The sequence below is a fragment of the Agromyces sp. NPDC055658 genome (assembly GCF_053618155.1).
Genome location: NZ_JBSHHD010000004.1, coordinates 55157 through 111633 on the forward strand (window position 1 = coordinate 55157; position 56477 = coordinate 111633).

Annotated in this window: 50 protein-coding genes (2 of these 50 running past the window's edge); 20 read left to right on the forward strand and 30 right to left on the reverse strand. The window is 70.5% G+C overall.

Going from position 1 to position 56477, the window contains the following annotated elements:
- Positions 1-291: the final stretch of an acyl-CoA dehydrogenase family protein gene (locus tag ACWGPE_RS03330; protein WP_452048151.1), read on the forward strand. It extends 858 nt beyond the left edge of the window; only the last 291 of its 1149 coding nucleotides appear in the window; its start codon lies off the left edge, out of view; its stop codon occupies positions 289-291.
- 34 nt (positions 292-325) lie between these two features.
- On the opposite strand, the gene ACWGPE_RS03335 is transcribed toward ACWGPE_RS03330, so the two are convergent.
- Genes ACWGPE_RS03335 through ACWGPE_RS03350 form a run of 4 tightly spaced genes read right to left on the reverse strand, consistent with a single transcriptional unit; the run spans position 326 to position 4345 of the window.
- Positions 326-910 (reverse strand): TetR/AcrR family transcriptional regulator, encoded by a 585-nt coding sequence (locus tag ACWGPE_RS03335; RefSeq protein ID WP_275506308.1) that lies wholly within the window; start codon positions 908-910, stop codon positions 326-328.
- A 1-nt stretch (position 911) separates the two neighbouring features.
- Positions 912-2564, reverse strand: coding sequence for a cytochrome b/b6 domain-containing protein (locus ACWGPE_RS03340; protein ID WP_452048152.1), 1653 nt, complete (start codon positions 2562-2564; stop codon positions 912-914).
- Positions 2565-2570: 6 nt separating this feature from the next.
- A complete protein-coding gene (locus tag ACWGPE_RS03345; RefSeq protein ID WP_452048153.1) occupies positions 2571-3557 on the reverse strand; it encodes an electron transfer flavoprotein subunit alpha/FixB family protein in 987 nt (328 codons plus the stop codon).
- An 11-nt stretch (positions 3558-3568) separates the two neighbouring features.
- On the reverse strand, positions 3569-4345 hold the full coding sequence (locus tag ACWGPE_RS03350; protein WP_275506306.1) for an electron transfer flavoprotein subunit beta/FixA family protein: 777 nt from the start codon (positions 4343-4345) through the stop codon (positions 3569-3571).
- 170 nt (positions 4346-4515) lie between these two features.
- Between ACWGPE_RS03350 and ACWGPE_RS03355 the strand changes: the two genes are divergently transcribed.
- Positions 4516-6312 (forward strand): acyl-CoA dehydrogenase, encoded by a 1797-nt coding sequence (locus ACWGPE_RS03355; RefSeq protein ID WP_231432016.1) that lies wholly within the window; start codon positions 4516-4518, stop codon positions 6310-6312.
- Between the two features lie 67 nt (positions 6313-6379).
- On the opposite strand, the gene ACWGPE_RS03360 is transcribed toward ACWGPE_RS03355, so the two are convergent.
- Positions 6380-7321, reverse strand: a complete 942-nt coding sequence (locus tag ACWGPE_RS03360) for a LysR family transcriptional regulator (protein ID WP_452048154.1) — start codon at positions 7319-7321, stop codon at positions 6380-6382.
- Positions 7322-7392: 71 nt separating this feature from the next.
- Between ACWGPE_RS03360 and ACWGPE_RS03365 the strand changes: the two genes are divergently transcribed.
- A complete protein-coding gene (locus ACWGPE_RS03365; protein WP_452048155.1) occupies positions 7393-9150 on the forward strand; it encodes an L-aspartate oxidase in 1758 nt (585 codons plus the stop codon).
- 78 nt (positions 9151-9228) lie between these two features.
- Here ACWGPE_RS03365 and ACWGPE_RS03370 read toward each other — a convergent pair whose 3' ends face one another.
- The gene (locus ACWGPE_RS03370) at positions 9229-9711 is read right to left on the reverse strand and encodes a peptidoglycan-binding domain-containing protein (RefSeq protein WP_275506303.1); all 483 of its coding nucleotides are present in this window, start codon (positions 9709-9711) and stop codon (positions 9229-9231) included.
- Between the two features lie 167 nt (positions 9712-9878).
- On the opposite strand from ACWGPE_RS03370, the gene ACWGPE_RS03375 reads away from it, so the two are divergent.
- Entirely contained in the window at positions 9879-10286 is a 408-nt protein-coding gene (locus tag ACWGPE_RS03375; RefSeq protein WP_275506302.1) for a VOC family protein, read from the forward strand.
- 152 nt (positions 10287-10438) lie between these two features.
- On the opposite strand, the gene ACWGPE_RS03380 is transcribed toward ACWGPE_RS03375, so the two are convergent.
- Entirely contained in the window at positions 10439-11023 is a 585-nt protein-coding gene (locus tag ACWGPE_RS03380; RefSeq protein ID WP_231432021.1) for a uracil-DNA glycosylase family protein, read from the reverse strand.
- 72 nt (positions 11024-11095) lie between these two features.
- Here ACWGPE_RS03380 and ACWGPE_RS03385 point away from each other — a divergent pair, with 72 nt between their 5' ends.
- Both ACWGPE_RS03385 and ACWGPE_RS03390 read left to right on the forward strand, forming a co-directional pair.
- A complete protein-coding gene (locus tag ACWGPE_RS03385; RefSeq protein ID WP_275506301.1) occupies positions 11096-11506 on the forward strand; it encodes an ArsR/SmtB family transcription factor in 411 nt (136 codons plus the stop codon).
- 16 nt (positions 11507-11522) lie between these two features.
- A complete protein-coding gene (locus ACWGPE_RS03390) occupies positions 11523-12200 on the forward strand; it encodes an SRPBCC domain-containing protein (RefSeq protein ID WP_275506300.1) in 678 nt (225 codons plus the stop codon).
- An 81-nt stretch (positions 12201-12281) separates the two neighbouring features.
- Here the strand turns inward: ACWGPE_RS03390 and ACWGPE_RS03395 are convergent, their stop codons facing one another.
- Positions 12282-15422 carry a family 20 glycosylhydrolase gene (locus tag ACWGPE_RS03395; RefSeq protein WP_452048156.1) on the reverse strand — a complete coding sequence of 1047 codons (3141 nt, stop codon included), beginning with the start codon at positions 15420-15422 and terminating at the stop codon, positions 12282-12284.
- Positions 15423-15710: 288 nt separating this feature from the next.
- Here ACWGPE_RS03395 and ACWGPE_RS03400 point away from each other — a divergent pair, with 288 nt between their 5' ends.
- A complete protein-coding gene (locus tag ACWGPE_RS03400) occupies positions 15711-16100 on the forward strand; it encodes an MmcQ/YjbR family DNA-binding protein (protein ID WP_231432025.1) in 390 nt (129 codons plus the stop codon).
- 72 nt (positions 16101-16172) lie between these two features.
- On the opposite strand, the gene ACWGPE_RS03405 is transcribed toward ACWGPE_RS03400, so the two are convergent.
- The 6 genes from ACWGPE_RS03405 to nrdH all read right to left on the reverse strand — a co-directional run bounded on the left by ACWGPE_RS03405 (position 16173) and on the right by nrdH (position 21030).
- On the reverse strand, positions 16173-16499 hold the full coding sequence (locus tag ACWGPE_RS03405) for a CHY zinc finger protein (RefSeq protein WP_231432026.1): 327 nt from the start codon (positions 16497-16499) through the stop codon (positions 16173-16175).
- Positions 16496-16840 carry a hypothetical protein gene (locus ACWGPE_RS03410; protein ID WP_231432027.1) on the reverse strand — a complete coding sequence of 115 codons (345 nt, stop codon included), beginning with the start codon at positions 16838-16840 and terminating at the stop codon, positions 16496-16498. The genes ACWGPE_RS03405 and ACWGPE_RS03410 overlap by 4 nt, the downstream gene beginning before the upstream one ends.
- Positions 16841-17089: 249 nt before the next feature.
- A complete protein-coding gene (gene nrdF / locus ACWGPE_RS03415) occupies positions 17090-18112 on the reverse strand; it encodes a class 1b ribonucleoside-diphosphate reductase subunit beta (protein WP_231432028.1) in 1023 nt (340 codons plus the stop codon).
- A gap of 83 nt (positions 18113-18195) precedes the next feature.
- The gene (gene nrdE, locus ACWGPE_RS03420; RefSeq protein WP_231432029.1) at positions 18196-20322 is read right to left on the reverse strand and encodes a class 1b ribonucleoside-diphosphate reductase subunit alpha; all 2127 of its coding nucleotides are present in this window, start codon (positions 20320-20322) and stop codon (positions 18196-18198) included.
- Positions 20323-20327: 5 nt separating this feature from the next.
- Positions 20328-20744, reverse strand: coding sequence for a class Ib ribonucleoside-diphosphate reductase assembly flavoprotein NrdI (gene nrdI, locus ACWGPE_RS03425; RefSeq protein WP_231432030.1), 417 nt, complete (start codon positions 20742-20744; stop codon positions 20328-20330).
- A 52-nt stretch (positions 20745-20796) separates the two neighbouring features.
- The gene (gene nrdH, locus ACWGPE_RS03430; RefSeq protein ID WP_231432031.1) at positions 20797-21030 is read right to left on the reverse strand and encodes a glutaredoxin-like protein NrdH; all 234 of its coding nucleotides are present in this window, start codon (positions 21028-21030) and stop codon (positions 20797-20799) included.
- Between the two features lie 572 nt (positions 21031-21602).
- Between nrdH and ACWGPE_RS03435 the strand changes: the two genes are divergently transcribed.
- Positions 21603-22403 (forward strand): alpha/beta fold hydrolase, encoded by an 801-nt coding sequence (locus ACWGPE_RS03435; RefSeq protein ID WP_452048157.1) that lies wholly within the window; start codon positions 21603-21605, stop codon positions 22401-22403.
- Between the two features lie 55 nt (positions 22404-22458).
- On the opposite strand, the gene ACWGPE_RS03440 is transcribed toward ACWGPE_RS03435, so the two are convergent.
- The gene (locus tag ACWGPE_RS03440) at positions 22459-23043 is read right to left on the reverse strand and encodes an HhH-GPD-type base excision DNA repair protein (RefSeq protein WP_231432033.1); all 585 of its coding nucleotides are present in this window, start codon (positions 23041-23043) and stop codon (positions 22459-22461) included.
- A 155-nt stretch (positions 23044-23198) separates the two neighbouring features.
- Here ACWGPE_RS03440 and ACWGPE_RS03445 point away from each other — a divergent pair, with 155 nt between their 5' ends.
- Complete coding sequence (locus tag ACWGPE_RS03445) at positions 23199-23591, forward strand: glyoxalase superfamily protein (protein ID WP_231432391.1); 393 nt, start codon at positions 23199-23201, stop codon at positions 23589-23591.
- A 107-nt stretch (positions 23592-23698) separates the two neighbouring features.
- On the opposite strand, the gene ACWGPE_RS03450 is transcribed toward ACWGPE_RS03445, so the two are convergent.
- The 6 genes from ACWGPE_RS03450 to ACWGPE_RS03475 form a co-directional block, all read right to left on the reverse strand.
- A complete protein-coding gene (locus ACWGPE_RS03450) occupies positions 23699-24820 on the reverse strand; it encodes a substrate-binding domain-containing protein (RefSeq protein WP_231432034.1) in 1122 nt (373 codons plus the stop codon).
- 112 nt (positions 24821-24932) lie between these two features.
- A complete protein-coding gene (gene mmsB / locus ACWGPE_RS03455) occupies positions 24933-26285 on the reverse strand; it encodes a multiple monosaccharide ABC transporter permease (protein ID WP_231432035.1) in 1353 nt (450 codons plus the stop codon).
- Entirely contained in the window at positions 26282-27826 is a 1545-nt protein-coding gene (mmsA, locus tag ACWGPE_RS03460) for a multiple monosaccharide ABC transporter ATP-binding protein (protein WP_231432036.1), read from the reverse strand. Before mmsA ends, mmsB begins: the two co-directional genes overlap by 4 nt.
- Positions 27827-27978: 152 nt before the next feature.
- Positions 27979-29052: a LacI family DNA-binding transcriptional regulator gene (locus tag ACWGPE_RS03465; RefSeq protein WP_231432037.1), complete on the reverse strand. Its 1074-nt coding sequence runs from the start codon at positions 29050-29052 to the stop codon at positions 27979-27981.
- A 206-nt stretch (positions 29053-29258) separates the two neighbouring features.
- Entirely contained in the window at positions 29259-30683 is a 1425-nt protein-coding gene (locus tag ACWGPE_RS03470) for an MFS transporter (RefSeq protein WP_452048158.1), read from the reverse strand.
- 93 nt (positions 30684-30776) lie between these two features.
- Positions 30777-31802: a LacI family DNA-binding transcriptional regulator gene (locus tag ACWGPE_RS03475; RefSeq protein WP_231432039.1), complete on the reverse strand. Its 1026-nt coding sequence runs from the start codon at positions 31800-31802 to the stop codon at positions 30777-30779.
- 170 nt (positions 31803-31972) lie between these two features.
- Here ACWGPE_RS03475 and ACWGPE_RS03480 point away from each other — a divergent pair, with 170 nt between their 5' ends.
- The gene (locus tag ACWGPE_RS03480; RefSeq protein ID WP_452048159.1) at positions 31973-38161 is read left to right on the forward strand and encodes a GH92 family glycosyl hydrolase; all 6189 of its coding nucleotides are present in this window, start codon (positions 31973-31975) and stop codon (positions 38159-38161) included.
- A 141-nt stretch (positions 38162-38302) separates the two neighbouring features.
- Here the strand turns inward: ACWGPE_RS03480 and ACWGPE_RS03485 are convergent, their stop codons facing one another.
- From ACWGPE_RS03485 to ACWGPE_RS03510, 6 genes are all read right to left on the reverse strand, one after another.
- Entirely contained in the window at positions 38303-39133 is an 831-nt protein-coding gene (locus ACWGPE_RS03485) for an aldo/keto reductase (RefSeq protein WP_231432041.1), read from the reverse strand.
- Between the two features lie 48 nt (positions 39134-39181).
- Positions 39182-40114, reverse strand: a complete 933-nt coding sequence (locus ACWGPE_RS03490) for a cyclase family protein (protein ID WP_231432042.1) — start codon at positions 40112-40114, stop codon at positions 39182-39184.
- Positions 40111-41475 (reverse strand): APC family permease, encoded by a 1365-nt coding sequence (locus ACWGPE_RS03495; protein ID WP_275506291.1) that lies wholly within the window; start codon positions 41473-41475, stop codon positions 40111-40113. Before ACWGPE_RS03495 ends, ACWGPE_RS03490 begins: the two co-directional genes overlap by 4 nt.
- Before the next feature lie 80 nt (positions 41476-41555).
- Positions 41556-42341 (reverse strand): slipin family protein, encoded by a 786-nt coding sequence (locus tag ACWGPE_RS03500; protein WP_275506290.1) that lies wholly within the window; start codon positions 42339-42341, stop codon positions 41556-41558.
- Positions 42342-42452: 111 nt separating this feature from the next.
- Positions 42453-43613 carry a cystathionine gamma-synthase gene (locus tag ACWGPE_RS03505; protein ID WP_452048160.1) on the reverse strand — a complete coding sequence of 387 codons (1161 nt, stop codon included), beginning with the start codon at positions 43611-43613 and terminating at the stop codon, positions 42453-42455.
- A 26-nt stretch (positions 43614-43639) separates the two neighbouring features.
- Entirely contained in the window at positions 43640-45013 is a 1374-nt protein-coding gene (locus ACWGPE_RS03510; protein ID WP_452048161.1) for a cystathionine beta-synthase, read from the reverse strand.
- A gap of 206 nt (positions 45014-45219) precedes the next feature.
- On the opposite strand from ACWGPE_RS03510, the gene ACWGPE_RS03515 reads away from it, so the two are divergent.
- From ACWGPE_RS03515 to ACWGPE_RS03525, 3 genes are all read left to right on the forward strand, one after another.
- The gene (locus ACWGPE_RS03515) at positions 45220-45672 is read left to right on the forward strand and encodes a universal stress protein (RefSeq protein WP_452048162.1); all 453 of its coding nucleotides are present in this window, start codon (positions 45220-45222) and stop codon (positions 45670-45672) included.
- A 39-nt stretch (positions 45673-45711) separates the two neighbouring features.
- Complete coding sequence (locus ACWGPE_RS03520) at positions 45712-46695, forward strand: zinc-binding alcohol dehydrogenase family protein (RefSeq protein ID WP_255680016.1); 984 nt, start codon at positions 45712-45714, stop codon at positions 46693-46695.
- A gap of 64 nt (positions 46696-46759) precedes the next feature.
- A complete protein-coding gene (locus ACWGPE_RS03525; RefSeq protein ID WP_231432049.1) occupies positions 46760-48121 on the forward strand; it encodes an MBL fold metallo-hydrolase RNA specificity domain-containing protein in 1362 nt (453 codons plus the stop codon).
- Between the two features lie 44 nt (positions 48122-48165).
- On the opposite strand, the gene ACWGPE_RS03530 is transcribed toward ACWGPE_RS03525, so the two are convergent.
- The gene (locus ACWGPE_RS03530) at positions 48166-48813 is read right to left on the reverse strand and encodes a response regulator (protein WP_231432050.1); all 648 of its coding nucleotides are present in this window, start codon (positions 48811-48813) and stop codon (positions 48166-48168) included.
- Entirely contained in the window at positions 48810-50468 is a 1659-nt protein-coding gene (locus ACWGPE_RS03535) for a sensor histidine kinase (protein ID WP_452048163.1), read from the reverse strand. Before ACWGPE_RS03535 ends, ACWGPE_RS03530 begins: the two co-directional genes overlap by 4 nt.
- A 211-nt stretch (positions 50469-50679) precedes the next feature.
- On the opposite strand from ACWGPE_RS03535, the gene ACWGPE_RS03540 reads away from it, so the two are divergent.
- The 3 genes from ACWGPE_RS03540 to ACWGPE_RS03550 are packed head-to-tail and all read left to right on the forward strand — an operon-like array spanning position 50680 to position 52938.
- Positions 50680-51558: a universal stress protein gene (locus ACWGPE_RS03540; protein ID WP_231432052.1), complete on the forward strand. Its 879-nt coding sequence runs from the start codon at positions 50680-50682 to the stop codon at positions 51556-51558.
- A complete protein-coding gene (locus ACWGPE_RS03545) occupies positions 51536-52087 on the forward strand; it encodes a flavodoxin family protein (protein ID WP_231432053.1) in 552 nt (183 codons plus the stop codon). The genes ACWGPE_RS03540 and ACWGPE_RS03545 overlap by 23 nt, the downstream gene beginning before the upstream one ends.
- A 17-nt stretch (positions 52088-52104) precedes the next feature.
- Positions 52105-52938 (forward strand): universal stress protein, encoded by an 834-nt coding sequence (locus ACWGPE_RS03550; RefSeq protein ID WP_231432054.1) that lies wholly within the window; start codon positions 52105-52107, stop codon positions 52936-52938.
- A 48-nt stretch (positions 52939-52986) separates the two neighbouring features.
- Here ACWGPE_RS03550 and ACWGPE_RS03555 read toward each other — a convergent pair whose 3' ends face one another.
- Positions 52987-53832, reverse strand: a complete 846-nt coding sequence (locus tag ACWGPE_RS03555) for a universal stress protein (protein WP_452048164.1) — start codon at positions 53830-53832, stop codon at positions 52987-52989.
- Positions 53833-53937: 105 nt separating this feature from the next.
- Between ACWGPE_RS03555 and ACWGPE_RS03560 the strand changes: the two genes are divergently transcribed.
- From ACWGPE_RS03560 to ACWGPE_RS03575, 4 genes are all read left to right on the forward strand, one after another.
- Positions 53938-54414: a DUF1003 domain-containing protein gene (locus ACWGPE_RS03560; protein ID WP_231432056.1), complete on the forward strand. Its 477-nt coding sequence runs from the start codon at positions 53938-53940 to the stop codon at positions 54412-54414.
- 55 nt (positions 54415-54469) lie between these two features.
- A complete protein-coding gene (locus tag ACWGPE_RS03565) occupies positions 54470-54955 on the forward strand; it encodes a hypothetical protein (RefSeq protein WP_275506284.1) in 486 nt (161 codons plus the stop codon).
- 121 nt (positions 54956-55076) lie between these two features.
- Entirely contained in the window at positions 55077-55784 is a 708-nt protein-coding gene (locus ACWGPE_RS03570) for a DUF3105 domain-containing protein (RefSeq protein WP_452048165.1), read from the forward strand.
- Positions 55781-56477: the 5' portion of a DUF305 domain-containing protein gene (locus ACWGPE_RS03575; protein ID WP_376930940.1), read on the forward strand. 32 nt of this gene lie beyond the right edge of the window; only the first 697 of its 729 coding nucleotides appear in the window; its start codon is at positions 55781-55783; its stop codon lies off the right edge, out of view. The genes ACWGPE_RS03570 and ACWGPE_RS03575 overlap by 4 nt, the downstream gene beginning before the upstream one ends.

A 56477-nucleotide genomic window follows, 5' to 3' on the forward strand; every position in this document is an offset into this window, starting at 1 on the left:
GACATGGCGACCGAACTCCACGCCGCGCGACTGCTCGTGCACGACGCCGCCGCCGCGATCGTCGACGGCGTGCCCGACGCGACGGCGAGGTGCGCGATGGCGAAGCGCTTCGCGACCGATGCCGCATTCACCGTGGCGAACGCCGCGCTGCAACTCCACGGCGGGTACGGCTACCTCTCGGAGTTCGGCATCGAGCGCGTCGTGCGGGACCTGCGCGTGCACCAGATCCTCGAGGGCACGAACGAGGTCATGCGCATGATCGTCGCCCGACGCCTGCTCGGCGGCCGATGACTCGGAGCGGTCGCCGGCGCGGCCGCCGTGACGGTCAGTCGGCGAGCAGTCCCGCGTGCAGCAGCTCGAGGTAGTTCTCGCTGACGCTCGCCGCGGTGTGGCTGCCACCCGGCCGGTACCAGAACACCGTCGACCAGACCGCGTCGCGGATGAACCGGAACGCGAGCCGCGGATCGACCGAGTCGCGGAAGGCGCCGTCGGCCTGGCCGGCCGTGATCTGCTCGAGCCAGAGCTCCTCGATGCGCGCGGCCCCGTCGGCGAGGAACTCGAAGCCGGGCTGGGTCATCATGAACCCGGTCTCGTTCTGGTAGATGCGCACCTCGTCGGGGCGCTGTTCGATCGTGAGGAATGCGTGCTCGATGAGCTGGTCGAGGTGCTCGCGGTAGCTGCCCTCGCTCGCGACGATGCGCTCGAAGTGCGCGAGCGTGTCGTCCATGAACGCGCGCAGGATCTCCTGCAGCACCGCCTCCTTCGAGGAGAAGTGGTGGTACAGGCTGCCCGAGAGGATGCCCGCCTCGTCGGCGATGTCGCGCACCGTCGTCGACGAGTATCCGCGCGAGGCGATCAGCCTCGTCGCGATCGCGATGATCTCGTCGCGCCGCCCCGAACCGTCGCCCACGTCAGCGCCCGCTGACCTTGCCGAACAGGCGGGCGATGGGAGCGAGCACGAGCGGCCGCGCTGCGATCCAGGCGACCGCGATCACGACGAGCGAGGCGACGAAGATCCAGAAGCCGACCCAGTTCACGGCGTCCTGGCTGGCGTACATGTGGTTGAGGTTGCGCAAGATCCCGGTCGCGAACACGAGCCCGACGTGCACGATGATGAAGGCGACGAAGTACAGCATCACCGGGAAGTGCACGGCACGAGCCCACTCGACCGGGTAGATGCGGTTCAGCGTCTTCGCGTTCTTCGGCCAGATCCCCGACATGCGCACGCCCGTGATCACCGCGAGCGGGGCCGCGACGAAGACGGTCATGAAGTAGGCGATCTGCTGCAGGCTGTTGTAGTTCACCCAGCCGTTCTCGGTCGGCCAGTCGAGCGAGAGGTACTGCAGCAGCGCCGAGATCGCGTTCGGGAAGACCTCCCAGCTCGTCGGCACGATGCGCATCCACTGGCCGGTCGCGAAGAGCAGCACGACGAACACGACGCCGTTGACGAGCCACAGGATGTCGAGCGACTGGTGGAACCACAGCGCGAGGCTGATCTTGCGCTTCGCGTTCCAGCGCGGCGACCAGAACGCGGTCGGGCGCTTCTGCGTCCGCACCTGCAGGCCCGACCGGATGATGAGCACGATCAGGAACACGTTGAAGAAGTGCTGCCAGCCGAGCCACGCCGGAATGCCGACGGGCGCCGACTCGGGCAGGTGGTACTCGCCCGGGTAGCTCGCGATGAAGTCCTGCATCGGCGCGGTGGCGAGCAGCCAGTTGACGACGACGACGACCCCGGTGCCCGCGAGCAGCAGCCCGAACCCGCCGATGACGAGCACGGCGGCCCACTCGGCGCGCGAGTACGGTCCGTACAGCTTCGGCCATGGTTCGGCGACGGGCGGGGTGGATGCCGCGACGGAAGTCGCTCGTCGAGGCTGCGGCATCGGGGCGCGCCGGGGCGCGGCACCGGGCGCGGCGACGGGAGCGGGCGCGGGCGCGGGCGCGGGAGCGGGCGCGGGCGCGACGGTGGGCGTGGGCGCGACGACGGCAGCGGCCTCGACCGTCGGGGCGACCTCGGCGACCGGCGTCTCGACGACGCGCTCGGGCCGGGCGGGCGCCGTGCCGGCCGGGGGCCAGGGGTCGCCGTCGGGGGTGCGCGGCAGCCCGCGTCGCAGGGCGACCGCCCCGGCGACGGTGCTCGCGCCGGCGGGGGCCGCTGCCGGAGCCACCTTCGCGGCGCGCGGGGCCGTGGCGGCGGGGGCCGCCGTGGCTGGGGGCGCGGGCGCGACATCCGTCGGCGGCGTCGAGTCGAGCGCCGCGGCCGGAGCCGACGACGCGGGGGGCCATGGCTCGCCGCCGGGAACGCGCGGGAGGCCGCGCCGCACGGGCCGCGGCGACGGCGCAGCGGGGACGACCGCCGTCGCGGGGGCTGCCGCGGTCGCCACGACCGCGGTCGCCGGGGCGGCAGCCGCCGCGACCGCCGGAGACGCCTCAGCGGTACCGGTCGCCGCCACGACACCCGCGGGCATCGTCGCCGCCTCCGCGACCTCGGACACCGGAGGCCAGGGGTCGCCGCCCGCGAAGCGGGGCAGGCCCTGCCGTGTCGTTCGCCCGTACGTCGCCATCGGTCGCTACGCCTTCCTCGCCTCGAGCGCGGCGATCAGCTGCGGCACGACCGTGAACAGGTCGCCGACGATGCCGAAGTCGGCGATCTCGAAGATGGGGGCGTCGCCGTCCTTGTTGATCGCGACGATCGTCTTCGCCGTCTGCATGCCGGCCCGGTGCTGGATCGCGCCCGAGATGCCGAGTGCGATGTAGAGCTGCGGCGACACCGAGACACCGGTCTGGCCGACCTGGTACGACTGCGGCACGTAGCCGGCGTCGACCGCCGCGCGCGAGGCGCCGACCGCGGCGCCGAGCACGTCGGCGAGCTGCTCGACGAGCGCGAACTGCGCCTCCGAGCCGAGACCGCGGCCGCCCGACACGACCTTCGCCGCGCCGCGCAGTTCGGGACGCGACGACATGACGACCGCCTCGTCGACGCGCCCGATGGCGGCGGCCCGACGACCGGATGCCTCGACCGCGAGCTGCTCGGTCGAGACCGGCTGCGCCTCGGCGCGGGCATCGACCGCGCCCTCGCGTACGGTGATCACCGGGGCGCCCCACGTGACCGCGGAGTCGACGTTGTAGGCGCCGCCGTAGACCGAGTGATGGGCGACGACCCCCTCGGCGTCGCGCGAGACCGCGACGGCGTCGACTGCGAGACCCGAGCGCGAGCGGGCCGCGTAGCGGCCGGCGACCTCGCGCCCCTCGATCGAGTTCGGGACGAGGATCGCGTCGGGTCGCACGAGCTCGGCGGCCGCGGCGAGCGCGTCGGCGCCGGGCACGGTCACCTGCGCACCGGCCTCGGCGCCCTCGGCGACGAGCACATGGGTCGCCCCGAGCGCGGCGGCATCGGCCGCGGCCTGCTCACCGGCGCCGGCCGCGCCGACGATGAGGGCGACCGGAGTGCCGACCCCGGCGGCGGCGCCGAGCAGTCCTGCGGCGCTCTTGGTGAGCTCGCCAGAGGGGGTGAGGTCGAGGAGGACGAGGATCGAGTCGGCCTGGAAGTCAGTCATGTCGATCCCCTTTACGCGAGCCGGTTCTGGACGAGGTACTCGGCGAGCCGCTCGCCGGCGTCGCCCTCGTCGACGATCTTGGTGCCCGCCGTGCGGGGCGGCTTCTCGGCGAGCGAGATCATGATCGAGCGCGACGCCTCGGTCGTCTCGGCATCGACGCCGAGGTCGGCGAGCGAGAGCGTCTCGAACGGCTTCTTCTTCGCGGCCATGATGCCCTTGAAGTTCGGGAACCGGGCGTCCGGCAGCCGTTCGGTGATCGAGATGACCGCGGGCAGCGCCGCCGTGACCTGCATCGTGCCGTGGTCGCTCGCGCGCTCGCCGCGCACCTCGCCGTCGGCGATCTCGACCGAGTTCAGGCTCGTCGCGTTCGGCACGTCGAGGAGCTCGGCGATCATCGCCGGCACCACGCCGCCGGAGCCGTCGGTCGACTCGTTGCCGGCGATCACGAGGTCGTACCCGATGCGCTGCACCGCGGCGGCGAGCACCTCGGCGGTGAGCCCGAGGTCGGCCCCGGCGAGCGCGTCGTCGACGACCTGCACGGCCGACGACGCACCCATCGCCAGGCCCTTGCGCACGGTCGCCGCAGCGGACCCGGGCGACATCGAGAGCACGACCACCTCGGTGCCGGCGTTCGCGTCGGCGTACGAGAGCGCGACCTCCAGGGCGCGCTCGCCGATCTCGTCGAGCACCGTGTCACTCGCGGCGCGATCGGCGAGGCCGGTCTGCAGGTTCAGCTTGCGGTCCCCGTAGGTGTCGGGGACCTCCTTGACCAGGACGACGATCTTCATTCCGCTCCCTCTGTGCACGAGTCGCTCCATCCTAACCAAGCACTTGCTTGCCTCGACAGGGCACTCTTTTGTGGGATGCCGCCAACCCGGTGCGGCGCTCGACCGAGCACCTTCGTCGAACGTGCACAGTTCCCGGCTGCCGCCCGGGATGCCGGGGTTACGCTGCGGGCATGAGCGGATTCCGACCCCCTGTTGCAGATATCGCCTTCGCCCTCGAGCACGTCGTCGACTACGACGCCGTCGCGCAGCTGCCCGGTTTCGAGCACGCCGACCTCGAGACCGTCTCCGAGATCCTCGACGAGGTCGGCAGCTTCATGGCCGAGGTCGTGGCGCCCACCAACCGCGCCGGCGACCTCGAGGGTTCGACGCTGAACCCCGACGGCAGCGTGACGACGGCGACCGGCTTCAAGGAGGCGTACGCCGCCTACGTCGACGCGGGCTGGGGCTCGGTTCCGCTGCCCGAGGAGTACGGCGGCGGCAACTTCCCGCGCACGGTCGGCCTCGCCGTGCAGGAGCTCATGATGACGGCGAACATGGCGTTCTCGCTGGCTCCGCTGCTCACTCAGGGCGCGATCGAGGCGCTGCTGCACTACGGCAGCGACGAGCAGAAGCAGCAGTGGCTGCCCAAGATGGTCTCCGGCGAGTGGGCCGGCACCATGAACCTCACCGAGCCGCACGCCGGCTCCGACGTCGGCGCGCTGACCACGAAGGCGGTCAAGCGCGAGGACGGCACCTACGGCATCACCGGCCAGAAGATCTTCATCACCTTCGGCGACCACGACCTCAGCGAGCAGATCGTGCACCTCGTGCTCGCACGCACGCCCGACGCCCCGGCCGGCACGAAGGGCATCTCGATCTTCATCGTGCCGAAGTTCCTCGTGAACGAGGACGGCTCGCTCGGCGAGCGCAACGGCGTGCACACCGTCGGCGTCGAGCACAAGATGGGCATCCACGGTTCGCCCACCTGCGTGCTGTCGTACGAGGACGCGACCGGCTACCTCGTCGGCGACGAGAACATCGGCATGCGCATCATGTTCGTCATGATGAACAGCGCCCGCCTCTCGGTCGGCACGCAGGGCCTCGCCGTCGCCGAGCGCGCCTACCAGCAGTCGCTCGACTACGCGCGCGAGCGCATCCAGGGCCGCGCGATCGGCGCGACGCAGGACAGCCCGATCATCGACTTCCCCGACGTGCGCCGCATGCTCATGACGCAGAAGGCATATATCGCCGCGATGCGTCGCATGATGCTCCTGAACGCGACCTACGTCGACGTGTCGACCCACCACCCCGACCCCGCGACCCGGGCTCGCGCGAACGAGATCGTCGGCCTGCTCACCCCGATCTGCAAGTCGTTCGGCACCGACCTCGGCAACGAGCTCACCTCGCTCGCACTGCAGATCCACGGCGGCATGGGCTTCATCGAGGAGACCGGGGCCGCCCAGCACTACCGCGACGTGCGCATCGCGGCGATCTACGAGGGCACGAACGGCATCCAGGCCGCCGACCTCGTCGGTCGCAAGCTCCCGGTCCGCGACGGCGCGTCCGCGCTCGAGTTCATCGCCACCATGCGCGAGCTCGACACCGAGCTGGCCGCGGCGGGCGAGGAGTTCGCCTCGATCCGCTCGCACCTGAGCGCACAGCTCGACACCCTCGAGCAGACGACGGCGTGGATGCTGCGCACCGGTGCCACCGACCCGAACGCGGTGCTCTCGGGGTCGTCCCCGTACCAGCGCATCTGGGGCCTCGTCGTCGGCGGGTGGCTCATGGCGAAGTCGGCGCTCGGTGCACGCGGCGTCGACGCCGACGGCGTCGCCGAGACGCAGCTGCCGCTCGCCCGCTTCTACGCCGAGCAGCTGCTGCCGCAGGCCGCAGGCCTGGCCAGCTCCGCGACGGCCGGCTCGCGCGACCTGTTCGCACTCGACGCCGCCGCCCTCGGCGACCCCGCAGCTCGCGGGGCCCGCGTCTGAGCCGACCCGAGGCCTGACGATGCGCTCGCCCTCCGGGGCGGGCGCATCGTCGTCTCGCCCGAGTCCGTCAGGCGTTCCCCGGAGCGAGGCGCATGGTCTCGCCGGCCCGGTCTGCGAACGCCGTCGCCGTGGTCGCGATCGTGCGCTGCATCACCTCGACGGCGCCGGCGGGCGCGACATCGGCGGGCCGGGCCAGGCTGATCGTTCGGGTGAGCGTCGGTGCCTCGAGCCGCACCGATCGCAGGCCCGGGCGGTCGATGAGCACCATCGCCGGCACGATCGCGACGCCGAGGTCGCGCTCGACGAAGCGCAGCACGGCATCCATCTCGGCACCTTCGAGCACGATCTCGGGCGTGAGGCCGGCCGCCGCGAACGCCGCGTCGGTCGTGCCGCGCAGGTCGTAGGTCGCGCTGAACACGATCTGCGGCAGCGCCGCGACCTCGGCGAGCGAGACGGCCTCGCCCGTCGCGACCGGAGGCATCCCCGCCGATGAGATCACGACGAGCTCCTCGACGAGCAGCGGGGCCAGCGTGAACCGCTCGGCCGAACGGCCGTCGGAGGTCGTGATGAGCGCCAGGTCGAGCTCGCCGCTCGCGAGTTCGTCGAGGAGGCGCCGCGACCCCTGCTCCGAGAGGTGCAGTTCGATGCCGGGATGCTCCGCGTGGAACGCGCTGAGCACCTCGGCGACGAGGCTGATGCAGAGGGTCGGGGTCGCGCCGAGCCGCACCCGGCCGCGTTCGAGGCCGGCGAGCTCGGCGAGGTCGCGGCGCACCGACTCGGCGTCGGCGAGCATGCGGCGCGCGAGCGGCAGCAGCGACTCGCCGGCGGGGGTGAGCGTCGAGCCGCCTCGGGCCCGGCGGAACAGCTCGGCGCCGAGGTCGTGCTCGAGCGCGGTGATCTGGCGGCTGAGCGTGGGTTGCGCGAGGTAGAGCTCTTCGGCGGCGCGGGTGAAGTTGCCGAAGCGGGCGACCGTGACGAAGCTCTGCAGCTGTTCGAGGTTCACATGCATACTCTATGCGCATCGTGGCGACACGATATATGCATTGGAGTAATCATCCAGACGCGCCTACCGTGGCTGCCATGACCACCCCCACGTTCAACGCTCCGACCACCGCCGAACGACAGATCTCCACGACCGTGCTCGTGATCGGCACCGGCGGCTCGGGGCTGCGCGCCGCCATCGAGCTCGCCGAGGCGGGTGTCGACGTGCTCGCGCTCGGCAAGCGCCCGAAGTCCGATGCCCACACCTCGCTCGCGGCCGGCGGCATCAACGCCGCCCTGGCGACCATGGACGCCGACGACAGCTGGCAGCAGCACGCCGCCGACACGCTCAAGGAGAGCTACCTGCTCGCCGACCCGCGCACCGTCGAGACCGTGACGAAGGGCGCGGCACGAGGCATCCAGGATCTCGAACGCTACGGAATGCCGTTCGCCCGCGAGGCCGACGGCCGCATCTCGCAGCGCTTCTTAGGCGCGCACACGTACCGCCGCACGGCGTTCGCGGGCGACTACACGGGGCTCGAGATCCAGCGCACGCTCGTGAACCGCGCGGCGCAGCTCGAGGTGCCGATCCTCGACGCCGTGTACGTCACCCGCATCCTCGTGAACGACGACGGCGCGGTGTTCGGCGCGTACGGCTTCGACCTCGAGAACGGGACCCGCTACCTCATCCACGCCGACGCCGTCATCCTCGCGGCGGGCGGGCACAACCGCATCTGGCGGCGCACCTCGTCGCGGCGCGACGAGAACACGGGCGACTCGTGGCGGCTCGCCGTCGAGGCGGGCGGACGCGTGCGCGACCCGGAGCTCGTGCAGTTCCACCCGTCCGGCATCATCGAGCCCGAGAGCGCGGCAGGCACCCTCATCAGCGAGGCGGCCCGCGGCGAGGGCGGCATCCTCACCAACGGCCTCGGTGAGCGCTTCATGGACAAGTACGACCCCGAACGCCTCGAGCTGTCGACCCGCGACCGCGTCGCGCTGGCCTGCTACACGGAGATCAAGGAGGGCCGCGGCACCCCCAACGGCGGCGTCTGGCTGGATGTCTCGCACCTGCCCCGCGAGACGATCATGCAGCGGCTGCCGCGGGTGTACCAGACCATGCTCGAGCTGCAGATGCTCGACATCACGAAGCAGCCCATCGAGATCGCGCCGACCGCGCACTACTCGATGGGCGGGGTCTGGGTTCGGCCCGACGACCACGGCACCGACGTGCCCGGGCTCTACGCCATCGGCGAGGCATCCAGCGGCCTGCACGGAGCCAACCGGCTGGGCGGCAACTCGCTCATCGAGCTGCTCGTCTTCGGACGCATCGTGGGGCAGGCCGCCGCCGCGTACTCGCGGTCGCTTCCGGCGCAGCAGCGCTCGGCCGCCGCGGTCGAGACCGCCCGCGACGAGATCTCCGCACTGCTGGGGTCGGACGGCGCCGAGAACGTGCGCGCCCTGCAGCGCGCCATCCGCGACACGATGACCGAGCATGCCGGCGTCGTGCGCGACGAGGAGGGCCTGCGCGCCGGCCTCGCCGAGCTCGACGGGATCGAGGCGCGCATGGCCGACATCGGCGTGCACCCCGACATCGCGGGCTACCAGGACCTCGCGCACGCGTTCGACCTCAAGTCCGCCGCGCTCGCGGCCCGCGCGACGCTCGAAGCCGCGCTCGAGCGTCGCGAGACCCGCGGCTGCCACAACCGCAGCGACTACCCCGCCACGCATGCCTCGCTGCAGGTGAACCTCGTGTGGTCGCCCCAGACCGGGGTGACGCGCGAGGCGATCCCGCCGATCCCGGAGGAGATCGCGGGGCTCATGCGCGAGGTGTCGACGGTCGGCAAGCTCGTCGAGTAGGCGCGTCTCGACCGGCACGACGAAGGGCCGGATGCCCGAGGCATCCGGCCCTTCGCTCGATCAGTACGACGAGACGGCTCAGTACTTCGAGATGGTGATGTAACCGGGCGAACCCGAGGCCGGCTTCTCGACGTAGCAGCCGGCGTCGTACGCCGCCTGCCACGCCGTGCGCTTCGCCGCGCTCGAGCTCGCGTACGCGAAGTTGACCTGGCCAGCATACGAGCAGAGCGTGTTCCACGTGTTGCGTCCGACGATGCCGTCGGAGGTGATGTAGACCCAGCTCTGGAACTTGCGCACCTGCGACTCGGTCGCGGGACCGAACGAGTTGTCGACGGCGAGCGCGCTGCCGAGGCCGTAGGCCGACTGGACCCCGTTCAGCATGCGCTGGATCTGCCCGACGCACGTCGAGTACCCGCCGCGCGAGTAGACGTAGGCGGTGCAGCCCTTGCCCGAGGTTCCGCTGTACGCGTTCGCCGCGGTTGCCGGTGCGATCGCGCAGAGCCCTGCGACCGCGAGCGCGACCGCTCCCCCGGCGATCCCTCTCCTGAGCTTCTTGATCATCTGCGTGCGTCCCCATTCGTTGTTCGGCGGGTGGCTCGACGCCCCCGGTCTGGTCGGCGCATCCGCGCACGGACCGATCAGACCACGGCCGGGGATGCCTGCAGAATGGGCAGCACTCCCCATCGCCGGGTTCGGCCGGTCGAGACGTCGGCCCATACGATGATCGGATGGGCCTCTTCGATCACATCGGCATCTCCGTCGACGACCTGACCCGTTCGACCGCGCAGTTCGACCCGGTGATGCAGGCGCTCGGCTGCACGCGGCAGGACGCCGACAACGGGGTGTCGTGGTACCTGGGCGAGGAGGAGCTGATCCTCTTCCCCGCCCTCGAGCCGGGCACCGGACCGCACCGCCACGGCCGGGTCGGCTGGCAGCACCTCGCCTTCCCCGTCGAATCGCGCACCGAGGTCGATCGGCTGCACGAGATCGCTGTCGGCGCGGGGTGGACGGCGGTGCGCGACCCGAAGCCGTACCCGCGCTTCAACGAGCGCTACTACGCCTCGTTCGTCGAGGACGACAACGGCATCCGCCTCGAGTTCATGCACAACCCGCCGCGCGAGCCGGTCACGGACTAGCTGCCGCCGCGCCATCGCTCCGGGCGTGGCGAGAGCGGCTGGCAGCGCTTCGCGCCGATGAACGCGGCGAGATCATCAACTGACGGCGTCGGGCGCGCATCATGGCCGAACGCGCATGCCGCACCCGCGAACGGTGACGACCTCGGCGCTGCTCAAGCGCTCAGCGCCGCCGCGACCGCAGCACGCAGCGCGGGAACCGTCTCGGCCTCGAACCACGGGTTGCGCTGCTGCCAGGCGATGTTGCGCGGCGACGGGTGCACCACGGGGAGGACCTCGGGTCCGTAGTCGCGCCAGTGGCGAACGGTCTCGGTGAGCGTCATCCGCCGGTCGGGCAGGTAGGCCCGCTGGGCGTACGCGCCGACGAGGACGGTCAGCCGCACGCTCGCGAGCTGCTCGAGAAGCGGCGGATGCCACGTCGCCGCGAATCCTCGGCGGGGCGGAAGGTCGCCCGAGGCGGCCTTGCCCGGGAAGTAGAAGTCCATCGGCACGATCGCGAACGCCGCCGGGTCGTGGAACGTCTCTCGGTCGACGCCGAGCCAGCGAACGAGGGTGTCGCCGCTGGCGTCGTTCCACGGGATCCCCGACTCCTGCGCCCGGCGGCCGGGAGCCTGGCCGATGAGCAGGATGCGCGAATCGGGCGCAGCGGCGAAGACGGGCTGCCAGCCGCGGGCGGTGAACGGCGCGTTCTGCTCGTCGGCGATGATCGCGTCGCGGATCCGCTGGATCTCGTCGGTCATGGTCGCACCAGACTATGACGTGACCTGAAAATAATCATTGACTTATATAAGTGATGATGCAATCATTGCCCCATGCACGCGCTCGATGTCCTCGGAGATCCGGTCAGGCGCCGCATCCTCGAGCTGATCGCCGACGGTGAGGCGTCGGCCGGCGACGTCGGCCGTGTCATCCAGGCCGAGTTCGGCATCTCGCAGCCGGCGGTCTCCCAGCACCTGCGCGTGCTTCGCGAGTCGGGGTTCGTGACCGTGCGCCCCGAGGGGGCGCGGCGGTTGTACGCGGTCGACCCCGCGCCGCTCGCTCAGGCCGACGCCTGGTTCGACGCGTTCCGCCGGTTCTGGGAGCCCAAGCTCGACGCCCTCGGCACCGAGCTCGCGCGCGGTCGGCTCGCGCAGCGGAAGGCGGCAGAGAAGCAGCGCCCTGCTGGGGCATCCCCGCCCGCCCGGCCTGACGACGACACCCGCACCGATCCGCACGACGACTGAACGAAGGAGTACCGACATGGTTGACGTGAACGCCCAGCTCGACGCCGTCACGCGCAGCATCGAGACGAAGGAGGTCGACGGCGAGCGCACGTACGTGCAATTGCTCACCCAGACCTACCCCTCCCCCATCGACGACGTGTGGGACGCGGTGACGAGCGCCGAGCGCATTCCGCGTTGGTTCCTGCCGATCTCGGGCGACCTGCGACTCGGCGGCACGTACCAGTTCGAGGGCAACGCGGGCGGCGAGATCAGGAGCTGCGAGCCGCCGCGCGACGGCACGGCCGGCTACTCGGTCACGTGGGGCATGGGCGTCGGCGAGCCGGCCATCGTGAGCGTTCGCCTCATCGAGGTGGATGCCTCGCACACCCGTTTCGAGCTCGAGAACGTCGCCACGGCGACGAGCCTGCCCGACGGCATGTGGGAGCAGTTCGGGCCGTCGGCGACCGGCATCGGCTGGGACCAGGGGCTCCTCGGCCTCGCGCTGCACTTCTCGGGCGGCGACGACGGCATCTCGCCCGAAGAGGCCCCGGCCTGGGTCGCGTCGGATGAGGGGAAGGCGTTCATGCGCCGCTCAGCCGACGCATGGGCCGCGGCTCACGAGCGCGACGGGGTCAGCGCAGAGGTCGCGAAGGGTGCGTCCGATCGCACGTATGCGGCGTACACCGGTGATGCCGCGGGGGCCGAGATGGGGTGACGGCGGCGGGGCCACCGGCTCGAACGCGATGAGGGGTGGATGCCTCACGGCTTCCACCCCTCACGGAGCCCCTCAGACGTGCTACTTCTCGACGACCGTCAGCGGGATGCGCCCCTCGCTCCCGAGTCCGGAGGTGAGGACGACGTCGTAGGCCCCGGGCTCGACCGACTTTGGCACGCGCCACTTCACCATCGCGGTGCCGTTCCCATCGGCCACGAGCCTGTCGATCTCGACCTCCGACCCGTTGCCGCGAAGGGTCAGGGCGATCTGCGCGCCGACGGGCAGCTCTGTCGCCGTGATGGTCACCTTCTTGCCGGCCCGCACCTCGTCGTCCGACAGCTGCAGGGCTCCGACGGCGACGGGGGGCTCGTAGACGTCGACTCGGAACGGCACCGTCTGCGAGAGGCCTTCAGGACCGGTCACGGTCACGGTCGCCGAGGCGCCGGTATCAGCACCGAGAACGTGGGTGCCGGTCACGTCGAAGACCGTCGCAGCGTCTGCACCTGCCGCATCGGCCCCGCTGATCACACCGTCGGTGACGGCACCGTCGGGCCAGGTGATCGTCGCCTGGAGCTGCGCCAGCGGTACGCTCGGGCTCGCGATCCGTGCGACCACGCCGGCGACCTCGCCGCTCTCCACCTGCGGGACTTCGCGCCCGACGACCGCGGTCTGCCACGGGATCTCAGGATCAGCCCAGAAGTTGCCCCCGAGCAGCTGGAGCCGAGCGCCATGCGAGCCGGCTCGCTGCGCGAACGTCTCGAACGAGGAGCTGTCGAACTGCGTCGCCCACCCCTTGTCGGCGATGCCGAGCGTGCGGGGCCACGCCATGTACTCGAGGTCCTCGCCGCCTCGACGGAATGTCTCGCCCCATGCGGCAGCCTCCACACCCTGCACGTCGGCCTCGGTCAGCCCGAACGAGGCGTTCAGATTCTTGCGCGTGGTGGCATCGATCACCGCGGTCGGGTCCCACGCGTACTGGTACTTGGTCGAGTAGATCGGTTCACGGAATCCGAGCGGCGCGCCGGGGAACTTGTAGTCCATGTACGCGTGGTTGACCGGAGAGAGGATGACCGGGCGCCCCTCGAACCAACCCTTTGCGAGATGGTTCTTCCGGTCCGCCCAGTACTGGTGCACGGCGTCCTTCGACGTGCCGGCCTGGGGCATCGGCGTCCAGCCGATGATCTTCTTGCCGTTGTCGGCGGCGACCTGCTCGACCATTCGGATGAATTCGCCGTACTGCGTCGTCGTGATGCCCTCGACTTCGTCGGCGCCGACGTGAATGTACTCACCGGGTGTGAGCTCGGCGACCTCGCGGATGACGTCGGAGATGAATCGGGTCACCTCGGGCTTGCCGACGCACAGCGAATTGGTCGAGATGCCGCCGGTCGTGCGGATCGGGATGATTCGCTCCTGGCAGTCGAGCACGGGGTACGACGAAAGTGCGGCATCGGAGTGGCCGGGAACGTCGATCTCGGGAACGACGTCGATCTGACGGGCGGACGCGTACGCGACGATGTCCCGGAAGTCGTCCTTCGTGTAGAACCCGGACTGGCCGCCCGCCATCGACGACGACGCGCCGTGCGCGGTGAGGTTCGGCCAGGAGTCGATCTGGATGCGCCAGCCCTGGTCGTCGGTCAGATGGATGTGCAGGCGGTTCATCTTCACCAGCGACATCTGGTCGACGAGGGCTTTCACGGCGTCGACGGTGAGGAAGTTGCGGGCCGGATCGATCATCAGGCCACGCTGAGCGAAGCGGGGATAGTCCACGATCTCAGTGGCGGCGACGCTCCACGCCTGGACGACGTCGCTGTCGTCGCCGAGCGCCCAGACCGGCAGCAGTTGCAGCAGCGTGCGGGTTCCGTTCCACGCGCCGCGCAACTCGCTCGCGGTGATCTGCACGCCCGTCGGCGCCGACACGAGGCGGTACGCCTCGGCCTTCTGATACTGCTGCTCCGCGCCGGACGCGGGGTCGCCCTGGACCAGCACGATGTCGCCGTCCGCGGCGCCCGCCTCCACGATCGGCAACTCGAAGCCGGTGCTCGCGCGCAGCGTGTCGGCGAGGAGCCCCGCCGCCTCGGAGAAGGCCGCCGGGCTCACGATGCGGCTGTCCTCGGTGATCTCGTACGGCGCGCCCTCGGCGTCGGCCCGTGACACGGGCTGCGGGGTGATGTCACCGGTGGGCGGCAGCTCCGGGGCGGGCTTCTGGGCTCCCCAGACCTCGAAGGCGAACAGCGAGTAGCCGTAGATGCCCGCCGTCTCGACGCCCTGCATACGCACGAACTTCCACGCCTCTGCGGTGTCGACGACGATGCTCTGCGCGCCCGCCCCTGTTGCGGCGCCATCGTGCACCGTGGTCCACGAGGTGCCGTCGTTCGACACCTGCAGTAGGTACTTCTTGCCGTAGGCCGCCTCCCAGTTGAGGACGACCGTGTGGATGCGCGATGCCTCGGCGAGCTCGACCTGAATCCAGTCGGCCGTGTTGTCGTAGATCGGCGCCGTGCGCGTGTACTTCGATCCCCAGCGAGTGGTCGAGTCTCCGTCGATCGCGTTCGCGGCGACGAAGCGGTCGTCGTAGAACGACTTCGCCGTCGCCGTGCCGTCGCGGGCCAGGTCGCGCGCCGCTCCGGGGGGCGTGTCCGAAGGCTGGTTCCAGACCTGGAACGAGTACAGCGAGAGACCGTACTTCGTCGCCGTGGCCTGCGACACGACGCGCACGAACGACCATGCGTCGGAGGTGTCGACCACCTCCTCCTGCACGAGGTGGCCGCCGGCTGCCTGACCGGTCGGCGTGGTCACCCGGCGGAGACTCGTCCACGTCGCCCCGTCGTTCGACACCTGGATCTCGTAGTCGGTCGAGTAGGCCGCCTCCCAGTCGAGCACGACCTTCAGGATGTAGGTCGGCTCGGCGAGCTCGATCTGAGCCCACTCCCCCGTCACGTCGTACGTGTCACTGGGGCTGGTACGGGTGTACCGCGAGCCCCAGCGCGTCGTGGAGTCGCCGTCATTCATTCGAGCAGGCTCGAAGCTGCCGCTCAGCGTGTACGTCGAACGGGCCGTCGCCGTGCCCTCGCGGGCGACATCCCGGCTCGCCGCCGCGGAGGCGGGACCAGCGGCGAAGACCAACCCGCTCACGGTGACGACCAACGCGATCAGCGCGGCGATGCCACGACGGAGGGCGGGCGGGCGGCGGCGGCGGTCTCGGAGGCGGGCGTCGTTGCTCATCTTCATCTCCGTCGAGAAAGTTTGTTGACCATCTAAAGAAAGTAATTGAGAGGACACTAGCGCCCCGCGCGTCGTTCGACAAGGCCCACGCCGCCACCGCTCGCCGAACCGAGACTCTACCTCGGCGACGATGGTGGCGCACGCACACGCCTCGAGCTCGGCATGATCGCCGGAGGAGGGTGCGGAGCCATCGCCGGAGGCACGATCATCGGCCTGGCAATGGAGGAGATCGCCGGTCGCATTCTGCGAGTCGACGTGTGTGTCGGTTGCTGTGCGTAGGCTCGCATCGTGCCCGACCTCGACGATGTGCGCCGCGCCGCCGCCCGGCTGCCGGGCAGCCAAGAGCGGGCGACGACCGGCGGCGCGGCCTGGTTCGTGCGCCGCAAGCTCTACGCGTGGGAGTGCCACCCGTGGCCGAGCATTCCCGACGACCTGCGCGAGATCATCGCGGCCGAGCTCGTGGTCGGGGTGAAGGTCGCCGATCCGGTCGATGCGCTGGCCCTCCGCGAGATGGCGCCAGACGTCTTCCTCGGCCCGACCACCCGGTGGGGCGAGCCGAAGATCGCGTTCCGCATGGCGCACATCGACGCCGACCACCTCGCCGAGCTCGTGACCGAGGCGTGGCGCGTGCAGGCTCCGAAGTACCTGCGGCGCGAGTTCTTCGGCGACGACGCGTAGTCGAGCCCCGCGGGGAGCTGACTCCTCCGAGAGCTCCAGTCGTTGTCTTGGGTGAACTCCGTGCGGGATCGATCAGCCGAGCGGGACGCGGAAGTAGAGATCCCAGTGCAGTTTGCATCCGGGGTTGAACGGCGCCGCGCAGGACGGACATGCGTGCGCGTCCGCATACTCGGCGATGGTCAGCAATGTTCCGCACACCCCGCAGAGCACCGCCCGTTCCTGAAATTCCTCGGTCCGCCACTGGGCAGCCGGATGATCAACGGCCTCGCTGTGACAGAGATGACAGGGATAGAAGTCGCCGCAGCACGCGAACTCGATGGCGATGACGTCGAGATCGGTTCGGTAGTGAACGCAGCGGGTTTCAGCATCGACGACCGCCCCGCGCACCAGCGGCCTCACGGCGACCCCGAACCGTGTTCGAGCTCGTCGGCGTCTGGCCGCACGTCCTCGATGTAGCGTCCGCCGATCGTGGCGATTCCGAAGGTGGCGGGCTTGCCTCGCAATCGGAGGATCACTTCGACGATCATCATGGTGCACATCGTCAGGGTGCCGAGGATCCATACGACGACCGTCACCCACATCGGCGGGTACACCCAGTCGGGTGCGCCGAAGATGACGCCGAAGACGATGATCTCGAGCAGGATGAGCGCAAGTCCGATGAGGAACACCGCGCCCGACACCAGATAGATCGACCGCGCGGGGTCGCCCTTGTAGATGAGTTGGAAGCGGGGGCGCCTCACGGGCGCGCGGTTGACCGCGGCTGCGGCTCGCTTCGTCCGCTTCTTGCGACGACGAGCATTCGATCTCCCCACAACTCCCTCTCCTCGATCGGCGTGCGGCCGTCGGACTCGACCCGAGTCCCGCGTCGAACCTACCGTGGCGAGCCTCCTCGAACGTACGCCGACGTTGAATCCCCCTGCGTCCGTCGCCGTGCGCCAGAAGAGGTGGATGCCTCGCGGCATCCACCTCTCATGCGAACGCTGGACGGCCTAGAAGTCCCAGTCCTCGTCTTCGGTGACCACGGCCTTGCCGATCACGTACGACGACCCCGACCCGCTGAAGAAGTCGTGGTTCTCGTCGGCGTTCGGCGAGAGCGCCGAGAGGATCGCCGGGTTCACGTCGGTGACGGTCTTCGGGAACATCGGCTCGTAGCCGAGGTTCATGAGGGCCTTGTTGGCGTTGTAGTGCAGGAACTTCTTGACGTCTTCGGTCAGGCCGACGCCGTCGTAGAGGTCTTGCGTGTACTGCACCTCGTTGTCGTAGAGCTCGTAGAGCAGCGAGAACGTGTAGTCCTTGAGGTCGTCGCGCGTGGCCTGGTCGACCAGCTCGAGGCCCTTCTGGAACTTGTAGCCGATGTAGTACCCGTGCACGGCCTCGTCGCGGATGATGAGGCGGATGAGGTCGGCCGTGTTGGTGAGCTTCGCACGGCTCGACCAGTACATCGGCAGGTAGAAGCCCGAGTAGAACAGGAAGCTCTCGAGCAGCGTCGAGGCGACCTTGCGCTTCAGGGGTTCGTCGCCACGGTAGTACTCCATGACGATCGCGGCCTTCTTCTGCAGGTTCTCGTTGTCGACCGACCAGCGGAAGGCGTCGTCGATCTCCTTCGTCGAGCACAGCGTCGAGAAGATCGACGAGTAGCTCTTCGCGTGCACCGACTCCATGAACGCGATGTTCGTGTAGACCGCCTCTTCGTGCGGGGTGATCGCGTCGGGGATGAGCGAGACCGCACCGACCGTGCCCTGGATCGTGTCGAGCAGCGTGAGGCCGGTGAACACCCGCATCGTCAGCGTCTGCTCGTCGGGCGTCAGCGTGTTCCACGACTGGATGTCGTTCGACAGCGGCACCTTCTCGGGCAGCCAGAAGTTGTTCACGAGGCGGTTCCAGACCTCGAGGTCCTTGTCGTCCTGGATGCGGTTCCAGTTGATGGCGTTGACGTGGTCGACGAGCTTGAGCTTGCCGCCGGTGTGCGCCGGGTCGTTGCCGGCCGCGTTGACCGGATCGGTGAGGGTCATGTCGGTTCCTTCGAGAAGAGGGGTTGGATGTCGCGGGGCCGGTGGTCTCGATACGCTTCGCTACTCGACCGACCGAGCAATGCTCAGAGCATGCAGCTGACGCACTCGTCCAGGTTCGTGCCCTCGAGCGCGAGCTGACGCAGGCGGATGTAGTAGATCGTCTTGATCCCCTTCTTCCATGCGTAGATCTGCGCCTTGTTGATGTCGCGGGTCGTCGCCGTGTCCTTGAAGAAGAGCGTGAGCGAGAGGCCCTGGTCGACGTGCTGCGTCGCCGCGGCGTAGGTGTCGATGACCTTCTCGTAGCCGATCTCGTACGCGTCCTGGTAGTACTCGAGGTTGTCGTTCGTCATGAACGCCGCCGGGTAGTAGACGCGCCCGAGCTTGCCCTCTTTCCGGATCTCGATCTTCGAGGCGATCGGGTGGATCGACGCCGTCGAGTTGTTGATGTACGAGATCGAGCCGGTCGGCGGCACCGCCTGCAGGTTCTGGTTGTAGATGCCGTGCTCCTGGATCGAGGCCTTGAGCTCGAGCCAGTCCTGCTGCGTCGGGATGTGCACGCCGGCGTCGGCGAAGAGCTGCGTGACCTTCGCCGTCTCGGGCACCCACGCGGCATCCGTGTACTTGTCGAAGAACTCGCCCGATGCGTACTTCGAGTCGGCGAAGCCGTCGAAGACCTCACCGCGCTCGATCGCGATCCGGTTCGACGCGCGCAGCGCGTGGAACAGCACCGTGTAGAAGTAGATGTTCGTGAAGTCGATGCCCTCTTCGGAGCCGTAGAAGATGCGCTCACGGGCGAGGTAGCCGTGCAGGTTCATCTGGCCGAGGCCGATGGCGTGGGACTTGTCGTTGCCGTCCTCGACCGAGCGCACCGAGGTGATGTGGCTCTGGTTCGACACCGACGTCAGGCCGCGGATCGCGGTCTCGACGGTCTTGCCGAAGTCGGGCGAGTCCATCGTGAGCGCGATGTTCAGCGAACCCAGGTTGCAGGAGATGTCCTTGCCGATCTCCTTGTACGAGAGGTCCTCGTTGTAGGTCGTCGGCGTGTTCACCTGCAGGATCTCGCTGCAGAGGTTCGACATGTTGATGCGGCCCTTGATCGGGTTCGCCTTGTTCACCGTGTCTTCGAACACGATGTACGGGTAGCCCGACTCGAACTGGATCTCGGCGATCGTCTGGAAGAAGTCGCGCGCGTTGATCTTCGTCTTCTTGATGCGCGGGTTGTCGACCATCTCGCGGTAGTGCTCGGTGATCGGCACATCGCCGAACGGCTTGCCGTAGACCTTCTCGACGTCGTACGGCGAGAAGAGGTACATGTCCTCGTTGTTCTTCGCGAGCTCGAACGTGATGTCGGGCACGACGACGCCGAGCGACAGCGTCTTGATGCGGATCTTCTCGTCGGCGTTCTCGCGCTTCGTGTCGAGGAACCGCATGATGTCGGGGTGGTGCGCGCTGAGGTACACCGCACCGGCGCCCTGGCGGGCACCGAGCTGGTTCGCGTAGCTGAACGAGTCCTCGAGCAGCTTCATGACGGGGATGATGCCCGACGACTGGTTCTCGATCTGCTTGATCGGGGCGCCCGACTCGCGGATGTTCGAGAGCAGCAGTGCCACGCCGCCGCCGCGCTTCGACAGCTGCAGGGCCGAGTTGATGCCGCGGGCGATCGACTCCATGTTGTCTTCGATGCGCAGCAGGAAGCACGAGACGAGCTCGCCGCGCTGCGCCTTGCCCGTGTTGAGGAAGGTCGGCGTGGCCGGCTGGAAGCGGCCGCCGATGATCTCTTCCACCAGGTCGATCGCGAGCTGCTCGTCGCCCTGCGCGAGCCCGAGCGCGGTCATGACGACGCGGTCCTCGAAGCGCTCGAGGTAGCGCTTGCCGTCGAACGTCTTGAGCGTGTAGCTCGTGTAGTACTTGAACGCCCCGAGGAACGTCTCGAAGCGGAACTTCTTCGAGTAGGCGAGGTCGTTGAGCTTCTGGATGAACTCGAACGAGTACTGCTCGAGCACCTGGGGCTCGTAGTACTCCTTCTCGACGAGGTAGTCGAGCCGCTCCTTCAGCGAGTGGAAGAAGACCGTGTTCTGGTTGACGTGCTGCAGGAAGTACTCGCGCGCCGCCTCGCGGTCTTTGTCGAACTGGATCTCGCCGTTCGGACCGTACAGGTTCAGCATCGCGTTGAGCGAGTGATAGTCCATCGCCGTGCGCGGGGCCTCCATGAGCGCTACGCCGTCTGCTGCAGTTGACTTGACCAAAATGCGTCCAATCCATCGTCGACGGCGCGAACGTCGTCAGGGGTTCCGAATACTTCGAAGCGGTAGAGGTGCGGCACCTTGCACTTCGCGGCGATGATGTCGCCGGCGAGGCAGTAGGCCGACCCGAAATTGGTGTTGCCGGCGCTGATCACGCCGCGGATGAGCGCGCGATTGCGCTCGTCGTTGAGGAACTTGATGACCTGCTTCGGCACGGCGCCCTTGCCGTCGCCTCCGCCGTAGGTCGGGACGACGAGCACGAACGGCTCGTCGGCGTGCAGTGCCTCGTCGCGGGCGTGCAGCGGAATGCGCTCGGCCGGGCGGCCGAGCTTCTCGATGAAGCGCTTCGTGTTGCCCGAGACGCTCGAGAAGTAGACCAGGTTCGTCATGATCGTCTCCCTTCGCGGTTCCGGTTCACTCCCCCGAGCTCACCGGACGCGACTAGGCGAGACGGGCGGCGAGCTCGTCGATCTTGTCGGGGCGGAAGCCCGACCAGTGGTCTTCGTCGGTGATGACGACCGGGGCCTGCAGGTAGCCGAGCTCCTTGACCTGCGCGAGCGCGCTCTCGTCGACAGAAAGGTCGAGCACTTCGTACTCGATGCCCTTGCTGTCGAGGGCGCGATACGTCGCGTTGCACTGGACGCAAGAAGGCTTGGTGTAGACCGTGACCGTCATTGTTTTCCCCTCGTTCTCGGGCCCTGGAGGAGCCCGTCCCCCGTGTTGCTATTTGGTACTTCAATACTACATCTAGTGTCTGCCGAACTGAACCGCCACAACATGCTGTAGTTACATTCGTGTAGTTATCCACGGGGTTTTCCACCGGTTGTGAACAACGGAAGTCGCGATGATCGGCCTGTTTCCGGGCTTCGGCGCGAGGTTCTCCACAGCTGTGCCGAATCGAGATTTCTCGACTGTGGATGAATCCCCGGCGTGTCGCGCTGCACGACACTTTGGGGCCTTTCGGCACCGATACCCCTACATATGGTGTTGTGCCTCCACCATGCCACCGACCACCGACATCGGGCCGGCGACGCGCGCGCGTCTCGAGCCCGACTCATGAATTCCGTCAACCGGCGTCATGATCCGGCCGCGGGCGCATCTCTCCAGTAGGGACGGTACCCGGCGTCCCCCCAAGCGACGAGCCGGGTACCGTCCCGCCTTCATCGCCCGCGTCGGCGCATCGTCGCCGCGACCGGTGGAGTCGACCGGCCCCGCGGCGTAGCCTGTGCGCGAGCATGGGAGGCCGCATGACCGAGTTCGTGACCTCAGCCGACGGCACGCGCATCGCCTACGACCGAGCAGGCTACGGGCCGCCCGTGATCCTCGTCGGCGGAGCGATGCAGTATCGCGCATTCGACCAGACGACGGTCGAAATGGCCGCGGCCCTCGCCGCCCACGGCTTCGACGTCGTGAACTTCGACCGGCGCGGGCGCGGTGAGAGTCCCGCCGCTCCCCCGATCACCCTCGCCCAGACCGTCGACGACCTGCGGGCGATCACCGACGAACTGCGACGCGATGCCATCGCCGACGACGTCGCACTGTTCGGCAACTCCTCCGGCGGCGCGATCGCGTTGGCCGCGGCCGCGGCGGGCCTGCCCGTCTCGAAGCTCGTGCTGTTCGAGGTGCCGCTCGACGAGGAGCTCGGCGGTCAGGGCGACGAGTTCCTCGCGGGCCTCCGCGAGCGGCTCGCGGCCGGCGACCCCGCCGCCGTCATCGAGCACTACATGGCGGACATGCCGCCCGAATGGCTCGCCGGCGCGAAGCAGAGCCCCGCATGGCCGCTCATGCTCGAGCTCGGTCCGAGCCTCGAACCCGACGCCGAGTCGCTCGCCTGGAGCCAGTCGGCACCGCGCGCCGAACTGTGGCGGGGCGTCACCGCGCCCACGCTCGCCCTCGTCGGCGAGGAGACCCTGCCGATCATGACCGCCGCGGCCGCCTCGATCGTCGCGTCGATGCCGAACGCCGAGTCGCGCAGCATCCCCGCCGTGAACCACGCGTGGGAGCCGTCGACGATGGCGCTCGCGATCGCCGGGTTCCTCGTCGGCTGACCCGCATCGCGGATGCCTCGGGGCCGGCCCCGAGGCATCCGCCGTGTTCGATGGTTCAGGCCCTGGCGGCCTTCGCCGCCGCCTTCATCGCCTGCTTGTGGGCGCGCACCTTCGCCAGCGACTCGGGGCTCACGATGTCGGCGACCGACGAGAACGAGCCCTCGTCGCCGTAGGCGCCCGCCGCCTCGCGCCAGCCCGGCGCCTCGAGGCCGCACTGCTTGCCGAGGAGGGCCAGGAAGATCTTCGCCTTCTGCTCGCCGAAGCCCGGCAGCGCCTTCAGGCGCTTCAGCACCTCGGCGCCCGACGGGTCGCCCTGCGTCCAGACGGCGGCGGCGTCGCCGCCCCACTCGTCGCGCACCGCGGCGGCGAGCGCCTGCACCCGCCCGGCCATCGAGCCGGGGTACCGGTGCACCGCGGGAGTCTGCCGGAACACCTCGACCAGCGCATCGGGGTCGGTCGCGGCGATCGCCGCGGGCTCGATCGTGCCGAGCCGCTCGCGGATCTTGGCCGGGCCCGAGAACGCCGTCTCCATCGCGACCTGCTGGTCGAGCAGCATGCCCGTGAGCAGCGCGAACGCGTCGGTCGAGAGCAGTTCGTCGGCGGCCGGGTCGTCGGTGATGTGCAGAGCCATGCGATCCATCCTCGCACCGGGGGCCACGAGCGGCCACCGGGATGCGGATGTCGGCGCCCGGTGCTGGAATGGGGGTCGAGCCCGCAGCCCGCGTCGCGAGACCCGAGATCCTTCAACGATTCAGCATCACCGACGATCAACGGAGAAGAGCCATGGCCATCGAGATGGACGTCAAGATCGAACTCATCCACGTGCCCGTCACCGACGTCGACCGCGCGAAGGCGTTCTACGCCGACCGGTGCGGCTTCAACGTCGACTACGACCAGCGCGTGAGCGAGACCCTGCGCTTCGTGCAGATCACCCCACCCGGTTCGGCGTGCTCGATCGCCATCGGCGAGGGCATGGGCGCGACGATCGAGCCCGGCAGGCTCGACGTGATCCAGGCGGTGATCCCCGACGCCGACGCCGCCCTCGCCCAGCTGCGCGCCGCCGGCGTCGACGCGCAGGGCGTCGACGAGCAGCCGTGGGGCCGGTTCGTCACGTTCGCCGACCCCGACGGCAACAAGTGGACGCTGCAGCAGCTGCCCGAGTGGTCGCAGCAGGCGCGGGCCGAGTGACCCCGGCGCGGCCGGGTCGCCGCCGACGGCCCGCCGCCCGCGCATGACGACGGCCCCCGCTCCCGAAGGAGCGAGGGCCGCCGTCAGTGCGTCGTCGTCCGGAGCGGTCAGCCCGCCTGGTTGACGATGTCGAGGAGGTTCGGGTTGTTGGCGTACGCCTCGGCCGCGTTCTCCTTGGTCACGATGACCGGGTCGAGCAGGTACGCGGGAACGACCTTCACGCCGTTGTCGTACTGCTCGGTGTCGTTGACGTCGACCTCTTCGCCGGCCTGGAGCTGCTTGATCATGTTGATCGTCTGCTCCACGAGGAGGGTCGTGTCCTTGTTGATGGTCGAGTACTGCTCACCGGCCATGATCGACTTCACCGACTCGACCTCGGAGTCCTGACCGGTGACGGTCACCTTCGAGACGTCCTTGCCGGCCTGCTTGATCGAGGTGAGGATCGCGCGGGCGAGGTTGTCGTTCGGCGAGAGCACGCCGTCGATGTTCGCCGACGCGTAGTTCGCCGCGAGCAGCGAGTCCATGCGGCTCTGCGCGTTCTCGGCCTCCCAGCCCTGCGTCGCGGTCTGCGCGATGTCGGTCTGGCCCGAGGTCACCACGAGGGTGCCGTCGTCGATCTTCGGCTGCAGCACCTCCATCGCGCCGTTGAAGAACACGGCCGAGTTCGCGTCGTCGGGCGAGCCGCTGAAGAGCTCGATGTTGTACGGCGCCTCGTGGCCCGAACGTGCGGCGAGACCGTCGAGCAGGGCCTGGCCCTGCAGCTGGCCGACCTTGAAGTTGTCGAACGCGACGTAGTAGTCGACGTTCGGCGTGTTCTCGATGAGCCGGTCGTAGGCGATGATCTTGACGCCCGCGTCGGCGGCCTGCTGCAGCTGCGTGCCGAGCTGCTTGCCGTCCTTCGCGCCGATGACGATGACCTTCGCGCCGTTGGTGACCATGGCCGAGATCTGGTTCTGCTGCTCGGCGACGGTGTTCGAGGCCGGGGCGTACTGCACGTCGCCCTTGAAGCCGGCCTCCTTCAGGCCGTCCTCGAAGAGGCCGCCCGCGAGCACCCAGTTCTCACTGGTCTTGTCGGGCAGGGCCACGCCGATGGTCGAGTCGGCGGCGAAACCGGCCGAGGTGGTCTCGTCGCCGCCGCCCGACGAACCGCCGCGGTCGCCGGAGCAACCCGTCAGCGCGAGGGCTGCGATCGCGGCCACGGCGGTGGCTGCGAGAGTGAGCTTCTTCATTGATCAATCACTTTCTGGTTGGGATATTCGGACTTCTCTTGGAGGGGAAGGTCTCTGGGGCGGGCGAGGGTGCCCGTGGATGCCTCGGCGCGGCGCCGAGGCATCCGTTTCGTCACCGCGGCAGGTCGGCCGGCTGGGACGACTCGTTCGACACGTTGGTGGGGGCGACCGCAGGGGGTTCGGTGGGACCCTGCGACTCGAGCCTCGCCTTGCGGCGGTTCGACCAGATGCCGAAGATCGAGGCACCGCCCTGGCGCTTCGACCAGACGTCGACCGCGACCGCCAGCAGCAGCACGAGGCCCTTGATGATCTGCACGACGTCGGCGCCGGCGCCGATGAGCTGCAGGCCGTTGTTGAGGAAGGCCATGACGAGGCCACCGACGATCGACCCGATCACGGTGCCGATGCCGCCCGAGACCGCCGCGCCGCCGATGAACACGGCCGCGATCGCGTCGAGCTCCCAGCCGTTGCCGTCCTGCGGACCGGAGGCGGTCGAGCGGGCGACGAAGATCATGCCCGCGAGGGCGGCGAGCACCGACATGTTCATCATGACGAAGAAGTCGACCCTGCGGTCCTTCACGCCCGAGAGGGTCGCCGCGAGGCGGTTGCCGCCGACTGCGTAGATGTGGCGGCCGAAGATCGTGTTGTTCGTGATGAACGAGTACACGATCACGAGGACGACGAGGATGATGCCCGAGATCGGGAAGCTCGTGCCGGGGCGACCGGTCGCGAACAGCCACGCGGCCCAGAGGATGACGCCCGCGAGCACGACGACCTTGACGACGCTCACCCAGACGGGCGCCATCTCGGAGCCCAGCTTCTTCTGCGTACGGCGCAGGTGGATCTCGTTCCAGACGATCCAGGCGGCGCCCGCGAGGCCGAGCAGCATCGTGAGCACGTTGAAGTCGAGCGGCACGGAGAGCTCGGGCAGGTAGCCGGCGCCGATGAAGCTGAACTCCTGCGGCACCGGCGTCGTCGTCGACTGGCCGATGAACTGGTTGCCGCCTCGGAACACGAGCATGCCCGCCAATGTCACGATGAACGCCGGTACCCCGACGAACGCGACCCAGAAGCCCTGCCACGCACCGATCGCGATGCCGACGGCGAGGCCGAGCAGGATGGCGAGCGGCCACGGCATGTTCCATTCGGCCATCGCCTTCGCCACGACGATGCCGGTGAACGCCGCGACCGAGCCGACCGACAGGTCGATGTGGCCCATGATGATGACCATCACCATGCCGATCGACAGGATCAGGATGTAGGAGTACTGGTTGACGACGTTGATCAGGTTCGTCGGCGAGAGCGTCAGCCCGTCGGTCCAGATCTGGAAGATCAGGATGATGACGATCAGGCTGCCGAGGATGCCGAACTGGCGCAGGCTCGACTGGCCGCCTCCGAAGACCTTCCGGATGTCGGAGAGGCCGCCCTTCTTCTGGGGGCTCGCAGGGGTGCTCGCGGTGCTCATGCGTTCGCCTTCTTCTTGGCCGAGGTCATGCTGCGCATGAGCGCCTCGGGGTTCGCCTCTGATGCGGGGATGTTGTCGGTGATCTGGCCTTCGAAGACCGTGTAGATGCGGTCGGCGATGCCGAGCAGTTCGGGCAGCTCGCTCGAGATGAGGATGACGCCCTTGCCCTGCGCCGCGAGCGCCTGGATGATCGTGTAGATCTCGTACTTGGCGCCGACGTCGATGCCGCGGGTCGGCTCGTCGAGGATGAGCAGGTCGGGGTCGGTGAACATCCACTTCGCCAGCACGACCTTCTGCTGGTTGCCGCCCGAGAGCTTCGAGACGCCGACGTCGACGCTCGGGGTCTTGATGCGCAGCTGCTTGCGGTACTCCTCCGCGATGCCGAACTCCTGCGAGTCGTCGACGACGCCGCGCTTCGAGATCTTGGAGAGCTTCGCCGCGACGATCGACCGCTTGATCGTGTCGAGCAGGTTGAGGCCGAGCTGCTTGCGGTCCTCACTCACGTAGGCCAGGCCGTGCTCGATCGCCGACTCGACGTCCTTCAGGACGATCTCCTTGCCGTCCTTCACGATCGTGCCGGCGAGGTAGTTGCCGTACGAGCGGCCGAAGATGCTCATCGCGAGCTCGGTCCGGCCGGCGCCCATGAGGCCCGCGAGGCCGACGATCTCGCCGCGGCGCACGTTGAAGCTCGAGCCCTTCGCGACGAGGCGCTCGGGCACCTGCGGGTGCTGGATCGTCCAGTCCTTCACCTCGAAGAACACGTCGCCGATGTGCGGGGTGCGGTCGGGGAACCGGCTCTCGAGGGAGCGGCCGACCATGCCGCGGATGATGCGGTCCTCATCGACGCCGCCGGCCTTCACGTCGAGAGTCTCGATCGTGTGGCCGTCTCGGATGATCGTGATCTCGTCGGCGATCTCCTCGATCTCGTTGAGCTTGTGGGAGATCATGATCGAGGTGATCCCCTTGCCCTTGAGGCCGCGGATCAGGTCGAGCAGGTGCTCGGAGTCGTCCTCGTTGAGCGCCGCCGTCGGCTCGTCGAGGATGAGGAGCTTCACGTCCTTCGCGAGCGCCTTCGCGATCTCGACGAGCTGCTGCTTGCCGACGCCGAGGTGCTTGATCTGGGTGTCGGGGTCCTCCTCGAGGCCGACGCGGGCGAGCAGGTCGAGGGCGCGGATCTTGGCCTCGGCCCAGTCGATGCGGCCGCGCTTGGCGATCTCGTTGCCGAGGAAGATGTTCTCGGTGATCGACAGCTCGGGGATGAGCGCGAGCTCCTGGTGGATGATCGCGATGCCGGCCGCCTCGCTGGCGCGGATGTCCTTGAACTGCACCTCCTCGCCACGGAAGTAGATCTCGCCCGTGTAGGTGCCGTGCGGGTAGACGCCCGAGAGCACCTTCATGAGCGTCGACTTGCCGGCGCCGTTCTCACCGCAGATCGCGTGGATCTCGGCCGGCATCACGGTGAGGGTGACCTCGGAGAGCGCCTTGACGCCGGGGAATTCCTTCGTGATGGAGCGCATCTCGAGGATCGGCTGCGCGCTCATCGGCGGCCTGCCGGTGCTGCGGTCATCGTCGACGGGTTCATCACGACCTCTGTGTCAGGATCCAGGACTCGATGTGACGCGTGTGACCGTTCACATCGGAACCAATGGTGCATCCGAGATCGGCCGGTGTCAAGCGGGGCCCCGGACGGGGGTCAGACCCGCGACCGTCGGCCCGGTGCGCCCCCCGTGGCGTCCCCCGCCGCGCGGACGACGGGCGCCTCGGCCGTCGAGCCCCGGACGACGAGCCGGGGCACGACCTGCTCGACCTCGAGCACCCGCTCGCCGTGCACCTGGTTCAGGAGCAGCGCCACCGCGCGCCGGCCGGTCTCGCGGTAGTCCTGGTAGACCGTGGTCAGCGGCGGCCACACGTGCTGCGCGACCGGGATGTCGTCGAACCCGACGACGCTGATGTCGCCCGGCACGTCGAGGCCCATGTCGCGCACGGCATGCATGAAGCCGATCGCCATCTGGTCGTTGGCCGCGAACACCGCGGTGAAGTCGCGATGCCGCAGCAGCTCGCGCCCCGCGAAGTAGCCGAAGTCCGCGCTCCAGTCGCCGAGGATCGGCGGGCGCAGGTCGAGGTCGGCGTCGCCGATGGCGTCGAGGAACCCGCGCATCCGCGCCTCGGCCTCGATCCAGTCCTGCGGGCCCGCGAGGTGCACGATCTGGCGGTGGCCGAGGTTGATCAGGTGCTGCGTCGCGCGACGGGCGCCGGTGACCTGGTCGACCGACAGCGCGAGGTGGTCGCTGCGCCCCGTGGACTGCAGGCTCACGAACGGCACGCCCACCGGCGAGGCGGCCAGCACCTCGAAGACGCGCACCTGCGGCGCGATCACGACGAGCCCCTCGATCGCCTGCAGCATCAGGTGCTCGAGCGCGTCGGCGATGCCCTCGGCGGACTGGTCGGCGATGTTCGCGGTGTTGACGTAGTAGCCGTGCTCGCGCGCCGCGTCCTCGATCGCGGCGATGCTCGTCGCCGGGCCGTACTCGGTGCTCGTCGAGGCGAGCACGCCGATCGTGTGCGAGCGGCTCGTGACGAGCGCGCGGGCCGCCCGATTCGGCCGGTACTGCAGCGTCTCCATCGCGGCGAGCACGCGCTCGCGGGTCTCGGGCCGGATGCTCGGGTGATCGTTCAGCACCCGCGAGACCGTCTGGTGCGAGACCTCAGCCAGGCGCGCGACATCGCGGATGCTGGGCGCCCGCCCCTTGGGTGTCTCAGGATTCACTGCCAGACCGTTCTGGAACCGATGTGCACGGTCACATCGAAGCTGGTTCCATTATGCACACCCGGCCGCGTCGCGGACAGGCGAATCATGTGACAGTCACATGGCGGGGTCGAATCGTATCGACTTCCGGTGGTCGTCGCGCCGCGGCATCCTCGTCGCCGGGGTCGCGCTCTCACGGCCCCGTGGCACCCGGGGCAGGAGGACGCTTACGAGGCCCCGGATGCCTCGGGTCGGACCCTCGGCGCGAGCAGCAGCGCGACGACGGCGATGACGAGCGTGACGGCGAAGTCGGCCGAGAAGCCGCCGACGACGACCGCGCTCGAGACGAGCGCGGTGACCGCGAGCGCGACCGACGCGCCGAGCGATTCGGCGATCGAGAGGGCCGCGCTGTTGAAGCCCTGCTCCGACACCTTCGACATGCCGAGCACCGAGACCGAGTGACGCGGGTACATGAAGCCCATCGCGCCGCCCGCGAGCGTCCACGCGACGAAGGCGACCGCGGGCGGCAGGTGGAACGCGGCCACGGCGAGCACGACGGCGAGCGCCACCACGAGCAGGCCCGAGCCGATCAGGACGGCCCGGGCGTTCGAGACGCGGTCGCCGAGGCGGCCCTGCAGCCACGAGGCGGCGGCCCAGCTGATGCCGGCACCGGTGAGCACGGCTCCGGCCGCGCTCGCACTGAACTCGTAGTCCTCCATCAGCAGGTAGGGCAGGTAGATCTCGCTGCCGAAGAACGCACCGGCGACGACGAAGCGCGACAGCACGGTCGCGGGAAGCCCGCGAGCGGCGCGGACCGCGCCGGCCGGCAGCAGCGGCCGCACCGCCACGACGACGAGCACGATCGCGACGGCGGCGACGATCCAGCGCCACGGGTCGCCGAACTCCTTCGCGAGCGAGATCCCGAGGGCGCCGACCGCGGTGAGCACGGCCCAGCCCACGCGGCCGAGGCTCCACGGCACCGACGGGTCGCCGGCGATCTCGCCGCGCACCCGGAGGATCGGCGGGAGGATCATGGCCGCCGCCGGGACGAGCAGGCCGATCACTCCGAGGAAGACCCAGTGCCAGCTCCAGGTCTCGGCGATCACGCCCGCGACCGCCGGCCCGACCATCGACGGGATGACCCACGCCGCCGCGAATCCGGCGAAGACGCGGGCGCGCAGCGCCTCGGGATACACCCGCGCGACGATGACGTAGAGCGGCACGATCACGGCGGCGCCCGACAGGCCGTGCACGAACCGGCCCACGATGAGCACGTTCATGTCGGTCGCGGTGCCCGCGATGACGAGTCCGACGACGAAGAGCCCCGCGGCCGTCACGAGCGACGGCAGCGGGCCCGAGCGGTCGGTCCAGTTGCCGGCGATGACCATGCCGATGATGCCCGCGGCGAGCGGCACCGCGAATGCGAGCGCGTAGAGCGCCTCGCCGTGCAGGTCGCTCGCGACGAGCGGCATGATCGTCGTGACCGCCATGGCCTCGAACGCCGCGAGGAAGATGAGCGCGAACATGCCGATCGACAGCCACCGGTACGGCGGGGACAGCGGGATGCGGGCCTCGATCGGCGTGGCCGCCGGTGCGTCGATCTCCCCGTTCTCGCGGGTCGGCATCGGGGTCTCGGCGGTCGGATCACTCACCCGGTCGAGCCTACGACCTCAAGGGCACTTGAACTCAAGCCGCGGCGTGCCGACGCGCCGGGGACGGCACGCCCATGCCCGTGCGGCGGGCGGTCACCAGGTCGACGGCGCCCGGACCACGAGGCGCATCGGCAGCGACACGCGCTCGGGGGCGCGGGACCGATCGATCAGCCGCGTCATCGCGAGCCCGGCGGCTCGCCGGCCGAGGGCGTCGACATCCCCCGCGACCACCGTGATGCCGAGCACGCGAGCCCACTCGACGTCGTCGAATCCGACCAGCGTCGGGCGGGCGGCACGGTCGCGGGTGGCGAGTTCCTCGACCGCGCCGAGCAGGATGCGGTTGTTGCCGGCGACGATCGCCGTGGGCGGCTCGCGGAGTGCGAGCAGCTCGGCGGTCTGGGCGCGTGCCGATGCCACGTCGTGCGCGTCGGTGCGCAGCAGTGCGCGCCAGTGCGACGCCGCGCCCTCGTCGAGGACGTCGCCCATGCCGGCCAGGCGCTCGACGTGGGTGGGCAGCCAGCTGTAGTCGCCGATGAACGCGATCCGCCGATGGCCCGCCCCACGGAGGTGCTGTGCGGCGATCCGGCCGCCCGCCCGGTTGTCGAACACGACCGAGTCGGCGTCGAGGTGCTCTGCCGGGCGGTCGACGAACACGACCGGGATGCCGCGGGCCTGCAGGCGCGCGTACTCGGAGTGGTCGGGCATGGCGGACACGACGATCAGCGCCTTCGTCTTGCGATCGGCGAGATCCTGCACCGTCCGTCGTTCCTGCTCGGCCGACTCGCGCGAGTTCGCGACCGCGAGGTGGATCCCGTGCGGCCGCAGCTCGTCCTCGACGGCCTGCGCGAGTGCCGAGTAGAACGGGTTGCTGAAGTCGCCGGTGACCAGCCCGATCGAGTCGGCCAGGCGTCCGCTCGCGAGCAGGCTCGCCGCGGTGTTGCGCTGGTAGTCGAGCTCGCGCGCGGCCGCGAGCACCCGGGCGAGCGTCGCCTCGCTGACGTAGGACTCTCCCCCGAGGGCCCGCGACGCCGTCTTCAGGCTGACGCCGGCGCGCTCCGCGACCTGCGCGAGCGTCGCGCGAGCCGCGGGCGACGCGGGCGGCCCCGCTGGTGATTCCATGGCGCTCCTCGTGACCGATCGGTAGGCCCATTCTCCCGGTCCGGAGCGATCCGTCCACTCGTGGCACTCGGGTGCACCACGGTCTTCCGGACGGGACGGCAACCGTGGTAGCTTCCATCAGTGTATGACAGCGGTGTCATAACTTCGCAGTGCAGCGAGAGGGAGCGACGGTGAAGCAATTCATCCGGTCGGGCAACGCCCGCCGAACGCGGGCGACCGCAACAGCAGTGATCACGTTGGCGATGGCCGCGGCGGCGTTGACGCCGATCTCGGCCGCAGCGGCGCCCGGGGAGGTGACGTTCCAGTCCTCCTTCGAGGCGGGCGACGCCGTTCCGGCCCTCGCCGGAACCGGCGAGTCGGTGAACGTCAGCGGCGATCGCAACGTGCCCGGCAGCCTGCTGCCGCAGGTGGCGGCGGTCACCGCCTCGGGCGAGAACCCGCCCAACGAGACCGCCGGCAACCTCGCCGACGGCAATCCCGGATCGAAGTGGCTGGTCTTCAGCGCCACCGGCTGGGCGCAGTACGAACTGGCCGAGGCGCAGCCGATGGAGGCCTACACGCTCACCTCCGGCAACGACGCGCCCGAGCGCGATCCCCGCGACTTCCGCGTCCTCGGCTCGAACGACGGGTCCGACTGGACCGTCGTCGACACGCGCAGCGGCGAGTCGTTCTCCGCGCGCGGGCAGACCCGGAGTTTCGCGCTCGCCGCCCCGAGCGCCCCGTATCGCTACTACCGCCTCGACATCACCGCGAACCACTCGGGCGGCCTCATCCAGCTCGCCGGCTGGGAGCCGATCTCCGACGCCGACGCCGAGCCCGTCGCCTCCGACCTCGCACTCGAGGTCGACTCGGGCCCGACGAGCTCGTACACCGCGAAGACCAACGTCGGCTTCTCGGGCACGCACGCCCTCCGCTACGCCGGCAGCCACCTCGGCGCCGGGCCCGCGGCGTCGACGTCGGTGCTCTACGACGACCTCGACATCGCCATCCAGGCCGACAGCCGACTCTCGTACACCGTCTTCCCCGTGCTCGACTCGGGGCAGACGTACGCATCGACGTTCGTCGCCGTCGACCTCGTGCTCGACGACGGCACGACCCTCGCCGCCGCCGACCTGACCGACACGTACGGCTACGGCGCCGACGCGCGCTCGCAGGGTCTCGCGAACGTGCTCTGGCCCGACCAGTGGAACAAGGTGACCGTCGACCTCGGCTCGCTCGCCGGACGCACCGTCACCGGCGTCCTGCTCGACTACGACCACCCGGGCGACGGCGTCACCGGCGTCGAGACGCCTGCCGCCGGCACGACCGTCCTCGGATGGCTCGACGACATCAGCATCGAGGAGGCCGAGCCGCTCGACACCGCAGCCGGTCTCGTCTCCTACGTCGACACGCGCCGCGGCACGAACTCCACCGGCGGGTTCTCACGCGGCAACAACATCCCGGCGGTCGGCTGGCCGAACGGCTTCAACTTCATCACCCCGATGACGAACGCCGACAACACCGGCACGATCTACCAGTACCAGGGCGCCAACACCGCGCAGAACCTCCCGGCACTGGAGGGCATCGGCTTCTCGCACCAGCCGAGCATCTGGATGGGCGACCGCAACCAGCTCGCCGTCCTGCCCGCGGTGGGTGCGAACCCCACCTCGACGCTCGACGACCGGCGCCTCACGTTCCACCACGAGAACGAGCTCGCGCGGCCCGACGTCTACGGGGTCGAGTTCGACAACGGGATCACGACCGAGGTCACCGCGACCGATCACGGCGCCATCTACCGGTTCGGCTTCACCGGGGACCGGAACTCGGTGATCGTCGACCAGCTGGTGAACTCCTCCAAGCTCACGATCACCGGCGACACGGTCACCGGCTGGGTCGACGGCGGCTCCGGCTGGCCGGGCCGCACCCGCATGTTCGTGTACGGCACCTTCGACGCCCGGCCGACGACGGCCGGGCCGACGACGCAGGGCAATCGCAACGGCAGCGCACGCTTCGCCGCCTTCGACACCTCGGGCGACCGCACCGTCGAGCTGCGCATCGCATCGTCGTTCATCTCGCAGGAGCAGGCGCAGCGCAACCACGGGCTCGAGCTCGACGGGGTCTCGTTCGAAGACGCCCACTCCGCCGTGCAGCAGGCCTGGAACGACCGCCTCGGCGTCATCCACGACGTCGAGGGGGCGACCGAGACGCAGCTCGTGACCCTGTACTCGAGCCTCTACCGCCTGAACCTCTACCCGAACTCGCAGTTCGAGAACGTCGGCACGGCGGGCGACCCCGAGTACCGGTACGCGAGCCCCGTGTCGGCCACGACCGGCTCGGCGACCGACACCACGACCAACGCGAAGATCGTCGACGGAAAGATCTTCGTCAACAACGGGTTCTGGGACACGTACCGGACGGCGTGGCCGCTCTACTCGCTGCTCTACCCCGACGTCACCGAGGACCTCGTCGACGGCTTCGTTCAGCAGTACCGCGACGGCGGATGGATCGCCCGTTGGTCGTCGCCCGGCTACGCCGACCTCATGACCGGCACGAGCTCGGACGTCGCCTTCGCCGAGGCCTACCTCGCGGGCGCCCTCGACACCGAGACCGCGCTCGAGGCCTACGACGCCGCGGTGAAGAACGCCACGGTGCTCCCCGTGTCGAACGCCGTCGGCCGCAAGGGCCTCGCGCAGTCGATCTTCCTCGGCTACACCGAGGAGAGCACCCACGAGAGTGCGTCGTGGGGCCTCGAGGGCTTCATCAACGACTTCGGCATCGGCGAGATGGCGGCGGCGCTCGCCGACGACCCGAACACGCCGGCCGACCGCGTCGAGCGGCTCCTCGAGGAGGCCGACTACTTCGCGGCACGTGCCGGCCACTACGCCGAGATGTTCAACCCGGAGGCCGGAACCTTCACCGCCCGCAACGCCGACGGCACCTGGCCGGTCGGCGCCGACTTCGACCAGAAGGCCTGGGGCGGCGCGTTCACCGAGGCGAGCGCGAAGACCTTCGGCTTCCACGCGCCGCACGACGTCGCGGGGCTCGCCGCGCTGTACGGCGGGCGGCAGGGGCTGATCGACGAGCTCGACGAGTTCCTCACGGTCCGCGAGAAGGCCGACTACTCCGGCATCCACGAGGCGCGGGAGGCGCGCGACGTGCGGCTCGGCATGCTCGGCATGTCGAACCAGGTCGCCCACCACATCCCGTACGTGCTCGCCGAGGCGGGCGACCCCGCCGAGGCGCAGGCGCTGATCCGCGACATCCAGCAGCGGCTCTTCGTCGGCTCCGACATCGGCCAGGGCTACCCCGGCGACGAGGACAACGGCGAATTCTCGGCCTGGTACGTCTTCTCGGCCCTCGGCCTCTACCCGCTCGAGGTGGGATCGGGCGACTACACGATCGGCACGCCGCTGTTCGATCGCGCCACGCTCCGCATCGGCGACCGCGACCTCGTGATCTCGGCCCCCGGCGCCTCCGCGGGCAAGACGTACGTCTCCGGGGTCTCGCTCAACGGCGCGCCGATCGACGAGACCACCCTCGACGGCGACCTGCTGCGCGACGGGGGCGAGCTCGAGTTCGCGATGAGCGACGAGCCGAGCGACTGGGCGGCGAAGGACCTCGGCGAGGAGCTCGACGTTCCGCGCACCCTGGTCGACGCCACCAAGGTCGGCCGCGGCACGCTCTCGGCGGGCGACGCGACCTCGACCGCCGCGCTCGTCGACGACAGCATGAACACGACGACGACCTTCGACTCGGGCAGCGCCGAACTGACCTGGACGTCGCAGTCCGGGCCGGTCACGGTCGGCCAGTACACGCTGACGGGCGCCGCGCTCGACACCGCACCCGCGGCGTGGACCCTCTCGGGCTCGACCGACGGGGAGAACTGGACCGAGCTCGACCACCGCGACGGCGAGGCCTTCGACTGGCCGACCCAGACGCGCCCGTTCTCCACCGACGCCGATGGCGTGTTCACGAGCCTCCGTCTCGACGTGGAGTCCGGCGGCGGCCCGCTGACCCTCTCGGAGGTCGAGCTGTTCGCCTCGGCCGGCACGGCCGAGGGCCTGACGGTCAGTCCGGCGGCGGCGCAGTCGGTCGCGGTGGGCACCGAGTTCACGGGCGCCGTCGCGACGATCGTCGGCACCGAGACCTCCGCCTCCGGGTACCAGGTCACCGTCGACTACGGCGACGGCACCGGCCCGGTCGAGTCGACGCTCACCCGCGACGACCTCGGCAGCTGGCGCGTCTCGGCACCGCACACCTTCGCGGCCCCCGGCGTGTACACGGCCGCGGTGATCGTGCAGGACTCGACCGGGGCCGTCGCCTCGGCGGCCTCGAACGTCGCGGTCGCCCGTGACGAGTCCCTGGTCGGCTCGTTCGGCTCCGTCTGCATCGGCGACCTCGGCACGACGGCCGCGAACTGCGACGGCCAGGGCTTCGGGTACTTCCGCGACAAGCTCGCCGCCGACGGCTTCGTGCAGGGCTCGACCCTCGCGATCCCCGGCACCGAGCTGACCTACGACCTCCCCGCGGTGGCGGCCGGCGAGGCCGACAACATCACGGGCGAGGGGCAGACCGTGCGCATCGACCTCGGCACCGGCGCGACGCAGCTCGCGTTCGTCGGCACGGCGACCGAGAGCGCGCGCCAGCCCGAGGCGGTGCTGCACTTCACCGACGGCACGTCGCAGACCGTGCGGATCTCGTTCGGCGACTGGGTCGGTGCCTCCGGCAACCCGGCCTTCGGCAACACCGTGCTCGCGATCTCGGAGGGCCGGCTCTCCGGTACCGCGGCGGAGTCGCAGGTCAAGAACACCGCGATCTACGCGACGGCGCCGATCACGATCGACACCGATGCCGATGGTGCCCCGAAGGTGGTCGAGTCGCTGACGATGCCCACCGAGGAGGGCACGCTCAGGGACGGCCGGGTGCACGTGTTCGCCGTCGCCTCCGACGGCGACCGCTCCGCAGCGACGCCGCTCGAGGTGCAGCCGCAGGCGGTCGACGCGCAGGTCGCGGGCGAGCCGTTCGAGGCGACGCTCGCGACCACGACGGGCGGTGCGCCCGACCAGACGGCCATCGTCAACTGGGGCGACGGCACCTCGGTGTCGTCGGTGCCGGTGGTCGGGGGCGACGTCGTCGGCGAGCACACCTACGCCGTCGCCGGCGAGTACACGGTCTCCGTGACGGTGGACGACGGCATCCGATCAGCGACGACCACGCTCGAGATCGTCGTGGAAGAGCCCGCGCCCGTGTACACGCCAGAGATCGCGGTCGAACCGACCCAGTCGGCTCCGGGCGGCACGATCCGCATCACCGGCGACGGGTTCGCCCCCGGCGAGTCCGTCGAACTCCGGTTCGCCGACGGTGCGCCGGTGCAGACGACCGCGAGCGGCGAGGGCGCGATCGATGCCGAGCTCACCGTCCCGGGCGACGTCGTCGACGGCGAGTACCCGGTGACGGCCGTCGGAGCCGTTTCGGCGGTCGAGGCGTCGGCCACGCTCACCGTGCTCACGCCCGCGGTGGCCACCACCGTGACGCTCGGCTCCGATGCCGCCGAGCCGGTGGCGGGCGACCTCGTGCCGTTCACCGCCACCGTCGCGCCGGCCGAGGCCGGGGGCCTGGTGGAGCTGCTCGAGGGCGACGTCGTCGTCGGCACCGCGACCGTCACAGCGGGCACGGCGACCGTGGACGTGCGTGTGGAGACCTCGGGCACCCACACCTACACGGCGCGCTTCACCCCGGACAACCCGGGAGCCTACCTCGGGTCGGTCTCGGAGCCGTTCTCGATCGAGGTCGGCGACGCCCCGGTGGCCGAGGCCGAGCTCGTGCTGGGCGACGACCACGTCGTCCAGGGCGGAACGCTCCAGATCACCGGCCGCGGCTTCGGCCCGGGAGAACTCGTGACGGTCAGGCTGCACTCGGAGCCGATCCGGATCGCTGAGATCACCGCCGACGAGGAGGGCGCATTCGAGGCCGTGGTCACCATCCCGGCGACCGCGGAGCTCGGCGACCACACCCTCATCGCCGAGGGCGCCACCTCGGGCCTGAGCGCCCAGGCGACGCTGACGGTCACGCGCGCGACCGTCGAGGTCCCGACCATCGCCGTCGGTGCACCGAACAAGCTGCTCGCGAAGTCGGGGTCGACGATCCGGTTCGTGGCGAAGGTCGTCGCGCTCGACGGCAGCTCGCCGCTGGGCACGTTCACGGTGTACGACGGCGACGACGTGATCGCCGAGGTCCCGGTGACCGCGGCGGCCGACGGCAGCGTGAGCGTGAAGCTGCCGAAGCTGGGTGCCGGGCTCCATCTCGTGCACGGCGAGTTCACGGGCGACGGCGGATTCGGCGATTCGGGGACCGTGACGGTGCCGCTGATCCTCTGGTGACGCTTCGGCCCGGTGGCCCCGTCGGGGGCACCGGGCCGGACACCGTCGAGCACCTGCGGGATGCCGCGGCCGGGCGCCGGTCGCGGCATCCCGCTTCGCTGCCCGAGTCCGCGGAGGCCGCGGCAACCGGCGGACCCCGCCCTAGAACTCCTCGTGCGTCGCCGGGTCGGCGCCCCAGATGCGCCCCCGCTCGAGCGCCGAGATGGCGTCGACCTGGTCGGCGCTGAGCGAGAAGCCGAAGATGTCGAGGTTCGCGCGGCGCCGTTCGGGATCGGACGACTTCGGGATCGGCACGGTCTCGAGCTCGACGTGCCAGCGCAGCACGACCTGCGCCGGCTCGACGCCGTGCGCGGCGGCGATGTCGACGATCACCGGCTCGCGCAGCAGGTCGGTGCGGCGGGCGAGCGGGCTCCAGCTCTCGGTGCGGATCTCGTGCTCGTCATGGAACGCGCGGAGCTCGGCCTGCGGGAAGTACGGGTGCAGCTCGACCTGGTTGACGACGGGGGTGACCCCCGTCTCGTCGATGAGCCGGCTGAGCATCTCGGGCGTGAAGTTCGAGACGCCGATCGAGCGCACGAGCCCCTTCTCGCGCAACGAGATCATCGCCCGCCAGCTCTCGACGTACTTGTCGATGCGCGGCAGCGGCCAGTGGATCAGGTAGAGGTCGACCCACTCGAGCCCGAGCCGCTTCCGCGACTCCTCGAAGCTCGCGATCGTCTCGTCGTAGCCGTGGTGGCGGCCGGGCAGCTTCGTCGTGATCACGAGGTCGCTGCGGTCGACCGCGGTGCGTTGGATCGCCTCGCCCACCGCGTCTTCGTTGCCGTAGTTGTAGGCGGTGTCGATGAGGCGGTAGCCGTCGGCGATCGCCGAGACGATCGCGTCGATGCCGAGCTGGTCGTTGAGGCCGTACGTGCCCAAACCGATCGCGGGAATCGTGTTGCCGTCGCGAAGGGAGTAGGCCGGTGCGCTCATCCCCCAATACTCACGCACACCGGGCGCGTGCGCCACAACCCGCGCGGCTCAATCGGCGGAAGCGATGGGCAGTTCCGCGAACGCGCGCACCGGGAAGGTGCCGAACCCCTCGACGCGGGGCGGCACGGCGGTGAACCGCGCCCCGCGCGGCGGCACCTGCTCGAGGCCGGTGAGATGCTCGACGACGTGCACCCCCGCGTCGAGCAGGATCGAGTGCGCCGGCCGCTCGCCGCCCGACTCGGTGTCGTCGATGTTCAGCGCGTCGATGCCGACGATCGCGACCCCGGCGTCGGCGAGGTGCCGCGCGCCCGCCTCGGTGAGGAACGGCGACCCGTTCGCGTACTCGGGTCGGCCGAAGTGGCGGCTCCATCCCGTGTGCAGCAGCACCGCGGAGCCGGCGAGGTCGCGGTCGAAGAACACCTCGGCCGGGATGCCTCGCTCCGAGGCATCCGCCAGCCTGAAGACCTCGGCGGGGACGCCGGCCAGGGTGTCGAGCGACAGGCTCGCGAGATCGCCGCCCTCGGCGTACCGGTGGAACGGGCTGTCGAGATAGGTGCCGGTGTTGCCGATCATCGAGATCACGTCCATCGCGAACTCGGTGCCGGGCGCGTAGCGCTCGCGCGAGGCCTCGCGCGTGAGGAACGGCGTGATGGCGGGCGCCGGCAGCCCCGGGTAGGTCACCAGCCCCGCCGAGATCGTGTGGCTGAGGTCGACGAGGCGGCCGCGAGCGGCCCCGGCCGACCGACCGCCGTCGCCCTCGCCGACGCCGCGCGACCCGCGGTGCGGCTCTTCGACGACGGCGAGGTTCGACAGCTCCACGCTCGCGACGAGCGCGAGGCCCAGGTGCCGCACGAGCAGTTCGGCGATCTCGGCCTCGGTCACCTCGTTCGACGGCAGGTCGAGGCGGAAGCCCGTCGTGCGGAGATCGCCCCCGTTGGCGAAGGCGATCTCGGCGTCGAAGTGGGCGCGGTACTCGGTCATGCGGGTTGCTCCTCGGGGATCGTCGGGTGGTCGGTGGCGGTCTCGGTGCTCGACTCGGACGCCCGGCCTGCGCGCCGGTCGCGGACACGGCGCACGACGGTGACGGCGACCGCGGCGAGCGCGAGCAGCGCGGGAACGAGCAGGTTCGACCACGCGAGCACGAGCAGGGCGACGGTCATGATCGTGGCGACGACCGCGAGCCACCACCCGAACGACCAGGTGCGCAGCAGCAACGTCGCCGCGAGCATGCCGGCGGCGTAGATCGCGACCATGTTGCTCGTGTGGATGAGGATGAACCCCGTGAGGTCGAGGTCGTTGAGCAGCATGAGCCCGTAGTAGGCCAGGATGAGCACGCCCGTGAGCGCGAGGGCGCGACGCGGCACCTCGCCGTCGGCGGCGCCCTTGGCGAGGAAGCGCGGCAGGTCGCCGTCGCGGCCGAGCGCGGCGCCGAGCTTGCCGAAGGCGGGCAGGTAGGCGTTCATGACGCCGACGGTGACGATCGCCGCGATGATCGCGACGAGCACTGGCCCGATGCCGGGAGCGGTCGTCTCGACGAGGTCGAGCAGCGGCACCTGGCCGTCGCCCGCACGGTCGCCGAGCACGGCGACCGTGACGAACTGCAGCGCCAGGTACCCGATGCCGACGACGACGACCGCGATCGCCGTGGCGATCGGGATGGTGCGCCGGGGGTTCTTGAACTCGCCGGCGATGTGGGTGCCGACCTCCCACCCGGCGAAGGCCCACACGAAGAGGCTGATCGCCACGCCCACGCCCGCCCAGCCGTGCGGCAGGAACGGCTGGAAGTTCGCCGCGTCGGCCGCCGGGAAGGTGACCGCGACGACGCCGACCACGACCGCGATGAGGAGCCCGGTGAGCACGAACTGCACCCAGCCCGCGACGCGCACGCCGAACCAGTTGGCGACGAACGGCGGCACGAACACCGCGAGGCCGATGATCGGCACGGCCGACCGGTCGACGCCGAGCACGGCGACGACGTACTCGCCGCCGAGCACGGCGAGCACCGGCGCCCCGATGCACACGCCGAAGTAGAACCAGTAGCCGGCCATGCGCGCAGCCGTGTCGCCGAGCGCGCGCCGCACGTAGCTCGCCACGCCGCCCGCGTCGGGGTAGCGGGCTGCGAGCGCGGCGAACGTGCCGGCGAGCGGGATCGAGAGCACGAGCACCGCGGCGACCGCGACGATCGAGGCCGGGCCGGCCGCCTCGGCGGCGAGGCCCGGCAGCACGAGGATGCCGGTGCCGAGCACGCTCGCGATGTAGAGCGCCGTGCCCTGGCCGAGACCGAGCGTGCCGTGCGGCTGTTCGGTCTCGGGTACGAGCGCGGGAGTCGGGGTCGAAGTCACCCGCTCATTCTGCTGGATGCCTCGGACACCCGCCGCTGGCAGTCAGGACACCGTTCGTCGATATCCTGCCGCATCGCGCGTCACCGCATTCGGGCGAGCGCCGCCTCGCGCTCGATGAAGGTCGTGAGGTCGCCGATCGATCCCATGAGCGGCGCCGGGAACAGCACGAGCGTGTTCTTGTCGACGCCCACCTCCACGAGGGTCTGCAGCGTGCGCAGTTGCAGCGCGAGCGGGTGCGCCATCATCGTGTCGCTCGCCACGCCGAGCTGCGTCGCGGCGAGCGACTCGCCCTCGGCGGCGATGATCTTGGCCCGCTTCTCCCGCTCGGCCTCGGCCTGCTTCGCCATCGCGCGCTTCATCGAGTCGGGCAGGAGGATGTCCTTCAGCTCGACGAGCGTGACCTCGACGCCCCAGTCGAGCGTCGTGACATCGAGGATCTCGCGGATGTTCGCGTTGAGCGCGGCCGTGTCGGCGAGCGTCTCGTCGAGATGGTGCTGTCCGACGACCCGGCGCAGCGTGGTCTGCGCGATCTGCTCGATCGCCGCCTTCACGTTCTCGATCGCGATCACCGACTTCACCGCGTCGGCCACCCGGTAGTAGGCCACGGCGGACACCCCGACGGTGACGTTGTCCTTCGTGATGATGCCCTGCGACTGGATCGGCAGGGTCACGATGCGCAGCGAGACCTTCGTCATCACGTCGACGATCGGGATGATGAAGCGGAGCCCGGGGTCGCGCACGCTGTGCAGCCGGCCGAATCGCAGCACCACGCCGCGCTCGTACTGCTTCACGATCTTCACCGACATGAAGAAGAGGACGATCGCGAGGATGGCGACGACGATCAGGGTGATCCAGAGCCAGACCATGGGAATCATCTCCTGCGGCGCCGGTGACGTGCCGTGCGTCACCTCCATTGTCCCACCGCGGGGACGTCGACGGCCGTGCTCGCGATCCGCGTCACCCGACGGGCGTCGGGGTCACAACCGGTCGAGCGTCTGATCGATGTCGGCGAGCAGGTCGTCGACGTCCTCGATGCCGACCGAGAGCCGCACGACCGACTCGGGCACCTCGGCCTCGGTGCCGCGCACCGAGGCGTGCGTCATCTCCGAGGGGTAGTTGACGAGCGACTCGACCCCGCCGAGCGACTCGGCGAGCTGGAACAGGGTGGTCGACTCCGCGAAGCGGCGTGCCGCCTCGCCGCCGCCGGCGAGCGCGATCGACAGCATGCCGCCGAACCCCGACATCTGGCGCGCGGCGAGCTCGTGGCCCGGGTGCGACTCGAGCCCCGGGTAGTAGACCTGCTCGATCGCCGCATGCTCCTCGAGACGCCGGGCGATGGCGAGGGCGTTCTGGCTGTGCCGCTGCATCCTGACCCCCAGCGTCTTGATGCCGCGCGAGGTGAGGAACGCGTCGAACGGCCCCGACACGGCACCCGCCGCGAACTGGGTGAACTTCACGCGGTCGTGCAGCTCGTCGCGGCCGGCCGCGAACACGAGCGCACCGCCCACGACGTCGGAGTGCCCGCCGAGGTACTTCGTCGTCGAGTGCACGACGACGTCGGCGCCGAGCGCGAGCGGCTGCTGCAGCGCGGGCGAGGCGAACGTGTTGTCGACGACGACCACGAGTCCTGCCTCGTGGCCGAGCTCGGCGAGCGCCGCGACATCCGAGATCTTCATCAGCGGGTTCGAGGGGGTCTCGATCCAGAGCACCCTGGTGGCCGGCTCGATCGCTGCGCGAACGGCGTCGAGGTCGCTCGTGTCGACCGTGGTGTCGCGCACGTCCCATGCGCCGAAGACGCGGCGGATGAGGCGGTGCGTGCCGCCGTAGACGTCGTTGCCGATGATGACGTGGTCGCCAGGCGCGAGCACCGTGCGCAGCAGCGCGTCCTCCGCGGCGAGGCCCGAGGCGAACGAGAGGCCGTGGGCGCCGCCCTCGAGCGCCGCGAGCTGCGCCTCGAGCGCATCGCGGGTCGGGTTGCCGCCGCGCGAGTACTCGTAGCCGCCGCGGAGCCCGCCGATGCCGTCCTGCACGTAGGTCGAGGTCTGGTAGATCGGCGGGATCACGGCCCCCGTCGTCGGGTCGAAGGCCTGGCCGGCGTGGATCGCGCGGGTGTCGAAGCGGGCGTGGTCGGTGTTCATGGGGTGGTGCCTTACGTGAGGGGAGGTCAGTGGGAGAGGTAGGTGAGCAGGTCGGTGCGCGTGATCACGCCGAGCGCCTTGCCCCCGTCGGTCACGAGCATCGCGGGCGCGTCGGTGAAGGCGGTGCGCGCGGCGGCGACCGGCTCCTGCACGCCGATGAGCGGCAGCGGCTCGCCGACCACGCTGCCGACCTCGTCGGTCAGCTTCGCGACGCCCGTGAAGACCTGCTCGAGCAGCACCTCTTCGTGGAGCGCCCCGAGCACCTCGCCCAGCACGACGGGCGGCTCGTGCCCGACGACCACGAGCTGCGAGACGCCCGACTCGGTCATGCGGTCGATCGCCTCGCGCACGGTGTCGTTCGGGTGCACGTACACGAGCGGCGCCGTGCGGTCGGCCTTCGCCGCGAGCAGGTCGGCGATCGTGTGACCGGAGGGCGCGTTGCCGAAGCCGTACGCGCGCATCCATTTGTCGTTGAAGATCTTTCCGAGGTAGCCGCGGCCGCCGTCGGGCAGCAGCACGACGAACACGTCGTCGGCCGTGACCCCCGGCGCGGAGGCCGCGCGCAGGGCTGCGACGACGGCCATGCCGCTCGACCCGCCGACGAGGATGCCCTCCTCGCGCGCGAGGCGACGGGTCATCGCGAACGAGTCGGCATCGCTCACGGCGATGATCTCGTGCGGCACCGCCGGGTCGTAGGCGTCGGGCCAGAAGTCCTCGCCCACACCCTCGACGAAGTACGGGCGCCCGGTGCCGCCCGAGTACACCGATCCCTCGGGGTCGGCGCCGATGATGCGCACCCGGTCGCCCGAGACCTCGCGCAGGTACCGTCCGGTGCCGGTGATCGTGCCGCCCGTGCCGACGCCCGCGACGAAGTGCGTGACCCGTCCGTCGGTGTCGCGCCAGATCTCGGGCCCCGTCGTCTCGTAGTGCGACCGCGGCCCGTTCGGGTTGGCGTACTGGTTCGGCTTGAACGCACCCGGGATCTCGCGGGCGAGCCGGTCGGAGACGCCGTAGTACGACTCGGGGCTGTCGGGCGCGACCGCGGTGGGCGTGACGACGACCTCGGCGCCGTAGGCGGTGAGCACGTTGCGCTTGTCTTCGCCCACCTTGTCGGGGCAGACGAAGACGCAGCGGTAGCCGCGCTGCTGCGCGACGAGGGCGAGGCCGACCCCGGTGTTGCCGCTCGTCGGCTCGACGATCGTGCCGCCCGGCTTCAGCAGGCCGTCGCGCTCGGCGGCGTCGATGATGCGTCCGGCGATGCGGTCCTTCGACGATCCGCCCGGGTTGAAGTACTCGAGCTTCACGAGCACGGTCGCCTCGGTCACCCCGGCGGTGACGCGGTTGAGCTTGACGAGCGGGGTGTCGCCGACGAGGTCGACGATCGATTCTGCGTACTTCATGCGGTGTCCTTGCGAGTCGGCCACGGCTCTGCCGGGGTGCGGCGAACGATCGGGCGTGCGTGCGGGGTCAGTGGAGGACGTCAGCGACAACACAGCGAGAGGAGCACGGCTCAACTCTAGCCCGCCGGCGCGCGGCATGTCACGGCGGCAGGGTGCATGTGACCTTGGTCCCGGTGGTCTCCGACGGATCGCCCGAGAGTCGGAGCATGCAGGAACAACGAAGCAGTGATCGCATCCTCGTCGGCGTCGACGGCTCGTCCTCGTCGGTCGAGGCGCTCCGGTATGCGGCGCGCATCGCGGACGCGTTCGGCGCGCCGCTCGAGGTCCTGACCACTTGGACCTTCCCACCGATCGCCGGCGCGTACGTCATCGACGGCTGGTCCCCCGAGGAGGATGCCCGGAGCGCCCAGGACGCCGCGATCGAGGAGGCGTTCGACGGCGAGCCTCCCGCCGGACTGCGGCGCGCCGTGCTCGCGGGACCGGCCGCGCGCACGCTCATCGAGGAGAGCCGTCGCGCGGGCATGCTCGTGCTCGGCAGCAGGGGGCACGGCGGCTTCGCGGGTCTCCTCCTCGGCTCGGTGAGCGCGACCTGCGCCGAGCACGCGCGCTGCCCCGTGCTCGTGGTGCGCTCCGGCGGCGACCGACCGGAGGGCGCCTGAACCGGCGGACACCACCCCATCTCCCAGATCGGAGCACGCATGCTGGCATGGAGGACGGGCGCTCCAGGTGAGCTGGTCCGCGTGGACGCACCCGCGCCCGAGCCGCTCGACGACGAGGTAGTCGTGCGGGTCGAGGCATGCGGCGTCTGCCGGACGGACCTGCACGTCATCGACCGCGAACTGCCGGTGCACCGCCCCGGCGTGATCCCCGGACACCAGGTCGTGGGTGTCGTGACCGGCACGGGTGCCTCGGTCCGCCGGCTCAGGCCAGGCGACCGGGTCGGCATCGCATGGCTGCGACGCACGTGCGGCGCCTGCCGATGGTGCCGCGAAGGGCGGGAGAACCTCTGCCCGGCTTCCGAGTACACCGGCTGGGACGCCGACGGCGGGTTCGCCGAGTCCGCCACGGTTCCCGAGTCGTTCGCGTACCCCCTCCCCGCGGGTGCCGACCCCGTCACCACGGCGCCGCTGCTCTGCGCGGGCATCATCGGCTACCGTGCGCTGACCCGCGCGAACCTGCCGGCGGGAGGCAGGCTCGGGATCTACGGGTTCGGATCGAGCGCGCACCTCACGGCGAAGCTGGCACTCGCCGGCGGCGCCGAACTGCACGTCATGAGCCGAGGGCGCGAGAATCGCGCCCTCGCCACCCGACTGGGCGCCGTCTTCGTCGGCGACGCCACCGCGACCCCGCCGCAACCGCTCGACTCGGCCATCGTCTTCGCACCCGCGGGCGAGCTCGTCCCGCTCGCGCTGCGGGCGACCGCGCCCGGCGGCACCGTCGTGCTCGCGGGCATCCACATGACCGACGTTCCGGCCATGAGCTACGGCGAGCACCTGTTCGGCGAGCGGGACCTGCGCACCGTCACCGCCAACACCCGCGCAGACGGCGCCGCGTTCCTCCGGCTGAGCGGAGCGCTCGACCTCGTGCCGAGCGTCACCCGCTACGACCTCGCGCGAGCCGACGCCGCCGTCGACGCGTTGCGTGCCGGCGAGGCATCCGGATCGATCGTGCTGGTGCCGTGACGCGACGGCGCACGATGTGACCTATGGCCCAAGCGGCGAAGCCCGGCACGACGAGGCTGTCGGCATGAACGCGACGCTGCGATTCCTCGGTGCTGCCGACACCGTCACCGGCTCCCGCTACCTCATCGACACCGGGGCGGCCCGCGTCCTCGTGGACTGCGGGCTCTTCCAGGGCTACAAGGTGCTGCGCGAACGCAACCGCGCCCCGTTCCCGGTGCCGCCCGAGTCGATCGACGCCGTCGTCCTCAGCCATGCGCACCTCGACCACACCGGGTACTTGCCGGCGCTCGTTCGCGACGGGTTCGCCGGCCGGGTCCATGCGACCTCGGGCACTGCCGACCTCAGCGAGATCATGCTGCGCGACAGCGCCCACCTGCTGGAGGAGGAGGCGCGACACGCCGCGCACGGGCACTGGTCGAGGCACACCGACCCGAGGCCCCTGTACACCGTCGCCGATGTCGAGCGAGCCCTCGACCGGCTCCGGCCGGTGGGCTTCGACGAGGAAATCGACCTCGGCGATCGGTTGTCGGCGACGCTCGTACCCGCCGGGCACATTCTCGGTGCCTCATCCGTGCGGATCGCCGTGGGAGGTCGCATCACCCATTTCACCGGCGACCTCGGTCGCGACGACGACCCGCTCATGCGACCGCCGCGCCGGTTCGCCGGCGCCGCGGTGCTCGTCACCGAGTCGACGTACGGCAACCGACGACACGCGCCGATCGATCCCGAGGCGCCGCTCGGCGAGATCATCCGCCGGGTGAGCGCCCGGGGCGGGGTCACGCTCATTCCGGCCTTCGCCGTCGGACGGACGGAGAGCATCCTCCTGCACCTCTCCCGCCTTCGCGATCGAGGCGAGCTCCCCGACGTGCCGATCTACCTCAACAGCCCGATGGCGGTCGACGTCAGCGCGGTCTACCAGCGCCATGCAGAGGAGCACCGGATGCCGCCCGACGAACTCGCGAGGATGTACGCGATCGCCACGCCGGTGCACGAGGTCGACGACTCGAAGCTGCTCAACCTGCGCGGCGGCCCGATGGTCATCATCTCGGCGAGCGGCATGCTGACCGGCGGCCGGATCCTGCACCACCTCGTCGCGTACGGCCCGGACCCCCGCAACGCCGTCGTGCTGACCGGCTTCCAGGCCGGCGGCACGCGCGGCGCCGCACTCGTCGCCGGCGAACGCTCGCTGCGGATCTTCGGCGAGGACGTCCCGATCCGGGCCGAGGTCGTGAACATCGACACGATGTCGGCCCACGCCGACGCCGATGGTGTGATCGCGTGGATGCGCCGGGGGCCGGCGGCCCCCGAGCAGGTGTACGTCACCCACGGCGAGCCGGCTGCGGCCGATGCACTGCGAGTGCGCATCGAGCGCGAACTCGGGTGGCCCGCCCGTGTGCCGGAGCACGGCGAGCTCGTCGGGCTCTGATCCGTGCGCCGACCGGTTCACCGTAACGGGGGCGCCGTGGCCGTTCACTCGACGCGGTGCGTCGTCTCGCCGCGCGCGAGCTGGTAGACGGCGGCCTGGGTGCGTCGCTCGAAGCCGAGCTTGCGCAGCAGCCCCGAGACGTAGTTCTTCACCGTCTTCTCGGCGAGCGACAGCCGGTCGCCGATCTGCCGGTTGGTGAGGCCCTCGGCGATGAGGCCCAGGACCTGGCGCTCGCGGAGGTTGAGCGAGCCGAATCGGGGGTCGTTCCGGTCGTCGGCTTCGACGGGAGGGCGCAGCCGGGCGGCGACGGTCGGGTGGATGAGCGACCTGCCGGCGGCGACCGCCCGGACGGCATCGACGAGGCCGGAGCCGGCGATCGTCTTCAGCACGTAGCCCGAGGCACCGGCCATCACGGCCGCCGCCGCCGCGGCGTCGTCGTCGTACGCCGTCAGCATGAGGCACTGGACCTCGGGATGCCTCGACCGGATCTCGCGGCAGAGCGCGATCCCGTCGTCGTCCTGGAGGCGCACGTCGAGGACTGCGACGTCGGGCAAGAGCGCGGCGATCCGCACGAGCGCCCGGTCCGCGCTCGGCGCTTCGCCCACCACTTCGAGGTCGTGCTCGCGCTCGAGCAGCTGCGCCACCCCTCGGCGGACGATCTCGTGGTCGTCGACGAGGAACACCCGGGTCATGGGGCCTCCCGTTCGAAGGGCGCCCGCCAGGCGGCCGTCGTCCGTCCGGCGATCGAATCGATCGCGAATGTGCCCCCGCGTGCCCTCGCCCGGGCCGCGATGTTCTCGATGCCGCTTCGACGCCCGCCTTCCGGCAGGCCCACCCCGTCGTCCTCCACTTTCACGCCGACCCCGAGGTCGTCGGCCGCGACGGCGACGCTCACGCGATGGGCGGACGCGTGCCTGACCGCGTTCGTGAGCAGCTCGCGCACCGTGGCGGTGACGTCGTCGGCGAGCGCCCCGTCGACCGTCAGGTCGACCGGCCCGTCGAAACTCACGGTGATCGGCTGCGACAGCCCGGGCGAGCACTCGGAGGCGATGTCGAGGACTCGGTGCCGCAGCGACTCGTCCTGCCCGGGCCGCGGGGTCATCGCGAAGACGATCGTCCGGATCTGCATGATGTCCTCGTCCAGCGTCGCCACCGCCTTGCGGATGCGCTCGGAGAGACGGGCGTCGTTGATGGTCTCGGCGATCGACTGGAGCTCGAGCCCGGTGCCGAACAGCTGCTGGATCACGTGGTCGTGCAGGTCGCGCGCGATCCGCGAACGGTCCTCGACGAGGAGGGCGCGCTGCTGCCGCTCGCGAGCCCTGGCGAGTTCGAGCGCGAGGGCGACCCGGTCGACGAGGTCGGCGGCGATGTCGAGTTCCGCGGCGCTGAACGCCGGGCGGCTCGGATGCCTCGCGACCGCGAGCACGCCCCAGGTGCCGGAATCGCTGCGGAGCGGCAGGAACATGACGGCGCCCGCGCTCGAGCCGTCGAGGATGGCGAGCGCGTCGGGGGCGGGAACGTGCCGGCCGCCCGGTCGGACCGCCGGCTCGCCGCGTTCGAACACCTCGCCGGCGCCGGTGGTCGCGGCGGGGACGACCCGCCCGGTGACCTCCGCTGCGCCGTCGCCCCGTGCCTCCGCGACCCGAACCGTCGGCGGCTCGTCTCCATCGGGCAGGATGACGCAGACGCGGTTCGCCGTGGTGCGCGTGATGAGCTCGTCGGCGAGCATCGCCGGCGCCGACCCGTCGACGGACTCGAGGAGTGCAGCAGTGATGTGCGCCGACGCGGCCATCCACCGCTGCCGCTGGCGGGTCTCCTCGAGCAGGCGGGCATTCGCGATGACGAAGCCCGCTGTGGCTGCGAGCGCGGTCACGAGCTGCTCGTCCTCCTCGGTGAAGAGTCCGCGCCGCGGGTTCGAGAGATAGAGGTTGCCGTACACCTCCGCTCGCACGCGGATCGGCACACCGAGGAAGGCGTCCATGCTCGGATGCCCCGCCGGGAACCCGACCGACCGCGGGTGATCGGAGATGTGCTGCAGGCGGATCGGGCGCGGGTCGTCGATCAGGGCCCCGAGCACGCCCCGGCCTTCGGGGAGGTGCCCGATGGCCGCCGCCGCGTCGTCCGAGATCCCGACATGGATGAACGCCTCGAGCCCGTCGCCGTCGGCGGCGATCACGCCGAGCGCGCCGTACTCCGCGTCGACCAGCTCGACGGCCGACTGGGCGATGCGCTCGAGCACCACCGGGAGCTCGGCATGTTCGACGACGACCTGCGTGGCACGGAGCAGCGCTTGGAGACGGCCCTGGGTGTGGACCATGGCATCGGCCCGCTCGGCCAACTCGCGCATGGCGCGATCCAACTCCGACCGCGGCCGGTCGGCGAAGGGCAACGACGACCGGTCCGACATGGCTCCTCCGTACGGATGGCGGCAGGTTACCACTCGGGCCCGACGACGGACACCGCGCGACGGGACCAATGGCCCGGCCGCGTACGACTCCCGTCCGCGAACCTGAGAGGGCCGGTCCCGGATGTGCGGGGCCGAGGAAGGGGCGGAGCGGGTGAAGCCGGTACTGGTCGGAGTCGACGGCTCGATCGCGAGCCGGGCGGCCGTGAGCTGGGCCGTCGAACGCGCCCGCGCGGACGGCCGCGAGGTGGAGTTGCGCTTCGTCGTCGACGACGAATGGGGCGTCGTCGGGGCTCCTGCGCGCGATGAGCTGCGTGCGGGCGCCGAGGCCCTGGTCCAGCGCGAGCTGGCGTTCGCACGCGGCCCCGCCGGCGCGGTCCCCGTGCGGGCCGGATTCTCCGTCGGGCCGCCCATCCTCACCCTCGCCGATGCCGCTCGCGACGCCGACGTCGTCGTCGTCGGCACGCACAAGGTCGGTGTCTTCCACGGAATGGCGCTCGGATCCCGCTCACTGCAGCTCGCCGCGATCTCACCGGTGCCGGTCGCCATCGTGCCCGCACCGTCCGGCGAGTCCCGGAGCGGCATCGTCATGGGCGTCGGCGGCGGCATCGACGAAGACGTGGTCGTTCGAGCGGCGGTCGCCGAGTCGAATCGGTCGGGCGAGCCGTTGGTGCTCGTGCGCTCCTTCACCGACCGCGTGGCCCTCGGCGAGCAGGCGCTCGACCACGCGACGCGGCTCGCCGAGACGCTCGCACCGTCGGCGGGAGTGTCCCGGCGACGGTCGAGCACATCGGCCGGGGAAGCCCTCGCGGTCATGTCCGGCCAGGCGGTGCTCACGGTGGTCGGGCGGCCGACCGCACCGGGCCAGCACGGGTACCGGCCGCTCGGACGCGCCGTCTCCGACCTGCTCATGAACCTCCGCGGCCCTGCCCTCGTCGTCCCGTTCCCGCACACCGACGAACGGCGCGAGCGATCGACTTTCTCAGCGCACCACGATGAACGGAGACCCCATGCGATCCCTGGTCCTGTATGAATCGATGTTCGGCGTCACCCGTCGCGTCGGAGAGGCCATCGCCGACGGGCTGCGGGCCTTCGGCGACGCCGACGCCGTGCCCGTGTCGACGGGCGCCGGCGAGGCGGACGACGCGGATCTGGTCGTGATCGGGGTGCCGACCCATGCGCACTCCATCCCCGGGCCGAGATCGCGCGCGGAAGCCGCCGAGTGGGCGGCAGATCCCGAACGCGGTCTCGCACTCGAGCCCGGTGCGACCGGGCCGGGCGTCCGCGAATGGATCAAGGCGCTGGACGCACCGCCGCGGCACTGGGCCGCGTTCGCCACGCGCGCCGATCTCCCGCGGATCCTGGCCGGCGACGGTGCGGTCGGGATCGAGCGGCGCATGCGGCGCTTGGGCGTTCCCCCGCTGCACGACGGCGAGTGCTTCATCGTGTCCGTCGACAACGCGCTGCTGCCGGGCGAACTCGACCGCGCCCGAGCGTGGGGCGGCACCCTCGGTCGCGCGGCGGCCGAGGCGGATCGTGATCGCCGGACCGACGCCGGCTGAGCGGAAGGAAGAACGACATGTTCGAACGAATCGTGGTCGGTGCCGACGGCTCCCCCGCCTCGGCGGCGGCGGTCGACTGGGCGGCCGCCCGAGCCGGCGAGGCCCAGCTCGTCCTCGTCCACGTCGAACGCGACCGCGAGCGGGGCAGCGAGTACCTGAGCGCCACCTCGGAGCGCGCGGGGGCGAGAGTCCGGCTGATCGACGAGGCGGAACGCGTGCGCGAGGCCCACCCGGGCCTGCACGTCGTGACGTCGACCGAGACCGGACCGGTCGTCGACGTGCTGCGATCGTTCCTGCGACGAGGAACCCTCGTCGTGGTCGGCCGCGACTCCGATCGGCCCGGGCGCTGGTCGGCCGGCGTCCGACTCGCGGGGTCGCACGGCGGCGGCGGCGTCGCCGTCATCCCGCCCGGAGGTCGGCCGGGCGGCGGCGAGCTCGGCGTGGTCGTCGGCATCGACGGCTCCGCGCTCGGCGACGCGGTCGTCCGCGTCGCCGCCGACCTCGCGGCGATGACCGGCGAGCCGTTGACGCTCCTGCACGCGTGGACTGCACCGGCGATGTGGGAGGCGGACCTGAAGCAGTTCGCCGGCGAGTTCGGCGAGTACGAGCAGATGCATCGCGACACGCTCGCGGCCGCGATCGATGCGAGCATCGCCTCGGGCGCACAGCCGCATGGCCGGCTCGTGCACGGACGTCCCACCGACGAACTGCTCGAGGCGGCCGAGCGCGCATCACTGCTCGTCGTGGGCAGCCACAGCGGATCTTCGGTGGCCCGCTTCCTCCTGGGGTCGGTCAGTCACGAGCTCCTGCTCCGAGCCACGATCCCCGTGCTCGTCGTGCTCCCCGAATGACGTCTGCGCCACGCGCTCACGTGATGCATGCATCACGTGAGCGCACCGTCATGCGTCGTGCTCCGTTGCGGCAGTCGGCTCCGACTCCGCCGACGGAACGACCTCCGTCACGACGAGGACCGGGCACGGCGGGTCCAGCAGCAGCATCACGCTCACGGACCCGAGGAAGAAGCGCCGGATGCGTCCATAGCCGTGGCTCGCGACGACGACGGCCGATGCAGAAGCCCCGAGTTCGTCGAGCAGCTGCGCCGCATCGGCGCGGTGCAGGCGACCGGTGCACTCCGCACCGAGTTCTCGGGCGCGCCCGACCGCCTCGTCGAGCGCACGCCGATGCATCGACTCGAAGACCTCGAGGTCGTCGGTGACCTCGCCGAAGACCGGCGTCCACGTCGACGGCGGGTGCCAGGCATGGACGATCTCGAGGGGCGCTCCGCGCAGACGGGCCTCATCGGCGGCGACCTCGACCGCGGCGAGCGCCGCCGCCGACCCGTCGATGCCGATCACGACCGGTCGCCCGTCCTCGGGCGGCGGTCCGGGCGGCACGACCGCCACCGTCCCTCCCCCATGACGGCCCGCCAGCCGGGCGGCGAGGCTCCAGCGCGATCCGCGCTTGTGCGCAGGCGCTCCGACGACGACGAGCGACCCGGGTCGCACCTGTTCGGCGAGCACCTGCTCGGGCGCCCCTTCGACGACCCGCGTCTCGACGTTCCAGCGCTCGCGGGAGCCATGGCGGGCGAGGACCGCTTCGACGCGCTCCTCGTTGAATCGCGAGTCGGGGTCTTCGAGCACGTGGAGGAGCACGATCGGAAGCCGGTCTCCACGACGCAGCGCCCAGTCCAATGCCGCTTCGGCCTCGGGCGCCCCGTTCCAGCCGACGATGATCCTGGTGAACATGTGCCACAGCTTCGCGCGTCGCCGCGAGCGACGGCGGGTCGAAAGTCACATCGGATCAGGGACCGTTCCTCGCCGCGGGCGGTGCGGCGTGCTTTGATTCGGCTCATGGACGACATCGAGGGTGGCGGCCCCGCTCGGGCCGAACGCCCGCTCACGAACTGGCACGAAGAGAACGCCCGAGGGCTGTCGCGCGGGCAGCGGTCGGCCGACCTCCTCCGCAACGGCATGGGAAGCTGGCCGTTCGTCGCCGGCTTCCTGGCGTTCATGGGGGTGTGGGCGCTGCTCAACATCACGGCAGCGGCCTGGGATCCGTACCCCTACATCCTGCTCAACCTCTTCCTCAGCATGCTCGCCGGCCTGCAGGGCGCGATCCTGCTCATCGCCGCGAAACGGCAGGACGCCGTGGCGGCCGCGCTCGCCCAGCACGACTACGAGACCAATCTCGCCGCGAAGACCGAGATCGAGGAGCTCATGGCCCTCAACCGCACCCAGCTCGCGCTGATCGAGGAACTGCGCGAGCTCTCGCAGGAGCGCGTGGTGCCGGCGTCCCCCCGCCGTCGTCTCCGCCGGTCGCGCGGCTGATCCCGCGGGACCAAGGTCCCCGCGGTCGCCGGTCGGGCCGCCGCACGCTGGGCTCATGGAAGACCACCCTCGGATCCGTCTCGCTCTGGTGTGGACGCAGGTGTTCGTCGCCGTGACCGCGGTCGCGGGCGGCGTCGCCCTCGCGATCGGTTCGCTCTCCACCGAGCTCATGACGTTGTTGAGCCCACCCGCCGAGTACCTCGCCGGCTCGCCCTTCGGCAGCTATCTCGTCCCCGGTCTGATCCTCGCCGTCGTCCTGGGCGGCGTTCACGTCGCCGCATTCGTCGCCGTGCTGCGGCGCAGCGGCTCGGCGCTCGTGCTGTCGGCCGCCGCAGGCTACGCGACGCTCATCTGGATCTTCGTGCAGATGATGTTCATCCCGTTCAGCCCGTTGCAGCTCCTGTATTTCGCGGTCGGTTCGTTCGAGCTCGGCCTGGTGATGCTCCTGCTCGGCCTCCTCCCCACCCGTGGGACCCTCCATCGCGCGGCGGATGCCCGGGCGGACCGCGGACTCGGAGGGTCGGCCGCGTTCGAGCGGTAGGAACCGCGGGTCCGGCGTGTCGCCGCGACGATGCGGCGTTCTCCCAGCCGCATGCATTCGTATTGGTATCGGCGCCGGCGCACGGCACCGCCCCCGACGACCCCATCGAGAGAGGCCCCGCGTGAGCGCGACCCCGCCCGTTCCCCCGAAGGCGAAGCAGCAGGCACAGCAGCAGAGCGCGAAGCAGCAGCGCGCGGCCGAGCGGCAACGGCAGCTCGAGGAGTTCAAGAAGCGCGAGGCGCGCTCGAAGCGCAACCGCCGCATCCTCACCTGGGCGGGCGTCGCCGTCGGCGTCGCCGCGGTCGCGCTGCTCATCACCGCGATCGTGGTCGCCCCGAAGGACACGTCGCCCGCGGCGGGCGGTGAGGGCGGCTCCGGCACGGGCGCGATCGAAGGCGTGCAGACCTTCTCGTACCAGGGCGGCGGGCACGTCGAGGGCGAGGTCGACTACGCCGAGACGCCGCCGGCGGGCGGCGACCACAACGCGGTGTGGCTCAACTGCGGCGTGTACGGCGAGCCGGTGCCGAACGAGAACGCCGTGCACTCGCTCGAGCACGGCGCCGTGTGGGTGACGGTCGACCCCGACCTGCCGGCCGACGAGCTCGGCAAGCTCACCGCCGAACTTCCGACGTCGTACGTCGTGCTGTCGCCGTACGACGGCCTGCCCTCCCCCATCGTGCTCAGCGCCTGGAACGCGCAGCTGCAGATCGACGACGCCGCCGACCCGCGCATCGCGCAGTTCATCGAGCAGTACTGGCAGAGCTCGGCGGCCCCCGAACCGGGCGCTCCCTGCTCGGGCGCCTACGACGCGCCCGGCAAGCTGTCGTGAGCGCGCCGGCCGACGCTCCCGCCGGCTCGGTCGCGTCGGCCGACGCCTTTCCCTCGGCCGACCGTGCCGGGCTCGACGGCGAGCGACGCGGCAGCCGGATCGCGGCGGTGGTCGCGGCATCCGTCGCCGTCGTGGTGGTCGCGATCGCCGCGTTCTCGATCGGGCGGCTCTCGGCCCTCGGCGACCCGACGCCGACCGGCACGAGCGCCGAAGCCGGCTTCGCGCGCGACATGCAGGTGCACCACCAGCAGGGCGTCGAGCTCGCGATGATCGTTCGCGACGCGACCGACGACGACGAGGTGCGCCTGCTCGCGTACGACATGGCGACGACGCAGGCGCAGCAGGCCGGCCAGATGTACGGCTGGCTGAGCGCGTGGGGCCTCCCGCAGGCGGGCGACGAGCCGTCGATGACGTGGATGACGCGTGCCGCGCCCGGCGGCGTGCACGACGGGCACTCGGCCGGGGCGGACCACGAGCCGGGCGCGCCGATGCCCGGCCTCGCGACGAGCGAGCAGGTGGCCGAACTCCGTACGCTGTCCGGCGCGGCGGCGGAGCGGCGGTTCCTCGAACTCATGATCGCGCACCATCAGGGCGCCGTCGAGATGGCCGACGCGCTGCTCGAGCGATCGTCGAACGAGGCGGCGACCGCACTCGCGCGCTCGATCGTCACGAGCCAGACGAGCGAGATCGAAC

Excerpts from the sequence above, each read along its gene's own strand:
- ACWGPE_RS03340 (WP_452048152.1), bottom strand. The coding sequence starts at position 2,564 with ATGGCGACGTACGGGCGAACGACACGGCAGGGCCTGCCCCGCTTCGCG.
- ACWGPE_RS03345 (WP_452048153.1), bottom strand. The coding sequence starts at position 3,557 with ATGACTGACTTCCAGGCCGACTCGATCCTCGTCCTCCTCGACCTCACC.
- ACWGPE_RS03350 (WP_275506306.1), bottom strand. The coding sequence starts at position 4,345 with ATGAAGATCGTCGTCCTGGTCAAGGAGGTCCCCGACACCTACGGGGAC.
- ACWGPE_RS03355 (WP_231432016.1), top strand. The coding sequence starts at position 4,516 with ATGAGCGGATTCCGACCCCCTGTTGCAGATATCGCCTTCGCCCTCGAG.
- ACWGPE_RS03360 (WP_452048154.1), bottom strand. The coding sequence starts at position 7,321 with ATGCATGTGAACCTCGAACAGCTGCAGAGCTTCGTCACGGTCGCCCGC.
- ACWGPE_RS03365 (WP_452048155.1), top strand. The coding sequence starts at position 7,393 with ATGACCACCCCCACGTTCAACGCTCCGACCACCGCCGAACGACAGATC.
- ACWGPE_RS03370 (WP_275506303.1), bottom strand. The coding sequence starts at position 9,711 with ATGATCAAGAAGCTCAGGAGAGGGATCGCCGGGGGAGCGGTCGCGCTC.
- ACWGPE_RS03375 (WP_275506302.1), top strand. The coding sequence starts at position 9,879 with ATGGGCCTCTTCGATCACATCGGCATCTCCGTCGACGACCTGACCCGT.
- ACWGPE_RS03380 (WP_231432021.1), bottom strand. The coding sequence starts at position 11,023 with ATGACCGACGAGATCCAGCGGATCCGCGACGCGATCATCGCCGACGAG.
- ACWGPE_RS03385 (WP_275506301.1), top strand. The coding sequence starts at position 11,096 with ATGCACGCGCTCGATGTCCTCGGAGATCCGGTCAGGCGCCGCATCCTC.
- ACWGPE_RS03390 (WP_275506300.1), top strand. The coding sequence starts at position 11,523 with ATGGTTGACGTGAACGCCCAGCTCGACGCCGTCACGCGCAGCATCGAG.
- ACWGPE_RS03395 (WP_452048156.1), bottom strand. The coding sequence starts at position 15,422 with ATGAGCAACGACGCCCGCCTCCGAGACCGCCGCCGCCGCCCGCCCGCC.
- nrdF (WP_231432028.1), bottom strand. The coding sequence starts at position 18,112 with ATGACCCTCACCGATCCGGTCAACGCGGCCGGCAACGACCCGGCGCAC.
- nrdE (WP_231432029.1), bottom strand. The coding sequence starts at position 20,322 with ATGGAGGCCCCGCGCACGGCGATGGACTATCACTCGCTCAACGCGATG.
- nrdI (WP_231432030.1), bottom strand. The coding sequence starts at position 20,744 with ATGACGAACCTGGTCTACTTCTCGAGCGTCTCGGGCAACACGAAGCGC.
- nrdH (WP_231432031.1), bottom strand. The coding sequence starts at position 21,030 with ATGACGGTCACGGTCTACACCAAGCCTTCTTGCGTCCAGTGCAACGCG.
- ACWGPE_RS03435 (WP_452048157.1), top strand. The coding sequence starts at position 21,603 with ATGACCGAGTTCGTGACCTCAGCCGACGGCACGCGCATCGCCTACGAC.
- ACWGPE_RS03440 (WP_231432033.1), bottom strand. The coding sequence starts at position 23,043 with ATGGATCGCATGGCTCTGCACATCACCGACGACCCGGCCGCCGACGAA.
- ACWGPE_RS03445 (WP_231432391.1), top strand. The coding sequence starts at position 23,199 with ATGGACGTCAAGATCGAACTCATCCACGTGCCCGTCACCGACGTCGAC.
- ACWGPE_RS03450 (WP_231432034.1), bottom strand. The coding sequence starts at position 24,820 with ATGAAGAAGCTCACTCTCGCAGCCACCGCCGTGGCCGCGATCGCAGCC.
- mmsB (WP_231432035.1), bottom strand. The coding sequence starts at position 26,285 with ATGAGCACCGCGAGCACCCCTGCGAGCCCCCAGAAGAAGGGCGGCCTC.
- mmsA (WP_231432036.1), bottom strand. The coding sequence starts at position 27,826 with ATGAGCGCGCAGCCGATCCTCGAGATGCGCTCCATCACGAAGGAATTC.
- ACWGPE_RS03475 (WP_231432039.1), bottom strand. The coding sequence starts at position 31,802 with ATGGAATCACCAGCGGGGCCGCCCGCGTCGCCCGCGGCTCGCGCGACG.
- ACWGPE_RS03485 (WP_231432041.1), bottom strand. The coding sequence starts at position 39,133 with ATGAGCGCACCGGCCTACTCCCTTCGCGACGGCAACACGATTCCCGCG.
- ACWGPE_RS03490 (WP_231432042.1), bottom strand. The coding sequence starts at position 40,114 with ATGACCGAGTACCGCGCCCACTTCGACGCCGAGATCGCCTTCGCCAAC.
- ACWGPE_RS03500 (WP_275506290.1), bottom strand. The coding sequence starts at position 42,341 with ATGGTCTGGCTCTGGATCACCCTGATCGTCGTCGCCATCCTCGCGATC.
- ACWGPE_RS03505 (WP_452048160.1), bottom strand. The coding sequence starts at position 43,613 with ATGAACACCGACCACGCCCGCTTCGACACCCGCGCGATCCACGCCGGC.
- ACWGPE_RS03510 (WP_452048161.1), bottom strand. The coding sequence starts at position 45,013 with ATGAAGTACGCAGAATCGATCGTCGACCTCGTCGGCGACACCCCGCTC.
- ACWGPE_RS03515 (WP_452048162.1), top strand. The coding sequence starts at position 45,220 with ATGCAGGAACAACGAAGCAGTGATCGCATCCTCGTCGGCGTCGACGGC.
- ACWGPE_RS03520 (WP_255680016.1), top strand. The coding sequence starts at position 45,712 with ATGCTGGCATGGAGGACGGGCGCTCCAGGTGAGCTGGTCCGCGTGGAC.
- ACWGPE_RS03525 (WP_231432049.1), top strand. The coding sequence starts at position 46,760 with ATGAACGCGACGCTGCGATTCCTCGGTGCTGCCGACACCGTCACCGGC.
- ACWGPE_RS03530 (WP_231432050.1), bottom strand. The coding sequence starts at position 48,813 with ATGACCCGGGTGTTCCTCGTCGACGACCACGAGATCGTCCGCCGAGGG.
- ACWGPE_RS03535 (WP_452048163.1), bottom strand. The coding sequence starts at position 50,468 with ATGCGCGAGTTGGCCGAGCGGGCCGATGCCATGGTCCACACCCAGGGC.
- ACWGPE_RS03545 (WP_231432053.1), top strand. The coding sequence starts at position 51,536 with ATGCGATCCCTGGTCCTGTATGAATCGATGTTCGGCGTCACCCGTCGC.
- ACWGPE_RS03550 (WP_231432054.1), top strand. The coding sequence starts at position 52,105 with ATGTTCGAACGAATCGTGGTCGGTGCCGACGGCTCCCCCGCCTCGGCG.
- ACWGPE_RS03555 (WP_452048164.1), bottom strand. The coding sequence starts at position 53,832 with ATGTTCACCAGGATCATCGTCGGCTGGAACGGGGCGCCCGAGGCCGAA.
- ACWGPE_RS03560 (WP_231432056.1), top strand. The coding sequence starts at position 53,938 with ATGGACGACATCGAGGGTGGCGGCCCCGCTCGGGCCGAACGCCCGCTC.
- ACWGPE_RS03565 (WP_275506284.1), top strand. The coding sequence starts at position 54,470 with ATGGAAGACCACCCTCGGATCCGTCTCGCTCTGGTGTGGACGCAGGTG.